At 48.2% G+C, this 44,077-nt stretch carries 39 protein-coding genes, 1 tRNA gene and 1 pseudogene (1 of these 41 running past the window's edge); 17 read left to right on the plus strand and 24 right to left on the minus strand.

Going from position 1 to position 44,077, the window contains the following annotated elements:
• A protein-coding gene (gene rfaD / locus G449_RS0100275; RefSeq protein WP_022657304.1) for an ADP-glyceromanno-heptose 6-epimerase crosses the window boundary here: on the plus strand, positions 1-89 show its end. 895 nt of this gene lie to the left of the window's left edge; only the last 89 of its 984 coding nucleotides appear in the window; the start codon falls outside the window, past its left edge; its stop codon occupies positions 87-89.
• A gap of 72 nt (positions 90-161) precedes the next feature.
• On the opposite strand, the gene rfbC is transcribed toward rfaD, so the two are convergent.
• The 5 genes from rfbC to G449_RS0100300 all read right to left on the minus strand — a co-directional run bounded on the left by rfbC (position 162) and on the right by G449_RS0100300 (position 6,165).
• Positions 162-707, minus strand: coding sequence for a dTDP-4-dehydrorhamnose 3,5-epimerase (gene rfbC / locus G449_RS0100280; protein ID WP_022657305.1), 546 nt, complete (start codon positions 705-707; stop codon positions 162-164).
• A complete protein-coding gene (gene rfbA / locus G449_RS0100285) occupies positions 698-1,591 on the minus strand; it encodes a glucose-1-phosphate thymidylyltransferase RfbA (protein ID WP_022657306.1) in 894 nt (297 codons plus the stop codon). The genes rfbC and rfbA overlap by 10 nt, the downstream gene beginning before the upstream one ends.
• Positions 1,592-1,605: 14 nt before the next feature.
• Complete coding sequence (gene rfbB, locus G449_RS0100290; protein WP_027180566.1) at positions 1,606-2,685, minus strand: dTDP-glucose 4,6-dehydratase; 1,080 nt, start codon at positions 2,683-2,685, stop codon at positions 1,606-1,608.
• 13 nt (positions 2,686-2,698) lie between these two features.
• Positions 2,699-4,009 carry a nucleotide sugar dehydrogenase gene (locus G449_RS0100295; RefSeq protein WP_022657308.1) on the minus strand — a complete coding sequence of 437 codons (1,311 nt, stop codon included), beginning with the start codon at positions 4,007-4,009 and terminating at the stop codon, positions 2,699-2,701.
• 470 nt (positions 4,010-4,479) lie between these two features.
• The gene (locus tag G449_RS0100300) at positions 4,480-6,165 is read right to left on the minus strand and encodes a glycosyltransferase family 2 protein (RefSeq protein WP_022657309.1); all 1,686 of its coding nucleotides are present in this window, start codon (positions 6,163-6,165) and stop codon (positions 4,480-4,482) included.
• On the opposite strand from G449_RS0100300, the gene G449_RS18320 reads away from it, so the two are divergent.
• Complete coding sequence (locus tag G449_RS18320) at positions 6,131-6,967, plus strand: hypothetical protein (protein WP_159060389.1); 837 nt, start codon at positions 6,131-6,133, stop codon at positions 6,965-6,967. The genes G449_RS0100300 and G449_RS18320 overlap by 35 nt on opposite strands.
• Here G449_RS18320 and G449_RS17955 read toward each other — a convergent pair.
• The 19 genes and pseudogenes from G449_RS17955 to G449_RS0100390 form a co-directional block, all read right to left on the minus strand.
• On the minus strand, positions 6,951-8,171 hold the full coding sequence (locus G449_RS17955) for a glycosyltransferase (RefSeq protein WP_159060390.1): 1,221 nt from the start codon (positions 8,169-8,171) through the stop codon (positions 6,951-6,953). The genes G449_RS18320 and G449_RS17955 overlap by 17 nt on opposite strands.
• A complete protein-coding gene (locus G449_RS17515; protein WP_022657312.1) occupies positions 8,171-9,229 on the minus strand; it encodes a glycosyltransferase family 2 protein in 1,059 nt (352 codons plus the stop codon). Before G449_RS17515 ends, G449_RS17955 begins: the two co-directional genes overlap by 1 nt.
• A 108-nt stretch (positions 9,230-9,337) precedes the next feature.
• Positions 9,338-10,282 carry a glycosyltransferase family 2 protein gene (locus G449_RS17960; RefSeq protein ID WP_159060391.1) on the minus strand — a complete coding sequence of 315 codons (945 nt, stop codon included), beginning with the start codon at positions 10,280-10,282 and terminating at the stop codon, positions 9,338-9,340.
• Positions 10,283-10,327: 45 nt separating this feature from the next.
• Entirely contained in the window at positions 10,328-11,068 is a 741-nt protein-coding gene (locus G449_RS0100325; RefSeq protein ID WP_022657314.1) for a hypothetical protein, read from the minus strand.
• Positions 11,069-11,076: 8 nt separating this feature from the next.
• Complete coding sequence (locus G449_RS0100330; protein WP_022657315.1) at positions 11,077-11,979, minus strand: hypothetical protein; 903 nt, start codon at positions 11,977-11,979, stop codon at positions 11,077-11,079.
• A gap of 2 nt (positions 11,980-11,981) precedes the next feature.
• Entirely contained in the window at positions 11,982-12,848 is an 867-nt protein-coding gene (locus tag G449_RS0100335; RefSeq protein ID WP_022657316.1) for an FkbM family methyltransferase, read from the minus strand.
• Positions 12,841-13,176: a cupin domain-containing protein gene (locus G449_RS0100340; RefSeq protein ID WP_022657317.1), complete on the minus strand. Its 336-nt coding sequence runs from the start codon at positions 13,174-13,176 to the stop codon at positions 12,841-12,843. The genes G449_RS0100335 and G449_RS0100340 overlap by 8 nt, the downstream gene beginning before the upstream one ends.
• On the minus strand, positions 13,173-13,907 hold the full coding sequence (locus G449_RS0100345; protein ID WP_159060392.1) for a glycosyltransferase family protein: 735 nt from the start codon (positions 13,905-13,907) through the stop codon (positions 13,173-13,175). The genes G449_RS0100340 and G449_RS0100345 overlap by 4 nt, the downstream gene beginning before the upstream one ends.
• Positions 13,898-14,542, minus strand: a complete 645-nt coding sequence (locus G449_RS0100350; RefSeq protein ID WP_022657319.1) for an HAD family hydrolase — start codon at positions 14,540-14,542, stop codon at positions 13,898-13,900. Before G449_RS0100350 ends, G449_RS0100345 begins: the two co-directional genes overlap by 10 nt.
• Positions 14,535-15,155: a PI-PLC domain-containing protein gene (locus G449_RS0100355; protein WP_022657320.1), complete on the minus strand. Its 621-nt coding sequence runs from the start codon at positions 15,153-15,155 to the stop codon at positions 14,535-14,537. The genes G449_RS0100350 and G449_RS0100355 overlap by 8 nt, the downstream gene beginning before the upstream one ends.
• Positions 15,152-15,901: a glycosyltransferase family 2 protein gene (locus G449_RS0100360; protein ID WP_022657321.1), complete on the minus strand. Its 750-nt coding sequence runs from the start codon at positions 15,899-15,901 to the stop codon at positions 15,152-15,154. Before G449_RS0100360 ends, G449_RS0100355 begins: the two co-directional genes overlap by 4 nt.
• 17 nt (positions 15,902-15,918) lie before the next feature.
• Positions 15,919-17,721, minus strand: a complete 1,803-nt coding sequence (locus G449_RS17520; RefSeq protein ID WP_022657322.1) for an ABC transporter ATP-binding protein — start codon at positions 17,719-17,721, stop codon at positions 15,919-15,921.
• 191 nt (positions 17,722-17,912) lie between these two features.
• A complete protein-coding gene (locus G449_RS0100370; RefSeq protein WP_022657323.1) occupies positions 17,913-18,839 on the minus strand; it encodes a GDP-L-fucose synthase family protein in 927 nt (308 codons plus the stop codon).
• A gap of 3 nt (positions 18,840-18,842) precedes the next feature.
• Entirely contained in the window at positions 18,843-19,991 is a 1,149-nt protein-coding gene (gene gmd / locus G449_RS0100375; RefSeq protein ID WP_022657324.1) for a GDP-mannose 4,6-dehydratase, read from the minus strand.
• Positions 19,992-20,135: 144 nt separating this feature from the next.
• A complete protein-coding gene (locus tag G449_RS0100380) occupies positions 20,136-21,551 on the minus strand; it encodes a mannose-1-phosphate guanylyltransferase/mannose-6-phosphate isomerase (RefSeq protein ID WP_022657325.1) in 1,416 nt (471 codons plus the stop codon).
• A 164-nt stretch (positions 21,552-21,715) separates the two neighbouring features.
• Entirely contained in the window at positions 21,716-23,122 is a 1,407-nt protein-coding gene (locus G449_RS0100385) for a phosphohexomutase domain-containing protein (RefSeq protein WP_022657326.1), read from the minus strand.
• Between the two features lie 239 nt (positions 23,123-23,361).
• Positions 23,362-23,441: transfer RNA gene (locus tag G449_RS18325), tRNA-OTHER, on the minus strand.
• A 418-nt stretch (positions 23,442-23,859) separates the two neighbouring features.
• Positions 23,860-23,937 carry an integrase core domain-containing protein gene (locus tag G449_RS18740; protein WP_081640408.1) on the minus strand — a complete coding sequence of 26 codons (78 nt, stop codon included), beginning with the start codon at positions 23,935-23,937 and terminating at the stop codon, positions 23,860-23,862.
• A gap of 307 nt (positions 23,938-24,244) precedes the next feature.
• Positions 24,245-24,499, minus strand: a pseudogene (locus tag G449_RS0100390) (transposase); the annotation flags it as partial.
• A gap of 281 nt (positions 24,500-24,780) precedes the next feature.
• Between G449_RS0100390 and G449_RS15290 the strand changes: the two are divergent.
• The 15 genes from G449_RS15290 to G449_RS0100475 all read left to right on the plus strand — a co-directional run.
• The gene (locus tag G449_RS15290; RefSeq protein WP_022657328.1) at positions 24,781-25,968 is read left to right on the plus strand and encodes a glycosyltransferase; all 1,188 of its coding nucleotides are present in this window, start codon (positions 24,781-24,783) and stop codon (positions 25,966-25,968) included.
• A gap of 61 nt (positions 25,969-26,029) precedes the next feature.
• Positions 26,030-27,295 (plus strand): phenylacetate--CoA ligase family protein, encoded by a 1,266-nt coding sequence (locus G449_RS15295; protein ID WP_022657329.1) that lies wholly within the window; start codon positions 26,030-26,032, stop codon positions 27,293-27,295.
• Positions 27,292-28,065: an ABC transporter permease gene (locus G449_RS0100405; RefSeq protein WP_022657330.1), complete on the plus strand. Its 774-nt coding sequence runs from the start codon at positions 27,292-27,294 to the stop codon at positions 28,063-28,065. Before G449_RS15295 ends, G449_RS0100405 begins: the two co-directional genes overlap by 4 nt.
• On the plus strand, positions 28,065-28,961 hold the full coding sequence (locus G449_RS15300; RefSeq protein ID WP_022657331.1) for an ABC transporter ATP-binding protein: 897 nt from the start codon (positions 28,065-28,067) through the stop codon (positions 28,959-28,961). Before G449_RS0100405 ends, G449_RS15300 begins: the two co-directional genes overlap by 1 nt.
• A 1-nt stretch (position 28,962) precedes the next feature.
• Positions 28,963-31,098 carry a glycosyltransferase gene (locus G449_RS17525; RefSeq protein WP_022657332.1) on the plus strand — a complete coding sequence of 712 codons (2,136 nt, stop codon included), beginning with the start codon at positions 28,963-28,965 and terminating at the stop codon, positions 31,096-31,098.
• Entirely contained in the window at positions 31,086-32,846 is a 1,761-nt protein-coding gene (locus G449_RS0100420) for a glycosyltransferase (protein ID WP_022657333.1), read from the plus strand. Before G449_RS17525 ends, G449_RS0100420 begins: the two co-directional genes overlap by 13 nt.
• Before the next feature lie 78 nt (positions 32,847-32,924).
• Complete coding sequence (locus G449_RS15310) at positions 32,925-34,208, plus strand: class I SAM-dependent methyltransferase (protein WP_159060394.1); 1,284 nt, start codon at positions 32,925-32,927, stop codon at positions 34,206-34,208.
• Positions 34,209-34,275: 67 nt separating this feature from the next.
• A complete protein-coding gene (locus G449_RS0100430; RefSeq protein ID WP_022657335.1) occupies positions 34,276-35,508 on the plus strand; it encodes a radical SAM protein in 1,233 nt (410 codons plus the stop codon).
• A gap of 73 nt (positions 35,509-35,581) precedes the next feature.
• A complete protein-coding gene (locus tag G449_RS17530) occupies positions 35,582-36,670 on the plus strand; it encodes a TylF/MycF/NovP-related O-methyltransferase (RefSeq protein ID WP_022657336.1) in 1,089 nt (362 codons plus the stop codon).
• Positions 36,671-36,952: 282 nt separating this feature from the next.
• Positions 36,953-38,521: a glycosyltransferase family 4 protein gene (locus G449_RS17970; protein ID WP_081640405.1), complete on the plus strand. Its 1,569-nt coding sequence runs from the start codon at positions 36,953-36,955 to the stop codon at positions 38,519-38,521.
• Positions 38,522-39,511, plus strand: a complete 990-nt coding sequence (locus tag G449_RS0100450; RefSeq protein WP_022657339.1) for a glycosyltransferase — start codon at positions 38,522-38,524, stop codon at positions 39,509-39,511. It abuts the gene before it with no gap.
• 15 nt (positions 39,512-39,526) lie between these two features.
• The gene (wecB, locus tag G449_RS0100455) at positions 39,527-40,678 is read left to right on the plus strand and encodes a non-hydrolyzing UDP-N-acetylglucosamine 2-epimerase (protein WP_022657340.1); all 1,152 of its coding nucleotides are present in this window, start codon (positions 39,527-39,529) and stop codon (positions 40,676-40,678) included.
• Positions 40,666-41,925, plus strand: a complete 1,260-nt coding sequence (locus G449_RS0100465) for a radical SAM/SPASM domain-containing protein (RefSeq protein ID WP_159060395.1) — start codon at positions 40,666-40,668, stop codon at positions 41,923-41,925. Before wecB ends, G449_RS0100465 begins: the two co-directional genes overlap by 13 nt.
• A gap of 66 nt (positions 41,926-41,991) precedes the next feature.
• Complete coding sequence (locus tag G449_RS18330; protein ID WP_159060396.1) at positions 41,992-43,542, plus strand: polysaccharide deacetylase family protein; 1,551 nt, start codon at positions 41,992-41,994, stop codon at positions 43,540-43,542.
• A gap of 313 nt (positions 43,543-43,855) precedes the next feature.
• A partial coding sequence (locus G449_RS0100475; protein ID WP_022657344.1) for a transposase occupies positions 43,856-44,077 on the plus strand: 222 nt, incomplete at its 3' end.

Here is a 44,077-nt window from a genome sequence, read left to right on the forward strand (position 1 = left end):
TGCGCTTTACATCGCTGGAACAGGGCATTGCGGACTATGTGGGCAACTATCTGGCCCAGAGCGATCCCTATCTTGAAATGCCCGCCTGATTAAATGCAGCGGGCACATACCCAAGCGGGTAAAACTCTGATGGGGGAATGCCGCAGTCATCTGCAAATGGTTCAGCGGTCTGCGGCCTGCATGGCCTCAGCCCACAGCGGAGCAGCCTGATCCTTGGCTGAAAGCAGAGGTTCGTCCACGGGCCAGACAACGCCCAGGGTCGGGTCGTTCCAGCGGATGGCCGCTTCGTCCTCAGGGCAGTAGTAATCTGTGCACTTGTAGTGAAAATGGGCAATTTCGCTGGTCACGACAAAGCCATGCGCTAAACCGGGCTGCACCCACATCTGCCACTGGTTTTGCTGCGAAAGCTCTACACCAAACCACTTGCCGAACGTGAGGGAATCCCGCCGAATATCCACAGCCACATCAAATACGCTGCCCAGCGAAACATAGACCAGTTTGCCCTGAGGGCGTGTTTTCTGATAATGCAGGCCGCGCAGAATGCCACGGGCGGACATGGAATGGTTATCCTGCACAAAGGGCATATCAATGCCTGCCGCCTCGTAGCGTTGCTGCTGCCAGGTTTCCACAAAATAACCGCGTTGATCACCCCATACCTTGGGTTTGATCAAGAGCACCCCGGCAATCGGCGTCTGAACTACTTCCACAGCCCAATCCCCGTATCCACAAGTTCAAGAAGATATTTCCCGTAGCCGGTCTTGGCCATGGGTTTTGCCAGTGCGCGCACGGCGTCTGCATCAATATAGCCGTTGCGCCAGGCTATTTCCTCCAGGCAGGCCACTTTGAGCCCCTGGCGTTTTTCTACCGCCTGCACAAAGGCTCCGGCATCCATGAGGGAATCATGCGTGCCGGTATCAAGCCAGGCAATGCCCCGCCCCATAAGCTCCACATGCAGATTGCCCTGCTGCAGATAGGCGTTGTTCACATCCGTGATTTCCAGTTCGCCCCGGGCCGAGGGGCGGACGGCGCGGGCGAGATCCAGCACCTTTTGGTCATAAAAGTACAGGCCTGTCACCGCAAAGTTGGATTTGGGGAGGGCTGGTTTTTCTTCAATGCTGACCACATGCCGCTGATCGTCAAATTCCACTACGCCGTAACGCTCAGGATCGCGCACATGGTAGCCAAAAATGGTCGCTCCGCATTCGCGGGCCATGGCTGCGCGTGTAAGTGTTGGCAATCCATGGCCGAAGAAAACATTATCCCCCAAAATCAGGCAGGTGTTGTGCCCTGCAATGTGGTCTTCCGCCAACAAAAAAGCCTGGGCCAGCCCTTCAGGACGGGGTTGCACGATGTAGCTGAAATTGCAGCCCAGTTGCGAGCCGTCGTGCAGCAAAGCCTTATAGAGGGGCAGGTGCTCTGGGGTGGAAATAAGGCAGATATCCCGAATGCCCGCCATCATCAGAATAGACAGCGGGTAGTAAATCATGGGTTTGTCATAGATGGGCATGAGTTGCTTGCTCACGCTCAGAGTCAATGGATACAGGCGCGAGCCAGAGCCCCCTGCCAGAACAATTCCTTTCCAGCCGCTCATGCCGCCCCCGTCTTTCAGTTGGCCCCACCGCAAGCGCGATGGGCGTAGTTGGCTGCAATCCATTTTCTGTAAGCGCCGCTGCGGACATTTTCAACCCACGCGGTATTTTCAAGATACCAGCGAACGGTTTCACGCAGTCCGGAATCAAACTTGTGGGTCGGCTTCCAGCCAAGCTCCGCTTCTATTCTGCTGCAGTCTATGGCGTACCGAAAATCATGACCGGGCCTGTCGGCCACATATGCAATTTGATCGGCATAAGGCCCGCGAACCGAGGGAACCAACTGGTCAAGGATGGCGCACACGGCCAGCACAACCTCAAGGTTGGTCTTTTCCGCATGCCCGCCGATGTTGTAACAACGCCCCACCCTGCCCGCTTCAAGCACGCGGGCTATGGCAGCGCAATGGTCCTCTACATGCAGCCAGTCGCGAATATTGGCCCCCTTGCCGTAGACAGGCAAAGGCTTGCCGTCAAGGGCATTGCAGATCATCAGGGGAATGAGTTTTTCAGGGAACTGGCGCGGCCCGTAATTATTGGAACAATTGGTGAGCAGCACCGGGAGGCCGTAGGTTTCGTGAAAGGCGCGCGCCATATGGTCGCTGGCGGCCTTGGACGCAGAATATGGGCTGTTGGGGCTGTAGGGGGTCGCTTCTGTAAAAGGCGGATCGCCCGGCTGCAACGCGCCATAGACCTCATCGGTAGACACGTGCAGAAAACGAAAGGCTGAAGCGCGCTCCGCAGGCAGAGTTCGCCACCACTGGGCAGCCACCCTCAGCAGCGTGGCCGTACCCAGCACATTGGTGCGCACAAAAGCCTCGGGATCAACAATGGAACGGTCAACGTGGCTTTCCGCAGCAAAATTCACGATGGCATCGGGCTGGAAGGCTTCCAGCAGCCAGGCAACCAGCTCGGCATTGCCGATGTCGCCGCGCACAAAGACGTAATCCGGGTCGCCATTCAGCGTTGCCAGATTCGCAGGATTGCCAGCGTAGGTCAGCTTGTCGAGGTTAACCACACGCACACCCTGCCGCCGGGCCTGAAGGACGTAACAGGACCCGATAAAACCCGAACCGCCGGTAACCAGCTGACAGGGCATGCGCGCGTTCAAATTACAGCCTCCAGAGATCAAACCCGGCATCAAGCATTTCCTGCTTGTTCCAGAACCCCTTGATATCCATAAGCGTAACCGCATCGCCTGCAAACATGGCGCGTATGGCCGCATGATCAAGCTGGCGGAAACTCTCGTGCGATACAGCCAGGATAAGAACATCCAGATTTTTGAGATCGCTCAGGGGCAATAACGTCTGCCCGTATTCGTGATGGGCTTCCGCAGCATCGGCCTCGGGATCATGCACCAGAGCCGTGATGCCGTATTCCTTCAGTTCCGCTATGATGTCCACCACGCGGGTATTGCGGATGTCTGGCACATTTTCCTTGAACGTAAAACCCAGCAGGCCCACGCGCGCGCCCTTGACGTGTTTGTCCGCATTGATGAGGCGTTTGACGCAGATTTCAGCCACATACTTGCCCATGCCGTCGTTGATGCGGCGGCCTGCAAGAATAACCTCGGGGTGGCAGCCGATTTCTTCGGCCTTGTAGGTCAGGTAATAGGGGTCCACGCCAATGCAGTGCCCACCCACAAGCCCCGGACGGAACGGCAGGAAGTTCCACTTGCTGCCTGCGGCCTCAAGCACTTCCAGCGTATCGATGCCCATGCGGTTGAAAATAAGGGCCAATTCGTTCATCAGGGCGATGTTGATATCACGCTGCGTGTTTTCAATAACCTTGGCGGCCTCGGCCACCTTTATGCACGAAGCCCTGTGGATGCCCGCCGTCACCACCGCGCCATAGACCTTAACCAGCAGGTCTGCGGTGGGGGCGTCAGAGCCGGAAACAACCTTGCGGATGGTTTCAAGCCGGTGAACCTTGTCACCAGGATTGATGCGCTCGGGTGAATACCCCACGGTAAAATCCGCAGGAAAGCGCATGCCGGATTCTTTTTCCAGCAGGGGGATGCATTCGTCCTCGGTAACGCCAGGGTATACCGTAGACTCATAGCACACCACGCAGCCCTTGGGCATATGGCGTCCAACCGTGCGACTGGCGCCCACCACAGGCGTAAGATCGGGCTGTCGGTGACTGTCTACCGGGGTAGGCACGGCCACGATGATCACTCCCGCCTTGGCAAGCTCGGCTGCATCGCTGGTAAAACGGGCCGTGCTGGCGGCAAGGGAAGCATCGTCAACCTCATTGGTGGCATCGTGCCCCTTGTTGAGTGCATCTACCCGCGCCACGTTGATATCAAAGCCAATGACATCAAAGTGATGGGAAAGGGCAACAGCCAAGGGCAAGCCCACATAACCCAGACCAACCACAGCCACGGAAGATTTTTTTGCCAACAGGTCTTCAAATGAAACCATCTGATTGTCCTCAATACTACTGGATTCCTTCTAAAGGAACCACAGACGCAATCTTGTGTGAAGTAAAAAAGTCCGCATCGCAGCGTGGGCCGACATGCCGCATGAACAGTAAAGCTGCAACACCTTTGAACACTCTGTGATCACCTGATTTTCAAGAAAAGAACAAAAATCACATGAAAATCAGCATGCTTTTTTTCAGGCCCATTCCGTTATTTCAGACGGCCCAGCCCCTATGGGCCTCGGCGGCAACGAGTAGTATTGGACTGTCCACTGAATGGACGGCCTGCATACATTCAACGGATCTGCATTATGCAGCCGCGCCAAGGCAATGCAACAAAGAAAATTACACTAATGGCAGCGCATTGAAAAGAGAGAAATGAGCAACATCCCGCTCCACAATCAAACGCTGCACAGGCAGGCTCTGGAGGTATTCCCCTTGCGTATGAAAACTACCGCGATTCCCAGCCCTGTTAACGCCAGTTGCGCAGACGCTCAACGAACATGCGCAACCGATAGGCACCCTGCGCCGTCCCGTATCGCAGGGCGTCCAGAGGGGCCACGCAGAGGGGATACAACACATTGAACAGCATAAACAGCCATGAAAAACCATGCTTTTTCAGCAAATACATGCGCCCGGCTGCATAGCTTGCCACCTTTTGCGGCGAGGGCTGATGTTCTTTCGGCGAAGGATGAAACACCCGAATTCTCGCATATCGGCGCACCTCTGTGCGGGCATGCGCGTACAAAAGGTAGTCGGTGTCTTCGCCGCAACCGTAGGGCAAGCCGGTTCCGGGGCCAAGCAGGGGATCAAAGCGGATGCCAGTCACGGGCTCTCTGCGGTAGAACTGTACGCATGTTCCCGCAAGCTGAAACAAGCCCGCCCGGCTGACGATCCCCTCGGATACTCCTGAGGCATAAACATTGGGCGATGATGTCCACACGCCCAGCAAAGCCCCGCAAGAAGGATAGGCGGCAAACGTTTCGCACACACGTTCAAGGGTATCCGGCGCATACCAGCAATCATCATCGGGAAAAACTATGATGTCTGCCTTGGCTTGTTCCAGCAAGGCATTGCGGGCAACTGAAACTCCCTGCGGGGGCAGCACAATGCGAGTAATGGGCAAGCCGGAATGGCGGGCAAGCATATTATCCAGATAACCCGGAGGATTCTGATCTGCCAGAAGTATCCGGAAGTTTTTGTACGACTGCCCCTCAAGTGACGTAACCAGCCGGTCAAGCTCCTCATTACGGCCAATAGTGGCGATAAGCAGATCAATAGATGGCTGATCAGGTATCGGCGGCAAGCTGACAAGAGTTTTTTGCTCGGGCAGACTCCACAGCCGGGGCTTGCCTTGAACCAGGCGAGGCAGATCCGCAACATACCCAGCAACTCGGGCGCCGCAAAGCCTGCGCACCGCCAAATAGCCGCCGCTACGCGCGAGCCGCAGCAGAGGTTTGAGCTGAACCGCGCCTGGAAAATATTTTCTTGAAAGCCGCAGCAACTCCCGCTCGCTGGCAAACATGGAATCCATGTTGCCGCTTACGCCGCCAGTATGCATGGACGCAAAGGGGATGCAGCCCAGACGTATATTATCCTCACGCAGAGTGCGGCATAAGAAATCGTAGTCTCCTGCGATACGACAAGAGGCATCAAATTTGTGTACTGAAAAAAGCGTACTGCGGTGAAACAGCCCCGGATGCGGCAGACTCATACCCTGTGGCAGATCACGCCTTGGTTTGGCAGATGGGCGCATCAGCTCCAGCGCTGAGCCGCTGGGTGTAACAAGCTGCACTGGTGTGGCGAAGTACTCCACGGAGTCGGGCAACAGCCGCAGCTCAGATACGTACTGCGACAGAACAGACCAATTGAGGCTATCGCCTGCACCCAAAAAAATGGCCCACTTGCCGCGCACACGGGGGAGGGCCTTGTTCCAGGCATCATAAATACCGCAGTCCCTGGCGCTCTCATAAGAGATCGGCAATTGAGCATGTTCCTGAACAACCTGCTCCGTGGCATCACCCGACATGGCATCCTGAATAACAACTTCATAGCAAAAAGGGGCGCGGACAGGAAAGCCCCCCAAGGTTTCATCCAGGGGTTTGGCTGCATTGCATACGGCAATGACTATAGAAAGTTCCGGCGCGAGTTCATTCATCGTAAGGCTCATTGTATCCGACGTGCTATTGGTGGCGTCAGCCGATTCTGCCAAGGAGGCGCAATCGCAGGGCAAGTATTTGCCGTTTGCAGGCAAACCGCAATCGCCGCCAGGGATTTTGCTCATATTCGCGCAAAATCTGCCAATGGTCTTCCCGCTGCCCGTCGCTGCCTATCGCTTCGCCAACAAAGGCGTAGCCCTGCCGGGGAGTCGGGAATGGACGGGCAGAGCTTTCGTAGCGGAAAAAGGGATCATGGACGCAACACCCGGCTTTAAGCAGACGAGGATAAATGACCTGTTCGAGAAAAAGCTGATCCTGGTTATGCGCGCTCGTGGGCGAAAAGCTCTCGATCATTATTTTGACATCTCGAAACAATCCCCCCTTGCAGCCCCACATGCCGCCCATTACGGGCATGCCATGATATGGGTGGTCGCGCATTATGTGCCCCGCAAGGCCGCTGCGTTCCCATTCGTCAACCGCAGCTTTCTCGCGCGGGGTCAGCCGGGAATCAGTATCGCGCATAACAACGCGCTCAACATCCTCATCTGCCAAAGCCCAAAATCGCCAGAACATGCCGCGGTTGTCATTGATGCCGCGCACCCGAATTACCTCTGCGCCAGTTTGCTGCAGACGGTCTGCAATATCGCCCGGAACGGAGTCGCCACAGTAAAAACGCGCGATCCATCCGGGATAAACCTCAGGGGTTTGCAGCGCATTGACAACCGCGCCCTCGGTGTATTTGGGGTTATCGCCCCAAAGCGAATAGGCAATGAGTTTTTTCAAGCTAACCTCGCCGAATGATCCGCTGATACAATTCAATATGCTGACGAGCAATCATGCTGCTTTCGTAATTGGAAAAAATATGCTCTCGGGCATTACTGCCCCAACGCTGAGCCAATTCCGGATTTTGCAGAATAAGCTTTATGCCATACGCCAAGTCTGCCACGTCAAACTTCTTGGCCAAATAACCATTTTTATTATGGATAACCATATCAGGGATCCCCCCAATATCAAAAGCCACACAAGGGGTTCCACAGGCAGAGGACTCTAAAACAGTTGTAGGCAGATTATCTTGCAGCGATGGTATTACAAAAACGTCAGCCGCAGCATAAAGAGTAGCCAGGCGGGCGGGATCATGCACAAACCCCACGCTGGTGCTTGGAAAATTCAAGTCATTACCTGCAGGATTTTCACCAAATACAACCAGATGTGCATCAGTACCCTGTTTTTTCAGGCATTCAAGCGCCTGTAGCAGCAGGTGAAAGCCTTTGTAAGGGATTGTGGAGACTGTCGCGCCAAAAAGGATGACAGGCTTGTCCTCTGGGATGCCCCACAAGCGTCTCATCTCGGCCTTGTTTGCCGGAGCAAACAGATTCATATCTATGGCATTGCCAAGATGATGAACCGGTTTACCACGCCACAAGGGGCTGTCGGCCGTCATATCAGCCAGCCAGCGGCTCGGGCAAATGGCCTCAATATTCGCCTGTCTGTAAGCTTGATGTTTATAATTCCAAAGCAGTCTGGCCAGATCAAACCCTGGGAGACTGGCGCCCAAGAGTGGACATTTGTTACATCCTACCCGCCATTTTGTGCATTCCATATTGCAATGACATCCACCAGAAATGGGCCAAACATCATGGAACGTCCACACCAAGGGAACATAAATTTTTCTAAGACTGACAAAATCTATGGTGGATGCCGCAGCCCAATGCATATGAACGAGGTCTGGCTTTAATTCTTGAACCCAGTGGGTTAAATTATTACCCCAAAGGGGCGTTGTCCATGGCATATTGCGCTGCCTCTGTGGATACAGGCGCAACACGGCCTGCCCGACACGGGAGCGCAACTTTGCCAGCGTTGCCTTTGAAAAATAATGCCCATCAGAAAAGCCCGGTGGAAAAGCGGCAAGCGTCGAAATCTGACATCCCTCATGCCTCAGGGCGGTGCAAAGCCTCCCGGCAGCAGAGTCAGGATTTAGTGATGCCGCGACTTGAAGAACGTGCATTATCTTTTCCCCAAATAGCATCCTAAAAACTTTCTGGCCAAACTTCTACAAAAGTCATTAATTTTTTTAAAAAAAATCCAGGCCAAATAGCAATTGGGGCCTTTTTTCAGCATGGCTACTTTTTCTTCAATCTCTTGAGCTGCCAAGGGATAGGGCGCATAGTCCTGTTCAAAGATAAGGGGAGTCATCACCTTCACACGGCTGAGCAAAATATCCCGCACTGTCTTCCGCTGCGCCTGCGTAAACTTGGAGTAAATGCTGAAGCAGCACATATTCTCAACAGTAAGGGCAAGAAACAAACAAGCCCCGGCAACGTCATCATATTTCAGATAAATGTCATGCGTCAGCTTGATATGTTCTATGTAGTCGTTCAGCGCATCTGCCTGAAGTAATTTATTTACTCCAGGCTTCGCGCCACGATAAAAGTAAACGACGTCTGGCAGAACTACCATGGATTCTGCAATGCAAAACAGCTTCGCCAAAAAGGGCGGGTCCTCTCCCCGCTTCAAAGCAGGATAGCGAATGCCGTGAGTATTCAAAAACTCCCGTTCTATGAGGTAACGCGGATGATACACCGCGAGCCGGACTGGGGGGTACTCCCGAGGGTTAACGACGGCTCGTTCAAAGAATTGCGTACTTGCCACGCAGTCGCCAACACCAAGAATTCGCTTCAGCGCATAATCCATGAAAACGATGTTTCCGCCGCATAGCGGCACATTCTCAGCCTCGGCCGCAGCCACCAGTTTTTCGAGCGCATGTGGCGGATAGACATCATCACTGTCACACGAAATGCAATACTTCCCCTTTGCTCTGTCTATTGCGATATTTCTGGCCGCACCAGGGCCTGCGTTATTCTGGAGGGCAATTATGGCAAGGCGAGAATCATGCGCAGCAAATTGCTTAAGTACATCAAGTGAATTATCTGTAGAAGCATCGTCAATACAAATGACTTCTATATTCGTCAAAGTCTGGCCGAGTACACTCTCAAGGCATGGAGCTAGAAACTCGGAAGAATTGTGTACAGGTATGATTACAGAAACTTTCGGTAGAGTTATCAAAAATTAATCTCCTTGACCCAAGTTTCTACTGCAAGGGCGCGCCTCTGGCAGTTAACTCAAGGTCCCAATTAAACATATGCTCTTGCTCAAGGTAACTTCAGAGATCTGTTATACTTTTCTGACACACGTATTTACACGCTTAATAATACGTTTACAGTTTGATAGAATTTTAGAGAATACCATAGCAACTGGATTCTGCGATTCACTCAAACACTTATAATCAGGAGACTGCATCACAGATTTAACAAAACGTTCATACACAGCAGCATTATTATGGAGCTTCACATAATCAAAAGCATCGTTTAAGACCGCGCGCAAATCACAAAGCCGTTTTATTTTTTTATTTTTTTGTTCAGCTTTTGACATCAAAGATGCATGGCGAATTCTGTAATGCACAGCTTCAGCTTCTATTGCTGAAACCAATGGGGAACAAGAAAGAAACTTAAGCTGGAACCCATTATCTTCATGAACAATATTTTGGGGAATAAAACGCAAATTATTATTTTCAAGAAAACTTCGCGAAAAAAGCTTTCCCCATGCAACGCATGAAATCTTGGATATCGATTCTGTCCAGTTATCAGATGAAACCTGGAAGCAGGAAAAAGCTGTAAAACTTAAGTATGCGGCATGACCTGCTGCTCGAAGCTTTAATTCATCATCGTCACCATCCGCAAATACATTTGTTTTTGCAATAACAACATCAGCTTTATCCGCTTCTGCCGTGCTATAGAGCTGCTCAAGCGCGGCTGGGTGCAAAAAATCGTCTGAATCAAGAAAAAATACATACTTCCCTTTTGCATGCTCAAGGCCAGTATTTCGGGCCGGCCCCAAGCCCAGGTTAGATGCGTGGTGCAGAATCTTGATTCTGGGATCTTGCCGTGCAAACCGCTGGGCAATTTCCATAGATGTATCCGTTCCACAGTCATCGACACAGATGATTTCAAATTTTGTATACTGCTGGTTTATCAGAGAATTTAGGCAGATATCGAGATACTGGGCAGAATTATAAATAGGAACTATGACGGAAATCTCTATTTCATCAAAGCTACACACAAAATTGTCTCCGCAACAAGGAAGTAAAATTTCTTTAAATTACGCCTACAATCCCGCACTTTGCCGCATGCTGGCAATGATTTTTTTTGCTATAGCTTTACAGGCGTGCCATTTTTTTTCAAAAAGCCGCTTCCAGTTTGATTGAAAGCGACAAATAGAAAAGTCTCTGTTCAAACGATAATCAAGACATATGGATTTTGCCTCACCATACTTGGGAAAAGGCATAGCCTCAGACTTCCCAAACCACAGCAAATCACACTCGCAGACGTGCCTTGGGTCAGCGATGTTCATACGCGTAAACAGATTATTTGCTGCAAAAACGAAATCATCAGGCAATCCCCATTGCCCCAGCTCTTCCCCATCATAGTTCTTTAAAAATGAATTAATTCGAAATGGTTTGAAAAAAAGGATATCAGGTCGGGTTACAATCACCCAGTCATATTTACTCTGACTCTCGGTTTCATACTTCAAACGCAGGCTATTAACCATTTCCTGACTATGGCGCGCCCGTTTGCCATCAGTTTGCGTTTCAAATTGCAACCTCACCGGATTATATATTTGCTGGACTTGTTGCATTTCTGTAGCAGATATAATGAGTCCAGCATGCGAAGCATTTTCGTTATGCCAAGTGAGATCTACAGCTTCAATTTGATCCCAGCAATGCATAAAGATATCGACTTGATACCCGTCACTCGCATTCGCATCAACCAGAAATCTTTTAAGACTGCTGCACGTCTTACGATACGTCCGCAAATGCCCAAAAAGCTGTATTGCTATTTTTTTCATAGTCATACCTAGTCAATGCTATGAAAAAATTTTTTGGCCAGAGCATATGGAACAACATACAATAAAAATGTTTTGATGAAATGCTTTATTGATAGAGACCGATTCTGACGCAAGATTGGTGAGTCAGCCGTCTTGATGACATCAAAATCAGGCCCATGCCTGTAGTTAAGAGGATAGGGAGTTAACCCCTGGCGTCGCCAATAATCCCCCCACCAAACCTCCATGCAATAAAAATTATCCACATCTATATTAGCAGCAAACTCAGGATATAGCGAAGTGGCTGCATCGACATTTTCTGGCTTGGCAACATACAGCAGATCCGCACCTGTCAAAAACTGCGGCTCTTCAATCATTTGACCACGCCCAAAAGGATTAAATGCATAAAAAAGGCCTTTGGGAGGTATCTCAAAGCCTTCTCTTGTGTGGGCACCAAAGACTGCATCCAGCCGGAACTCTGTTTTAAAAAAAATATCCGGTCTGGTCACAATCACCCAGTCGTATTCAACCCCATGCTCCGCAGCATACGAACGGCGTAACCCGGAAGATCGATACAAAGAATAGGCCATGTTGACGCAACCCCGTATTGATCGCTTGAAACGTCCGCCCCCTACCCTCTCCGTCATAAGCACATCAGGGTAATCGCGCTGGGGTTCAACCGCTAGTGCTTTGGGTGTATAGAGATTAGTTGCCAGCTGAATGTGCTGCGGAAGCAACGTCCCCCCCCCAAGAGAATTTCCGTCTGGGTTGCGATAATTCACGGTTGTATGATCAAGCTCGTCCCATGTGTGGATAAAAAAATCGATCGAATATCCATCACGGCTATTCGGCAGCAGGACTTTTTCTTTGAGGCTTGCAAAAGTCTGCTCAAATGTGCGCAAATGGCCAAAGAGCTGTATCGCTATTTTTTTCATAGCTATTTCGCGAGTAACTTCTTATGAATAAGCGTAAAATTGAATTCTGTGGTATGCCCGTAAGTTATCATGTCAGGCCGAACCGATTCATGCTCAAATTCCCGATAGTTCGGGCTAATATTGTAAATGACGAATCCACAGTTGTCTAAGAAATTCATCATTTCAATACATGAAAAAGAGTTCTTATACTTTTCAACAGTAAGAATCTCAATCATGATGACATCAAAGTAACCTGACTTAAGAAGTTCTTCTCCATTTCTAAGGATAGAGAGTTCTGTCCCTTGCGTGTCTATTTTTAAAATTTTATATGCTTTATTGTAGGTATCCCATTTTTTTACTTCTTCAGTTAATGTTGACGATTGCACAAGATATGAGGATTTCACAGAGGCATCAAAACTCTTCCCAAAGTAAGTATACTTATCACTGATATCTAGTGATGAGCTGAGTCCTGTTTCACCCGCGATTTCCTTTATGACAACTCCATCACAGTTATCACTTAAAGCACAATTAAAATATTCAAAATTGCTATATAATGTTTTCACAGCCATCAGTGATGGCAAGCATGACATGAGAGGTTCATAAGAGAGAACTTGTACATCCGAAAAAAATTTATATGCGAGCCGAGCGCTTTGACCGGTATTTGCACCAATATCAATAAATAGAACGCTCTCTCCTTTCGTTATCGTTCTTTCAACATTTTCAAAATCATAACATGCATGTCGAGTCGAATACATATCTTTATCAATGATCACTATATCTGAAAACTGCTCCTGCTTTGGGGCTGCCTCCAGCAATGCTTCAATATGACAAACCTTCTTAAATGTGGGATTAATTTTCAGAAATATTGATTTTATGAGATTCTTAATCATGATTTGTTCCAATAAATTTATCGTTATTTGCGCCTGGGATTTTGACCACGACATTCTTTGTTCCGTCTTCAAGACATTCAAAATCAGTGGCATCGTTCGGCTCCATGACAATAATGTCACCTGCCGTGTAAACAATCCCATTCATTCTGACGCTGCCAGAAACTATCACTGTGATTTCCGTTGCAATTTTGTGGTAATGAGTGCCTTCACGGTCACCCTTGTCGTAAGACTTTACAGCAACCTCGCAGTCATTTGTTGAGTACAAAGTTGGTTCAAAGTTTCCCACAAACCACCCTTTTACCATATCCTCAAGGCGGGCTGTTTTCATTTGCTTATCTTTGCCTCTTGCAATTCATACAGATAATTGGCCAGTTGAGCCTCTGTCTTCAACGGGTGAAATGCCGAGTTTGGAATCTGATACACCAGAACTTTTTTCTGCAGCAAAATCATTTCGTTCAATGCCTGGCTGACATAAAAAGCGCCTTTCACCGGATTGTCCTTGCGGATCAGTTCCTTGGAGCATTCAATGAAATCTCCGGCCTTTTTAAAATAATAAAGGCTGGCCAAGGCATTACGACTGATAGGATTCTTTTCCGCAAATTCACACACTGAGCCGCTCGCATCGACCTTGGCAAATGAATAACGAGGATGCACAGAGTGAAAAGCGACAACACCGGCGTCTGCATTGTTTGACCGGAACCAGTCGACTATTTCACCGCAGGGAACATCTACAAGGTCATTTACTGCGAGCAAAAGCAACTCGTCAGACACATCAAGATGGCTGATTGCAAGCAAAGCCGTGCAGACCGCCCCCCGGGTTTTACCCGGTACAGGAACAATGAGGGCTTTCTCATCCAGCTGTTTGATTACGGAGTCGACCTGAAATGCTTTGCTATCAACGGTTTTGAGGCAGAACAAAAACTGGCATGAGCCAAGCTGACGGCAATAGTCAACCTGCCGTTCCAGAATCAGGGTTCCATTCAGTTCAGTCAGGTATAGGGGATAGGATGCTTCATCTTGCGCCAACCCCGCACCGCCCATGAGAAACATTACTTGCACGGCGATTCCCCTTTTTCAATTTCCGCGATGCGTTTTTTTATTCCTTCATAGGTAACGTCATCAACAGTTGCTACCTGCATGAGGTGCCCGCCGGAACCGATTGCAGCTTTAATACCGTTTTCATTATCTTCAACGATGAGGCATTCGTCAGGATCCAGGCCAAGCCTTTTCATTGCCGTGCTATAGATTTCTGGCGATGGCTTTGCCTTGGCAACATCCTCATTTGAAAGCATAAATTCAAAATATCGAGTTAACCGGGCATTGTGCATCATCAGCTCAAGGGTCATACGAACAGAGTTAGAGCCAACAGCCATCTTGTAACCTTCCGCTTTGAGCCGGGAAAGCGCATATTCGTGGGCAAAGCGGGGGCGGCACTTTGTCTGAATCATGGACACCGTGTATTGCTGCTTCATTTCGTTGATAAAGCTGTGCAATGACTTGGGCAAACCCTTTTCAAGAGTCAACTTTTCAAGCTTTACCCTGGTTGGCAAGCCGTCGTAAGCGGTAAGATGCTCGTATCGGCTTATTTCATACCCAAAAAGGCTGAGAGCCTGATTCAACGCTTCATAGTGCCAATCCTTGGCTTCTATAAGCACACCATCCATATCAAAGAGGACAGCTTTAATTTTAGGCATGGAAAAACTCCGTTGCGGCTTCCGGCGTGTCGGTGCATAACATAAAACAATCAGAATGAAACTTACATTTTTTCAACGTATTCCACTGGGCTGATACACTTCGCTTGTGCAAGTCAGCAGAGACAACACAGACTTTTTTACCTTTGTCAATAAGTTCATCAACAAGGGGGGCATCATACCAGTCAGAATTGAAGCAATCCAACCACACACCATGGCTTTTTTCAAGAAGTACAGGCGTGGGCAATATATCGCTGTATCCGGTAAACACTGGCAGCCCCAAGCGAAGTTGCACCACCATATCGGGTATGGACATATCAAATGTAAATGCGTTTGTGTGTTTATACTTGCCCAGCAAAGCCCCGATTGCCTCGCCAAGGCCATCCGCCTTGATATTGATCGCAAGCGGTAGATTGCGCCCATCCATTATTTGCAGAACTTCTTCAAAAAGCATCTCGGTACCACACGGCATATCGTGCGAAATAACGAGTTTACCAGCGCAGTCCCTTACATCTGTTTCTGTTCCATACCCCATATCAAAACTGCGCACAAAGGCCTGACGCGTGTTTTTCTCGCCCGGATGTTTCCAGTACCCACGGTGTGAAAGAATGATCATTTCTTGACCCTTTGCGATACAGGATGCTTAACAAAAAAATTAAGATCTGAAGGGGTCCCCAACCCATACATCCCGTTATATTCTTCGCCAATCGGGAAAATACCAATTTTTTTCTGGTCACGAATCAGATAATTATAGCAAGGGCAGGTATAAAACTCATTATTAACACGGATATTATCAGCAATCATCTGTTCTGCAGAGCGCACAAGATCACGCCCTCGTGCAAAACCAAAAATCCCAACAGTGGCATCATGTGAAATAACTTTTTTTTCTGCCGTTTCAACAACCAGCCCGTTATCATCTGTCTTAGCATATGACCATTTGGGATCCTGGCTTTTCATCGTCATGATCAAACCATCCAGCTTTCTGTCTAGCATTGAAGCAATAAACTCGTTGATATCGCAATCAATAAATTGATCAGCATTAGCATTTAACAGGGGTTCATCATTGTCAAAAAACTTTTTTGCCAGCAAGGCAGTACAAACCTGCCCCTCGGTAATGCCATTTATACCTATAATTTCAACATGCTCAGCATAAGATGGAAGCTTTCTATTGAGGTCGTACGCTTCAATATGTTCCTGCTGACATATGAACACAAACCGATGTGGGCAAGAAGGGCGCAAGTTATCCACGACGACCTTGATCATGGGGACATCGTGAATAGGAATAAAGGGTTTGGGGGTTGTATATCCTGCATTTGCAAAACGACTGCCCCTGCCCGCCATCGGCAATACTATTGTAAGCATAAAGCCCTCCTTACGTGCTAAGCCTGCTGTGGTTGGCTTGGCACATGCACTTCATTCAGCTGTAAAAACTCTTCATACGAGGGCAGCACTTCTGCAACTGCCCCATGTTGCTTTATCTGCCCGTTATCAACCCAGTATAAAACATCACAGCCTTGAACAGTGGTCAATCTGTGAGCGACAACTATTATGGTAATATTTTTGCGAAGATTCAGGACTGTACGCTGTATAGCAGCCTCTGCCGCTCCATCCAGCGCGCTTGTAGCCTCATCAAAAAGTAAGATATCAGGATTAACGTAAAGCGCTCTGGCAATAGCAACACGCTGCACCTGCCCGCCAGAAAGACGCAGCCCATGGTCGCCCAACATCGTGTGAATTCCATCTGGCAGATCATCCAGAAAATCAATGGACGCCATCTGGCAGCACGCCCGCACCCTATCCTCGTCGGGAGGAGAACCCCATTCACTGAAGGCCACATTCTCAGCCAGCGTCGCATCAACTATATACGGGCTTTGGGGTACATAACCAATATTCAAAAAACCTGGCGAGGGAACTGCGCTGGCCCCGTCAACCAGCACTTTTCCAGAATCAACCCTCAAAAGGCCCGTCAACACGCCTACGAGTGTACTTTTACCGGCTCCCGACAGGCCAATCAACCCGACCATAGAACCTTTGCGTATTGTAAGGCTGACATTTTTCAATGACGCGCTACTTGCATTGGGGTATGTAAAAGAGACATCCTGCAATTCAAGTGAATGTGCATATGCTCTGCGTGTATCACCTTCAACTGCGCTGGAAGAAATATCCTTGTAATTTTCCAACAGTTTCTGAACCATGTAACTGTTGGCTTTGAGTTGCAGAATGCCGCCGACTATCTTGTTCATAGCTGGCAATATTCGCCATGAAGTGGCCGCCATGAGCGAGAGAGTGCCAGTAATACTGGCTACGCTTTCGCCCCGAAAAACCATAAAAATAACTCCTGCCAGCAAAAGCAGCATTCCAAGGGATTCCAGAACCCAGTTGGGAATGGGGGCATATGCTATTTGCCTTGTTGCCCCCGTGATCACGGGAGCGGAACGCTTGATCAAACTGTTATAGAAAGCAGATCCTTGACGATATATCTGCACTTCACGGATACCGTATAGCGCGGCGTGAACAACCTTATCTGCAGCGATGCCAGAATTTGCAACAAGCTCGCCGGCATCTCGTATTTTACGTTGCGTGGCTCGGTATACAAACAGAGCAACAACCGTAGCCACCCCATATAGTATAACTGACACTATTGGTGCCGCAACAAGGGCCCCAACCAGCAGAAGTATTATTATGCCAGCCTGACTAAACACCTGCAGAGCGCCCAAGGAAAAATATCCTACATATGATCTCCATTGCACTTGTCCAATCAGCTCGGCAGGATTTTTTTGCGTATGCCAGACATACGGTTCGCGCAGATAGCTGCCAAATATTTTTGTAGCAACATCCCAGGACATGGACTGCGACACTTCGCCCTGCCAGTAGGTCATCAGAGCAGTAATAATATTTTTCAATACCGTTGCAATACAGACCATGCTCATCAAAAGAATCAGCAACCGGATACTGCTTGGGATATCGTCGCCAAAACTGGGCAGCATTTGATATATTCGCCACAGGGGAGCAATTTTTTCCAGACTGTCAGGCGCAGCCAAAGCAACACCCAACAATGATATGGCACCAGCCAAAGCCAATTCCACAATACTTTGCGCGAGCATCCCAACGGTCAGCCAGCGCAACTGGCGCTGACGCAATACAGGCAGCATTGCGTAAATTTTTTTCAGACTGGCAATCATATTCACAAAAAATCTTCCTCTCACGCGTTATGATTCAAAAGACATCATTCTAAAATATAAAAGATGAAAAAACGTCAGAAGCGTCCTCGATATAGCAGCAAAAAACTACATCGAGTAACAAAGGATGCCCTTGAATCATCAATCAGCAGAATTCGTTCGCTGAAATGGTTGGAGAAAATATATGCCGACATTTATTGTCTTTTGGAAAAATCGCTGTACGCATCGCGCAAACCTTCTTCAAGCCCTACGCGCGGTTTCCAGCCCATGCCCAAAAGTCTGCCTGAATCCATCAGCTTGCGGGGGGTACCATCCGGTTTTGAGGGGTCGGTAACGATGTTGCCGTTAAACCCCACAACCTTGGCAACCAGATGGGCTGTTTCCAGAATGGAGTGTTCCACTCCGCTACCCACATTCACATGCTCAAAGTCAGAATAGTTTTCAAGCAAAAATACGCAGGCTTCCGCCATGTCGTCCACGTGCAGAAATTCGCGTAGGGCTTTGCCTGTACCCCAAATGGCAACCTCTGAGGCCCCGCGTTCTTTTGCTTCATGAAAACGGCGGATAAGCCCAGGAATCACATGGCTGTTTTCCGGGTGATAGTTGTCGCCAGGGCCATACAGATTGGTGGGCATGGCGCTGATGGCATCAAAGCCATACTGCCTGCGGTAGGCCTGGCACATCTTGATGCCCGAGATTTTGGCCAGTGCGTAGGCATCGTTGGTCGGTTCCAGCGGCCCGGTGAGCAGATACTCTTCCTTGATGGGTTGCGGGCACATCTTGGGGTAAATGCACGATGAGCCGAGAAACAGCAGTTTTTTGCAGCCGTTGCGGTATGCGCTGTCGATGACGTTGTTCTGGATTTGCAGGTTCTGGTAAATGAACTCTGCGGGATATGCGGCATTGGCGTGGATGCCCCCCACCTTGGCTGCGGCCAGAATCACCACGTCAGGCCTGTGCTGGGCAAAAAAAGCCCGCACCCCGGCCTGATCGCACAAATCCAGTTCCGCATGCGTGCGGGTGATCTGCCGCTCATAGCCAGAACGCGCCAAGGCGCGACACAGAGCGCTACCCACCAGACCCCGATGGCCAGCCACATAGACCAGAACATCCTTATGCATGGTTTACTCGTTGTGGCTGAAGGTTTTAAAGCCAGCCACTTTGCACACGGCGTCGCGCATGCTCAGGGCCAGATCTTCGCGCGCCATTTCGGCAACCATGTCTTCAAAGGAGGTTTTCGGCTCCCAACCCAGCTTTTCCTTGGCTTTGGCCGGCTGGCCCAGCAGGGTTTCCACTTCGGTGGGGCGGAAGTAGCGCGGGTCAACGCGCACAATAACATCGCCGGGTTTGAGATGGCATTCCAGCCCCTGACGGTTGCCAGCGACCTGCTGCAATCGGCTCACGTCAATGCTTGCCACCGTGCCGGTTTCCTCCACGCCAGTGCCCTGCCAGCTGAGGCGGACGCCAAGCTCTGCGGCTGCGGCATTGACAAAATCGCGCACAGAAAACTGCCGCCCGGTAGCGATCACAAAATCATCGGGCTGTTCCTGCTGCAACATAAGCCACTGCATTTCAACGTAATCACGGGCGTGACCCCAGTCGCGCTTGGCGTCCATGTTGCCGAGGTACAGGCACTCCTGCAAGCCAAGCACCATGCGCGACATGGCGCGGGTGATCTTGCGGGTCACAAAGGTTTCACCGCGGATGGGTGATTCGTGATTGAAAAGAATGCCGTTGCAGGCATACATGCCGTAAGCTTCACGGTAGTTGACCGTAATCCAGTAGGCGTAAAGCTTGGCGCAGGCGTAGGGAGAACGCGGATAGAATGGCGTTTTTTCCGTCTGCGGCACTTCCTGCACCAGCCCAAAAAGCTCAGAGGTAGAGGCCTGATAAAAACGCGTGGTCCCCGTGAGTCCGGCAATACGGATGGCCTCAAGCAGACGCAGGGTTCCGAGGGCATCCACATCCGCAGTGTATTCGGGCGACTCAAAAGAAACCTGCACATGGCTCTGCGCCGCCAGATTATACACCTCGTCCGGCTTTACTTCCTGCATCAGACGCACCAGATTGCTGGAGTCGCTCAGGTCTCCATAATGCAGAATAAAGCGCCGCCGATTGGCATGCGGGTCTTCATACAGATGGTCAATGCGGTCGGTGTTGAACAACGAGGCGCGCCTTTTGATGCCATGCACCTCGTAGCCCTTCTGCAACAGAAACTCCGCGAGGTAAGCCCCATCCTGACCAGTGATGCCGGTTATAAGCGCTTTTTTCATAATTTCAGTATATTGTCTTTTTGATAGTGAAGCTACGAGGGCTGAAACTCCCTACTGGCAGCAAGGAGGCGGGTAAAATACCTTGCAAGGCTACCATTGTCCACTGGTTGAAGCGGTCGTGCCGTAGCCATACTGCCAGCAATGCTACCCTTCCCGCCCGTACACATCGGCAAAACGCACGATATCGTCCTCGCCCAGATAAGAGCCGGACTGGATTTCGATAAGCACCAGAGGGATAACCCCAGGATTTTTCAAGCGATGCATGGTGCCGACTGGTATGTAGGTCGACTGGTTTTCTGTAAACAGTTTAACCAGATCGCCGTTGGTCACTTCTGCCGTGCCGCTCACTACGACCCAATGCTCAGCGCGGTGGTGGTGCATCTGCAAAGAAAGCTCGGCACCCGGGTTCACAATGATGCGCTTGACCTGAAAACGCCCGTCCATGACAAGAGTTTCATAGCTGCCCCAAGGGCGGTACACCAGGGGATGTTGCCTGCATTCGGGCCGCTGTGCGCTTTGCAGGCGGCCAACAATCTTTTTTACGTCCTGCACACGGTCGCGCGGCGCTACAAGCACGGCATCCTGCGTTTCCACAACCACAAGCCCGCTCACGCCTATGGCCGCCAGCAGCCTGTGGTTGGCGTTAAAATAGCAATCCTCGGCACCCTCGGTCATAACATCGCCGGAGCATACGTTGCCGGAATCGTCTTGCTGCCCTATCTGATAAAAGGCTTCCCACGAACCAAGGTCGCTCCAGCTGACGCCCAGCGGCACAACAGCCGCAAGATCCGTTTGCTCCATGACCGCATAGTCTATGGAATCAGACGGAGAGGAAAGAAACGCCTCGCTGTCCGGGCGGAAAAAAGCCTGATCATCCTTGCGGCCCATCCAGGCGGCATTGCAGGCGGCGTATATCTGGGGAGCAAAACGTTCCAGCTCTTTCAGATACACAGAAGCCCGCAACATAAACATGCCGCTGTTCCACGAATAACCGCCCTTGGACAGCATGCCTGCAGCTTTGTCCGCATCTGGTTTTTCCACAAAACGGGCAACCCGGTAGCCGTTCACGCCGAGAGCCTCGCCTTGTTCAATGTAGCCAAAGCCGGTTTCCGGACCGGTGGGTGCTATGCCAAAGGTAACAATACGCCCCTGTTCCGCCAGAGCCGCCGCGCGTTTTACGCCTTCAAAAAAGAGGCCTTCATCGCCAATGGCATGGTCAGAGGGCAATATCAGCATGAGCGGATCTGCGCCGTCTTCCTTCAGGGCAAAGGCCGCCAGCGCAATAGCCGGAGCAGTGTTGCGCGGCGCGGGTTCCAGCAGGATTTTGCCATGCACGCCGCATTCGTACAGTTCGGCGGTCACATAAAAACGGTGAGCCTCATTGCACACAATAACAGGCTCCATGCTGTCCGGCGTGTGCTTCGCCCGCAGCACGGTATCCTTGAACAGCGTTTTCCCGCCGCCCATATCCACAAACTGCTTTGGGTATGTTTCGCGCGAAAGCGGCCACAAACGCGTACCACTACCACCGCACAGAATCACAGGGGCAATATTCTGCATGAATTTCCTCACCATTGCATCAATGTTGGAACACCGGTCTGACGCACTGCCAGTAGGGCGAACTAGTCAATGTTACGCCATCAAACGCCAGCAAACAAGCGCCTCGCGACCTTGCATATCTGGCATTGCTCCAACCGTAAGCGGCAGAGCCGCTCACGAGTTCCTCAAGCAGGTACGGCCCCGCCCTGTTCTTCCAGAAAACGCAGTATTTCAGCCGTTTTTTCTTCCACCAGCACACGGTTCCCCCTGCTCTCCACATTCAGGCGCAGCAGGGGTTCGGTATTGGACATGCGCAGATTGAAACGCCAGTCGGTAAATTCAAGATTAACGCCGTCCATGCTGTCTTCGTGCAGAGCCGAAGCCGCATAACGCTCCCTCACCTGCCGCATGAGAGTAGGCGCATCCTGCACACGGCGGTTGATTTCACCGCTGCACGGGTAGGCCGCCATGCGTTCTGACACCAGCGCGGCCAGGGGCTTGCCTGTGCGGTGCAGCAGCGAGGCCACCAGCAGCCAGGGCAGCATGCCCGAATCGCAGTACGCAAAATCGCGAAAATAATGATGCGCGCTCATCTCGCCGCCATACACGGCATCTTCGGCGCGCATGCGTTCCTTCATAAAGGCGTGTCCGGTCTTGCCCATAACGGGCTGGCCGCCTGCGGCCTGCACCACCTCGCGGGTGTTCCAGTACACTCTGGTGTCGTGCACCACCTTGCCGCCAGGCACACGCCGCAGCAGCTCCTGCGCCAGCAGGCCTATGCAGTAGTAACCTTCAATAAAATTGCCGTCCGCGTCATAAAAAAAGCAGCGGTCAAAATCGCCGTCCCAGGCTACGCCCATGTCCGCGCCAGATTCGCGCACGGCAGCGGCTGTAGCCGCCCGGCGCTCTGGCAGCAGGGGGTTGGGTACGCCATCGGGAAAAGTTCCGTCAGGCTGCATCTGTCGGCAGACAAATTCAAAGGGCAACGCGGCCATCAGATTGTTCAGCACCAGTCCGGCGCAGCCATTACCAGCATCAGCCACAATCTTCAGGGGCTTGCGGCCAGCAACCGGTGCAAGCTGCCCAGCCCCGCTGTATTCCAGCAACCAGGCCACATAGTCGGCACGAAACGAAGCATGGTGCAGAGGGGATGCATCAAGGGGATCGGCAGTGTCGCCGCTCTCGGCAAGAATGGCCTCCACACGGTCGCGCAGGGCAAACAGGCCGGAATCGCCGCTGATGGGTATGGCCCCGCCGCGCACCAGCTTGAAGCCGTTTTCGTCCGCCGGATTGTGACTGCCCGTAATCATGACGCCCGCCCCAAAGGGCTGATTGGCGGCGGCATAATAGATTTCTTCCGTGCCGCACATGCCTATGTCCGTCACCTGCGCCCCTGCCTCACGCAAACCCAAGGCCAGCGCATCACGCAGTTCGGGGCCGGAAAGCCGGGCATCACGGCCAATCACAACGCTTTTTGCGCCCAGTATTTCAACAACGGCCCTGCCCAGTGCGCGCGCCAGGGGCGCATTGAGAACACCCGGCACACGGCCCCGGATATCGTAGGCTTTGAAGCATGAAAGTGAATTGCCCATGACGTCCCTCTTCTGAATTATATTGATGCATTGCCTTTTTCATTCCAGACCAAGAGAGCAATGCATACCTTTTATCCAACTTGCAGCCCGATTGCCAATGTATTTTGGTGCGACCAGATTCCGCACGGAATCTGGTCGCCATGTACACAAACCCCACAAGTCCGCCCTACAGCTTTTACGGACATGAAATGCATAAAAAAAGGGGCCACGGTATTATCCGTAACCCCTTGATATTATGCTGGAGAAGAAGGGATTTGAACCCTCGACCCCCGCCTTGCGAAGGCGAGTACGGCACTCCTATGAATTTTTACTAATTCTCATTAGTCACCAGAGTTATTGAATTTTTATGAATTGTTGTTAGATTGGCTACTACCAATTTTTACTGTATTTCATGATTTGTGTTGGGCAAAAAGCATCCCAACACACAACCGAGAGTATCCATGAAAAAAATCAAAAAGTGAAAAATCTCAAAAATATGCAGGGAGCTACTTCAGGTTTGATGTCATCGGCAAGGAAAATACTTACTACATTGTTTACCGTCAAGGCGGACGCGAGGCAAAACTCATTGAGGAATCTGCTGGTAAAGCTTCTTGTGTTACCTCGCCCCACTGCGTATACCACCTGTAAGTTATTGGTTCCCAATGGGTTGCAGGTATATTCTTTTCACGGTAATCTTCCGGTGTCAGCCAGTCCAATGAGCTGTGCGGTCGCCGAGGGTGTAATCCTGTCGCCAATCTTCAAGGAGCATCGTACAGGGACAGAAACACGTTCTGATTCAAACAGCCATCCCGGAATTTTCCGTTAAAACTTTCAATGTGCCCATTATCCGTGAGCTTCCCGGACGAGTAAACTCTACCTGTACGTCATGCTCAAAAGCCCATGCATCCAGAGCGTTACCGCTAAATTCTGGGCCGTTATCAACCTTGATACGCTGCGGCAACCTTCCTTGAAGGCGTAGGTTTTCAAGGACGTGCACGACTCTAACTCCAGGCAATGACCATGGCCGTCTGACTGAACAGCGGTTAAACTGAATCACTCGGCAAGCCAGCCGCTCTGAGTAGCCAGGCCCAGTACGACTGTGATGCACGGCTTCCATGTTGGCTGCGGGCTTCAAAATTTTTTTGAGAGCACATCCCTCCGGACGACAATATCAAGAGCCTGCTCGCCGAGAAGTCTTTCCAGACGGGCGTTCTCTTTCTCCAACTGGCGCAACCGCTTTGCGTCAGAGATGTTCATTCCATTGAACTTGCTGCGCCATTTGTAAAAGGTCGCATCAGAGATGCCATTCTGCGGGCACAGGTCAACAACACGCACTCCTGCCTCAGCTTGCCGCAATATCCCAATAATCTGCTCTTCAGTGAATCTGCGACGTTTCATTTTGTGCTCCTATGCCAAGAACACTAACTTTTTAATGGCATACTTTTTTGGGGGAGGGTCAAAGTCGCCATCCTGGCTGCCAAGAAAAATCCTTTTTTACTACAAAAATCTCCGTAGTTTTTCCCCAACACTTCTATTTAATAATGCTTTCTCTGGGGGAGGTGGATTTCCATGCCTTGCTGAATTCTTAAAAAGTGCTAGTGTGCTCACTTGCACGAAAGAGATTTTGCGGTGCTATTGTAGACAGAATTGATCAGGTACACCTTCAGGGAAGGGTTAACTTGCAGGATATTCTTCTCATTTCAACTGCAGATTGGGACAATCCTTTCTGGACGAATAAACAGCATATGGCGGCCCTGTTTAATAAGCGAGGGTATCGCGTGTTGTATTTGGATTCTTTAGGGCTACGCCGACCAACCTTGCATAAGCGTGATTTAAAAAGAATAGTAAAACGCTTGGTCAAAGCCTTGCCGACTGTTCACGAAGTGCGGCCCAATCTGTGGCGTATTTCACCACTTGTCCTTCCTTTCCATTCAATTTCCATGGTGCGTTCATTTGACGCAGCTCTTCTGCGCGCACAAGTGAAATACTATCTAGCACGCATCGGCATGCCTCGCCCATTGATCTGGACATATAATCCTGTCATCGTTGAACTTTGCTCAAAAATTCCCAATTCCGGCATTGTCTACCACTGCGTTGACGATTTGGGAGCCTGCCCCCGTATTGACCCGGCCACAATTCAGAAAGCAGAAGCAAAATTAGGAAATATTGCTCAACTGTGTTTCGCAACATCCCCGATTCTCTACGAACGAATGGCCCCTCTTTTCCCCCGCGTCATCTATGAACCGAATGTCTGTGACCAGGCTTTTTTTGAAACTGCAAGGCTTAAACCTGCTGAACCAGCAGAACTCACGAAGATTCCCCACCCCCGGCTTCTCTTCGTGGGAGCCTTAAGTGAATACAAGATCAATTATGACCTGATGGAAACCATCGCCCGCGACATGCCGGAACAGCACTGGATACTTATCGGTCCGGAGGGCGAAGGGCAGCCAGACAGCCGCCGTCCTCCAGTTGGGGCCAATATACACATGTTGGGCCCACGCACCTACGGGCACCTGCCTTATTTTATGGCACATTGCGAAATGGCGGTCTTGCCTATTGCACGCAACAACTACACGGACGCTATGTTCCCCATGAAATTCTTTGAATTCCTGGCAGCGGGGCTACCCGTGATCTGCACAAGGATTCCAGCCCTTAAGGAATTTGAATCATTGTATTTCCCTTGTGACACACCAGAAGACTTTCAAGCCGCCATCACAGATGTACTCAATGGCGCTCGCCGAGACCAGGAAGAGATTGATGCCGCCTGCCACCATCATTCATGGGAAGCCCGGTTCACGCGCATGGAAAAAATACTTGAAGAAGTTTTTCCCCAGACCATACGCAACGAGACTACTTCCCATGTATAGATACCTCCAAAACATTCAGGGGCTACTCAAAGTTCTGCTACTCTACCCGGTGGCAGAACGAATGCAAAAACGCCTTATCACTCCCAAATTGCGCATTCTTCGGGCAGAGGCTGCGGCCCCCTTTGTACAGCGCAAGGCAATTGCGAAGGAACGCCTTATTGGCGTACTTTCCCATGCAAAAGCAACCGTACCTTACTATCAAGATCTTTTCACTTCGCTAAATTTTGATCCCGAATGTCTTCGCAAAGACATGCGCTATTTTGAAGACATCCCTTTCCTGACAAAAGATATAGTGCGCGAGCAAGGGCGCCGCCTCATCAGCAGCACGCATGCGGATGCCATTGTGCGCGAACAAAAAACAGGCAGCTCCACAGGCCTTGCTGCCACAATTTATTATGATCAGGAAGGGCTGGACTGGACTGCTGCGCAGAACATCATGGTGCTTGGATGGGGAGGTAAACGCCGCTACCATAGAGAAGCCCACCTCTCTACCCTATTTGCAGCAATGCCACCTGAAGCGGCGAGTGTTGAAGCAAAAAAGTGTTTTGTCCTACACCGCAAAAATATTTACACTGAGGGTTTTGGAAACCAAGCTCAACTTCGCCTGCTGGAGGATTTGCAAAACGCCAAGGCAGTGTTCGTTCAAGGGCACCCTTCCTCCATGTTTGCTTTAGCCCGTTACCTTGAAAAACAGAGCAAAACAGCCCCAGGACTTTTTGAAGTATTTGTCTCAACCGGTGAACTCCTCACCGCAGAGCAAAGAGTGCTTATAGAAAAAATCTTTTCGGCGCGAGTATCCAATCGTTATGGAGCCTGCGAATTTGGGGTTATGGCCCAAGAACTGGCAACAGGGCCTGTCGATGAACTGCTCGTTTCCGATTCCTTGGTATGGCCAGAAACCATTGACAGTAAAGCTAGTGAACCAACTGAGCTCGTGTTCACCAATCTTCGCAACCCTGTAATGCCGCTGATTCGCTACCGCATGGGGGACGTTGGCAGGCTTGCAGAACGTAACAACGGTTGGTGGATTACACATCTTGCAGGCAGAACCCACGATGCTGTCAACATCAATGGCTCAAGCTATCCGACACACTATGTACAGGACATCCTTGACCGATGCGGCCCCATTGATGACTTTCAAATTCTTGTTGCCAATCAGATAGCCAAGGAACTGCGCCTGGTGGTCAACCCGGAACAATGGGAACAAACGCAACAGGCTGTAAAGAAACAATTTCCGACATTGCCTTTGCGACGTATTGACCCTGAGGATCTTGTATTTGTCGGTATCCGTGGCAAATTTTCCTATATCATTCGGGAGAATGCATGATCCCGAATGAAAAGTGGCAGTGGTACCGAGACATGCTGTCAGTTCTTTTGCATAAGGAGCTTACAGTACGGTATAAGGGAAGTTTGCTGGGCTTTGTTTGGTCTTTACTGAACCCGTTGGCGCAGGCACTGGTTTTTTATGTTGTATTCAACGTTTACATGCGGTTCCAGATAGAACACTACCTGGTAACCCTGCTTGCAGCGATGTTTCCTTGGCAATGGTTTGTCAACTGCGTCAATGAAGGGCCGCACTGCTTTAGCGGGAACCCCACGCTGATAAAAAAAGTGGCCTTCCCTCGGCAGGCTATCCCTCTTGTCATGAATCTGCAGAATATGGTGCATTTTTGCATAGCATTGCCAATCTATGTTGTTTTTATGCTCGCAGACGGACTTCGCCCCGGTCTGATCTGGCTAGCAGGAGTTCCGCTTTTGCTGCTTCTGACGCTAGTCACAATCTATGGCATCTCACTTTTTCTTGGCTCTCTAAACCTTTTCTTCCGTGATCTCGGCAATTTGACCGTCATACTTACGCAAATTGCCTTTTTTGGCACGCCGATAATGTACACTCTGGCCCAGGTTCCTGAGCAATATTACTGGTGCTTTAAGGCAAACCCATCAGCTCCTATTATAATCTGCTGGCGGTCTCTTTTACTCGAAAATTCAATCAATCTAGAATTTTTGCCTTTTGCAGTATTATTTGCAGTATTTTTTCTCATTCTAGGACTTTTATGTTTTAAAAAACTCCAGCATCGTTTTGCGGAGGCCCTCTAATGTCTGACACTGTAATCCGCTTTGACGATGTCTATAAAAGCTACCCATCATACAATCAAATTACTGGTGGAATAAAAAGTTTTTTATTCCACCTTCCGCAGGCAATAAAAGAACTCAACAGTCGTAGAGCAGCACTGGAAGGCATCAGTTTTTCCATACACAAAGGGGAAAAATTCGGCTTTATTGGTAAGAATGGCGCGGGCAAATCGACCACGCTAGGTCTCATTGCTGGGGTTCTCACACCAGACAAGGGGAGTGTGCAGATCAACGGCCGGGTGTCCCCCCTGTTGGAACTGGGCGCGGGTTTCCACCCGGAACTTTCTGGTCGCGCCAACATCCTCCTGAACGGTGTATTGATGGGGTTAACAAAACAAGAAGTTCTTGCCCACGAGCAAAAAATAATTGAATTCGCAGAAATTGGAGAATTCATAGACCAGCCAGTCCGGACTTACTCATCCGGCATGTATGCAAAACTGGGATTTGCCATAGTAGCCAATTTGAAGCCAGAAATTCTTCTACTTGATGAAATTCTGGCAGTCGGTGATATCCGCTTTCAACAAAAATGCGGCAAGGTCTTTGAGAATTTTAAAAATAACCCTGAAGTTACCATGATTTTGGTTTCCCATGCCCTGGAGAGTGTAAAACAATATTGCACACGAGCTGCCTGGATTGAAGACAAAAAAATCAAGATGGTCGGGCCAGCGGATGAAGTTGTTGAAGCATATGAACAGGCAAACGCGTTGCCGTACAGCGCGGAACGAGTCCGCACAGAAAGATTGCGCACACCACATCCTCGCCACAAAATACAAAAAAGATGGGGGGGAGCTTTTTGTGCCAGAAAGGTAGCGTCTAAAATGCATCTAACGCAAAAAGATAACATAGACAGGAAGATTTAACATGTTGGACATCGGTGTTGTCATCCCACAATTATCCAAATACGGCGGCGCAGAGCGTCTTGTCGTAGAATGCATCACGCGCTGGCAACATAAGCACAAAATAACAATTTATGCAGAACGTTTTAACTCTGAGATGCTTGAGGAGCACGGCATTGGCCGCGATGTAGCACTTCGCACACTTTCTCCTCAAATTGAAGGAAACACATATTCTTTTTTGCTAAACGCTACATTCACGCCAAAACTATGGAGCGGAGAAATTGGGCAGCACGATGTGTACAATACACACCTGTGGCCGCTACATTTATTAGATCTAGAACCTGCGGTGTGGTACCCACACGAACCACTCAGAATGCTTTATGACTTAAAAAATGATAAAGACCTCATTTCTATAACTAGTGAAGAGGAAAGAAGAGTTCATATTTATCCTAAATATAATTATGATAATGTAAATAAATCTTTTTTCCAGCCAATGTTGCGGTCAGCTTCATCTTTTGACAAGACAGGAAACCCTTTTCGCATTGTTGCTAATAGTAAATATTGTGCTTCATACATCGAATCAGTATATGGAAGGCAAGCAAGCCGTGTAGTTTACCCTGGCGTAACTGTTGAAGATTTTTTGCCACCAATAGCCAATGAGTATATTCTTACAATAGCACAACTTTGGCCCCATAAACGTATCCACCTAATTCTGCAAAGCATGCGTTTGATGGATAATATGCAACTATATATCGTGGGGAGTGGTCCTGAAAAGCAACAACTTATACGCCAAGCGAAAGAACTTGGAGTGTATGACAGAACATTTTTTCTCTCTGACCTCACAAACCACGAAATCCAGATAGTCTTTTCACGTGCATTGGCAGTAGTCTTCATGCCGGTGAGAGAACCTTTTGGTATCGTTGCACTAGAGGCCATGGCTGCAGCAAAACCATTGGTTGCAGTCAACGAGGGCGGTTATATTGAAGTAGTAGATGACCGCTGCTCGTTCCTCATTCCTCCCCACGCAGATGTACTGGCCGAAAAGCTATTGTGGCTCAAACAGCACCCGCTGGAGTCCGCTGCAATGGGAGTCCACGGTCGTGAATTGGCACAGCAATACAGCTGGGATCGCACAGCAAAAGAACTGCTAGAAGAATTAGAAGACGCCCATGACGCGTGGAAAAACAAAAATTCTTTGCAGCTAACCAGCTCAAATGATGGTCCTATTTTCGGCGCCCATTACTATGGCTGGTACGGGAATGGACTGGGAAGCGAGCACTGGAATGACTCTGCCGAAACTGGCACAGTAACGGAAATGCCGCAACTTGGTTATTATAGTTCTACAAGTGGCGATATACTTGAGCAGCACTTACATATGGCAGAGAATGTGGGGTTAGATTTTTTCTTCTTTAACCTGCACATCAATAGCAATGGCCCAATTCAGCGAGAAATGGAGGCTTTTAGCCTTATGCTGGAGAGAGCGGCCTACTTGAAATCATCTGTCAAAATTTGTCTACAGCTATGTCTCTACGATTGCACGGAAGCGATACTTGAAAAAATTTGGATAACACTATTCAGCAAGGTGTTTCGTCATCCAAACTACCAACAATTCAAAGGTAAACCACTTCTTTCAATTTTTTGGACAGGTCAGTACGATGGAGACGTCGCATTTTTGAAAAATCTGCGAAAACACTCTGCACCCGTTACATTGTTAGCCTCCAGCCTTCGCCTGTACCCACCGCATGAGGAGCCCGCACTGACCTTTGGCGCGTTTGATGGGTGGTCGCTATTTTCTCCTCTGGAATTGGCTTCTCCAGAGCATAGAGAAAAACTCTGGAGAGAGGCATACAGCCATGCCAGCGCAGGACAGCAAGGCATCCGATGCTTTACAGTTTCCCCTGGCTACGATGACACAGCGCTTGTTGCCTCCGCGCGTCAGTGGAATTCCCACCGCAATGTTCCGCGTGAGGATGGCAAGGTCTATCGCCAAATGTGGGACACCGCCTACACGCTCCCTCAACCACCTGATATAATGATAATTTCTACTTTCAATGAATTCCACGAGAACACTCAAATAGAATCCACGGTCAGCTCTGGTTCACAATACCTTGAACTAACACGTAGCGCCATCAAAAGAGGGAAAGACACATGGAAAAAATGAGTCATCCCACCCCTGCATATCTTGTGATTGACGAAAATGAGTTTGCGTTTTCTGACAAAGACGAAATTGCTTTTCGAGTTTTTCCAAAGGGAGAAGCCCTAACATCTGGCAATGTCTTCATTGTGGATATTTATGCTGCGGATGACCATTCACACCCTAACGGACACGCAGGCTGGTGGGAATATCCCCTGACTGGCAGTACTTCAGTGGACGTTCGCGTAACGTGCACGGAAAAAGGGTTAACAACTTTTTTTAATGGAGAGTCCGCACAGACCTTTTGGCAAAACGACAAATTTCACATTGCAGGACGCACCCTCATTATGCACCTTGTTGTCAGAGAATGGCGCTCGACAACTATTCTTTTTAATGATCCCATCAGTCTTTACCCCGATCAAAAAAAACTTGAAGCAAGCAAACCATGCGTTAACCTGGGCGATCTGCCAGATGACATGCCGTTACGATGGTTCATCTGGCCTGCGCAACAAAGGGTGAAGATTGTTTTTGGGTCTTTAAACTCGAAAGGTTCGCAAACACTGTGTCGTCAGCTAGCTGTACTGCTAAGCAAAAACAATATTTCATTTAAAATTTATGCGCACGAGTACAGCAACACACAGCGCAAGTCAGTTCAGCCCGTTGAATATCTTTGCCATGATGCAAAAAAAGAAGACCTCATTTTTTTTGTACTAGCAGAAGGTGGCCCAGCGTTATCTATCGTTGCAAACTTGTCGTGTAAAAAAATTCTCTACCACATGCACCTTCCGGACTATAGAAGGTATCAGGCATTTGACGCCGAGTTTGCAAGGAAGCTCGAAGAATTAGCTGACCAACAACATCTGATAATGAAATTTGACGGCATATGCTATGAATCAGAATACACTAAAAAGATTGTAACCCAGTCTTTATACAAGCAAGCATCTCTGAGCCTGTTAGAGGAGTGGGGAGCATGCCAAACACCCGATGGAATAGTGACCATAAGCCCCATTGGCATTTGTGACAAAAATTCAAACTCGCCGAAATGCTCAACAGAAACACTTTTCTGCACTCTGCCCAAAGGAAGTCCAGAATTTCTGCCTCAACGCTTGGCGCTCACTATGACAAAACCAGGCATTCCACAATCGCTAGGGAGTTTTCCACCTTCACTCTGGCGCAAAAATTGGGATAAAATAAATGAAGAGGAATGTCACCATCCTGAAATGTTTATCCTTTCCGTTGGTTCTTTCCGCCCGGACAGACATCATGAAACAACCCTTCAAATCTTTGCCGAAGTTGCAAAACAGCATCCGTCTCTAGGTCTTGTTATTGCGGGATGGCCTTTTATCAATGGCTACTGGGATTATTTACGCTTCTTGCGCGAAAACATATATTCCCAGTACGCTTCGAGGATTGTTTTTTTGCAAAGCTGTAACGAAGGACAACTAAAGTACCTTTATAAAAGAGCAAAGCTCTTTTTTAGTGCGTGTAGTCACGAAGGATACAGTGGATCAATCATTGACGCGCTCTCATTCAAATTACCAATAGTAGCCCGGCAAACAACGTCTACAGCGAGCCTGCTAGGACAGTCAGGGTTACAGTTTAACACAAGCATACAACATTCTGACATTGCTCATGACATATTAAATATCTGCTTAGACAGTAATTTTCACAAATCTATCGTTACCAATCAGGAAAAAAATATGCGCCAAAGAAAATTCCTTTCCGCAAACATTTTTTTTGAATCACTTCAAAAAACAACTTTGCAAAAAAATTAACGTGAAAAAGACACGAAGTAAAATTCAAAATATTCACAAGGAATGATCTTTTTCATTCAAGCGACTAAAGGATTAACGATGTTCAAGCTATTACCGCATTTAAATATCACTTATGAATTCGATGGAAGAGTAAATTTTGTTTGGCTTCCCCAAAAAACACAATTACAAATACCGGCAACAACAAAAAATTGTTTTTTTGAATTGCGATTGGGTTACCCCTTTGATGATCCATTGAAGAAAGCACTCATATCTAACCAATCAGGAAACTTTGACGACTTTGAGTTAGCAATACACAAAGGATGGCAAAGTTATTTTATTCCACTGTCGGAAAATAGCAAAGAACAAATGCTTACCATATCTTTTTCGCATAGTTTGGAATGTAAAGGAGATTCAAGATTTTTAGGAGCAATGCTCTCATATTGGGCAATAACAGACAACATCGAGAGAGTTGAAGAAATAGCCTCAATCAATGAAATTATTTCACATGCAGTAAACCTTCGCGATGAAGAGGATACAACTGAAACGTGGGTTTCCACCCTGCATGGATTAGTAACACATGAACAAGATCAATTTTACCAAAAAAAGGCACTCCCTCCAATCAACATTGACCAAAATGATGTTTTACAGTCTTTAAGTGTCGATTGTAAGCGTGAAATATTATTATCAAACAACATTAAAAGAGGTTCGTCTGTTCTGGAAATCGGCTGCGGTAAAGGGACGCTGGGATTTCTATCTCAAAACGATATAAAACTTACAGCCATCGACCTGTCTATAGAAAACTGCAGAGTAGCCCTCAAGCGCGGATACACCTCTTGCCTGACCGCATCTGCAGAGCAAATTCCCTTTCCGGATGACAGCTTCGACTATGTAGTTTCTGCTGATGTATTTGGACACATCCCTGTTGAAAAAAAACGAAATTGCCTTGAAGAGATTTCAAGAGTATTGAAAAGCAATGGAACAACGATTCATTTTATTGAAACAGACAAGTTTGACCCCACAGTACTCTCTCCTTCTGACTACGCGAGAATGGTACTTGTTGATGGGCATATAGGTATTGAACCGTTAGATCACACAATTAAACTCTTTTCGTCATATTTTTCTGTAATTAGCTCTCAGCTCATAGGAAATAGTTTTATGTCAGCTAAGCATTGGCTGCGAGCCCATGATTTATATGGAGACAACCTGCCAGGAGAACTCGTTTCTTTCCTGCAAAATGCTAGCGCCGAAGAATTTGCAGCATTTAACCTCGGAAGCGGGATATCATTCTGGCGCTCGCTACAAGCAGGCATGAAAACAATGTGCTCGGGGGGAATGCTGTTTATTATATGCAAGAAAACTGATGGGAAAGTAAAAATGTCATAACACTTAAAGAATGAAGATAGCACTTGGTAGGGACAACAATATTCATATACCACTAGGCAGGAATACAATGAAATACGCTGAATACCAATACATTGATATTATATATTCGACCGACAATCCCGGAGTATTAGAGGTTGCCTCTCCAGACGGAAATATTGTTTTTTCAGCCGACATATTGCCAGGCCTCAGTAATTTTTTGGCCCTCAGAATCCCTCAAAATATTTCTTTCGAGACTTGCACAATAAATAGCACTGGCAACTTAAAAATTTTTGATATGAAGGTTCGGAAAAATTTTTTTGATTTTTTTAATTTCAAACAGAAATATAACACCGAAACAATATGTAGCGACCTGCAATATCAAGAATGCACAAATAAAATACGAAGTGGTATTACTTTCTTCGTAACCTATAAGTGCACATACAAATGCCCTTTTTGTTGGCAACGCGCAGAAACTACCAGCTATGCAGCCCAGAAAAATATAGACTTTGATCCGGCTAAGCTTGCACAAACATTTAACAGACTGCTGCCCGCATTTATCTATTTTACCGGGGGCGAGCCAACTTTGTACAAGCATCTTTTCCCTATGATCAGTATGCTTGACCCTCAAATCAAATGCAGAATAACAAGCAATCTTGGCCCCTCATTTGATGTGGACAAATTCATATCACGTATTGATCCAGACCGATTTGAAATGCTGATGTTTAGTTATCACCCGTCAGAAACAACAAAGGCTCAGTTTCTTGAAAAAATAGATAAACTAATTTTGAATGGATTTACCAAAATACTCGTTGAATCGGTGCTTTATTCGAGCGACATCCCAAGCCTGCTTGAGATCAAAGATGACCTGGAAACCCGCAACATAATCAGACGCTACGACACATGCTGTTTGCCAAATGGCAAACAGCATGTCCTGTCGGACAAAGCGAAAGAGATGACTCAAGAACTGCAAGACATCGGCATGCAGGAACAAGCGGATAACAGCATGGCTTTGCAGCAATCTGGAAATATGTTTGCAAACAAACAGTCATTAATACTGTGCCCCGCTGGTCATAAAAATTTCCATATAGATCCGGCTGGGGATGTCTACCCTTGCATGAGTGCCCTTGACCGCTCTAAACTTTTTGGGAAATGGGCATTACCTCATTACCAACCAATCGGCAACATTCAAGATCCCAATTTTGACTACCTTTCAGAACCAATTATTTGTTGGGAGGCATTCCGCTGCTCGGCATGTGACTATGAAGCTCTTCAATCAGGATGGCGGTACCTTGATGAAGCCCATCCCCCTTTGCCAGAATAGTTAGCCCGCACTTTTAGCAAATTTCTAAAAAATTATTCAGCACCTTCAACTACAGCACCCCAAGAGGAATCCTATGAACTCTACCACAGAGAACGCTTATTCTTTATTTTCAGGTACTTACAACAAAGAATTTGATAAAGAAGATGTATTTTTTTGGACAAAAAGACAATTTTCTTTATGTATTCCTCGAAATTATAGTGGAATGATCTTTGAGGTTCATTCACTTGAGAATATGGAAATAACAATAATCAGACCGTCTGGGAAGCAAGATAAATTTTTTGTTTCAAATCGATGGTCAAGATGTGGCATTCTATTTGACGATAATGAAGATTTTTTACTCTTTTCCTGTTCTAATACTGTTTTCGCGGCTGGCGATGAAAGAGAATTAGGCATTTGTATTAAAAACATCGTGCTCAGTTCGGAGCGTGAGAAAGTCAAAAGTGCAAAATTTGAAAATTTGAAAAATTTTGGCAATGAAAGCTATGCAATTGCATGGCCAATGACGATAGACCATATTGCTGAAACTTCGATTCAAGATTGGCCCGAGACAATGGACTATACACGATATAGGTCTTTTGAACTACATCTTCAACACGTCTCACAAAATAAAATTCCTGGAGTCGCTGCTGAAGTTGGAGTATATTTAGCTGGTACTGCTGCAATAATTAATAGATACCTTCCAGATAAAAATATTTATCTATATGATACCTTTCAGGGTTTTGACATGCGCGACGTGGAGATAGAGTTAAGCAACAGTGATGTATCAATTGAACACCTCGATACATTGGATTACTGTAATGCATCCAAGAAAGTAGACGATCCTGTTGCCGCATGCCTAGAAAGAATGCCAAACAAAGATAAAGTAATTATTAGAAAGGGGTATTTTCCAGAAACAGCTGCAACTGATCTTGATTTAACATTTTCATTTGTCTCAATTGACTGTGATCTGTACAAACCAATACTTGATTGTCTTGATTTTTTTTATCCTAGACTGAATTCTGGGGGATATATATTTATACATGATTACAATTCTGAAACGTTATTTGGTGCAAGGAGAGCTTTACAAGAGTTTGAGGCAAAACTATCAATGTCTAATCCTCCAAAAAAGATTGTTAAATTTTATTTAACTGACAGGTATGGAAGTGTAATTATATCAAAATAGATGTCTGAAATAAATATAAAATGATACTATTAGATATTTTTAATTTTTTCGCGTGCCCTAAAAAAATGTTTCAGTGAAAATAGTAATAGTGTCCATATTCCTCAGACGCTGAGAAATAAGTACACTATTACTATTTATTTGAAATATCAGTCAGCTATACTCACTCTCCGGTGAGGCATACCAATGTAGCGACTGGAAAACATTAGTGTTACAAGTTGTTCAGTTGAAGTTACATATGTCTTCAAGAAATTTAGAGAAAATTAAAATTGTGGAGTAGCATATATGTCAAAAAGAGCTTGCTACCGTTTTTATCCCAGCGGAGAATATAAACTCAAACAGATATTCTTTGATAAAGATCACTTTCCACCACCAATTCATGTTCATGCAGGTCAATCTATCTTTCGAAATAATGACGTTGCGATTTCCATAGCGCCAGAACTAATTTACATTAAAAAATTACATATTTTTTTAACAATTCATAGCCAAGGCAGACAAAAAACCTGGAAATTTTTGAGTGGACAGCAAGTAGAGCTGCACAACAGTGCCTCTGACCCCATTCTTCGCCGAAAAGACGGTTCAATAATTCCGGAAGTTCTTCTTCCAAGAGAAGCGCGGCATCTTGCTCAACCTTCATACAGACCTTGGTGCATTCTTCAACTATACGTTGAGGATCCTGACCCCGCAGTATACGCATGGCACGTATCATACTCAGTTCTGCTGCAAAACATCGCTGCTGAAAAAGCGTGGTATCAATCAGTTGGTGTTAGCAATAATGGCTGCCATTTCGGTAGGATGGCACATTCAAAAAGCATGCACATTATATCGCGCAATGTTATGCCGCATGATGCCGTGGGCAATTTCTGCCTTGAATTATCAAATTTTTTTAACAAATGTGGATATCTAACCTATATATACGCACACGACTTTTCTCCGGAGCTCGCAGGAAGGGTCTGCTCCCTTTTCCAGATCCCCCAAGCAGCCTATGGCGAAACAATTTTTTATAATTACTCAATAACAGATCCTTTTTTCCCTTACATAGCAGAGATCCATGCTGGGAAAAAAATATTATATTATCATAATGTTACGCCAGGTCATTGGTTTTCATCGTGCTTTCCACAATATGGTCAGCACCTTGACTCTGCCCAATCGCAGTACCCTCTATTTTCTTCTTTTGACACAGTGATAGCGAATTCTGATTTCAGCTTGGAGCAAATTAGCCCGTTCCTACGTAAAGACGCTGCGCTCTCCATATTCCCCCCCTATTTTTCGTTGAAACCACAAACGGTAAAGGCAGCATGCCCTGCACCTACACTTAAAAGCAGATATTCATTACTCTGGGTTGGTCGCATTACTCCACACAAACGGCCCGACTTAGCTCTGAAAGTCTTTGACGAACTTGTAAAATCTGGCGTAGACGCATCCCTTACCTTTGTTGGTGGTGGGCGCTATGATTTCCCAAGCTTCGCAGAACACATTGATGCCTGCTTGGCTGCTCTTCCAGCCGAAGCCCAGTCACGTGTGCAGTTTATGCAAAACATATCTGATGAACAGCTCGCTTGGCTTTACAAGCACTCAGACCTTCTCCTCTGCACAAGTGCTCATGAGGGTTATTGCATGCCACTTGCAGAAGCTGCAGCCTGCAATCTGCCGGTAGCCGCCACACCACAGCCCGCAGTACTGGAAACTCTTAATGGCGGAGGCATAATTCTTAACGAGAATCCGCCATCAGCTGCGCAAGTAATCAAGAATTTCTTGACCCGCGCAAGCGAAGAAGAACGCCGCGCAGCAATACCAGTTCTTAAACAGTTGCCGACTGATGAGCTTATACGCATTGTTAAGGGTGATGCATAAATGTCACTTACTGTCCTTTTCAACACATACCCCGTTGCATTTGATTGCCCTGGTGGCGGTGAGATTCAGTTGCTCAAGTATATGGAGCAACTGGAAAAGGCCGGAGTCCACGTGATTTGCTTTGACCCGTGGAATGCAAAAAAACAGTTCGATCAGGCTGACATAGTTCATTATTTTTCTGTGCAAGGTGGTTCTTGGCGTTTTTGTGTGCATGCACAAACGGTGCGCATGCTTCCGCTGATTATTTCACCTATTATCTGGATTGACGACCCAGCCAAGTATGGCATGGAAGAGATTGGTGCTACGCTGCGTATGGCTAACCACATCCTCCCCAATTCACAGGCGGAGTGCGATCAGCTTGCCAACATCTTTGACATGTCGCCCTCACTCTTTTCCCCAATCGTGAATGGGGTGGATGATATCTTTTTTGTTCATGCTGATCCTGCCGTTTTTCGCAATCAATTTGGCATCCAGAACAAATTTGTTCTCTGCATGGGCAACATAGAGGCGCGCAAAAATCAATTACGTCTGATTGAGGCGCTGAAAGGATCAGGTCTCCACCTTGTGCTGGCAGGTCAGGAGAGGGAAGCAGACTATGCTTTGCAATGCCACGCCGCGGCTGATGCAACTGTGCACTTTGTCGGGGTGTTAGAGCATGGTAGCAATCTGCAACGTTCGGCCTACGCTGCAACAGAAGCCCTGATTTTGCCTTCAACACTGGAAACTCCCGGTCTCGCAGCGTTGGAAGCCGCCGCTGCCGGATGCCGCATTGCCGTTACGCAGGAAGGTTGCACGCGTGAATATTTCCGAGATTTTGCCGAATACATGAACCCATACGACACCACAAGCATTTGCCATGCCGTACAAACTGCGGTGAATTCACCCCGAAGGCCGGAATTTTCCACATTTGTAAAAGAGCATTACACGTGGAAGCATGCCGCCCAACAACTGATTGCCGTATACAACAACGTATTGGCCACACGAGGATAGAAAAGGCACAAAAACATGAGCGCAAAACCAGTACTTGCCCTTGTGGGCACACGCCCCGAAGCCATAAAGATGGCTCCTATCATTTTGCGCCTCCAACAGTCAGCCGTGTTCCAACCTGTTATCTGCTCTACAGGGCAGCATAGAGAAATGCTGAACCAGGCTCTGGCCGATTTCAACATCCATCCCGATATAAATCTGACTGTCATGCAAGAAGAGCAAACGCTCACAGGCCTCGCCGGCAGGTTGTTTCTTAGGCTCGAGAAAATGCTTAGCGATGTATCCCCCGCCTGTATTCTTGTGCAAGGCGATACAACAACCGCCTATGCAGGTGCAGTAAGTGGTTTTTACACAAAAATTCCGGTGGGGCACGTAGAAGCAGGTCTTCGTTCGGGCGACATGTATGCTCCCTATCCCGAAGAATTCAATCGCAGGGCCATAAGCTTGGCTGCTACATGGCATTTTGCTCCAACCCAAGGCGCAGCAAACAATCTGCTTCAAGAAGGGGTCGCGGCTGATAGAGTTCTCATTTCCGGCAATACCGTGGTTGATGCGTTGATGTACATGCGGGCTGTGATCAGGCAGACACCGCCGCCGCTGCCCCCAGTTATCGAAGACATTTTGCGAGCTAATGCCCCGTATGTGCTTATTACTGCGCATCGCAGAGAAAATTTTGGGCAAGGAATGGAAGACATTTGTTCGGCCATTGAATCGTTGGCTCACTTGCACCCGAACTGTTTTTTCATCTACCCAGTTCACCTCAATCCACAAGTACGAAAAATTGTGGAGCAACGCCTGTCAAATCTTCCAAATGTAATACTAACTGAACCATGCGGGTACCGCCCTTTTTTACGCCTTCTGGATAATTGCCTATTCGTTTTGAGTGATTCCGGCGGCATTCAAGAAGAGTCGCCATCTTTTGGCAAAAGGGTGCTGGTAATGCGCGACCGTACAGAGCGCCCCGAGGGGGTGGAGGCTGGTTTTTGTCGCCTTGTGGGTGCATCAAAGAATAACATCATTACAGCGGCTGAAGAGCTTTTTGTCTTGTCCGCCTCCACAGGCTTGCCTGGTGCCAACCCTTATGGAGACGGAAACGCCGCGGAACGCATTGTTACCCAACTTGAAAAAAATCTTATTGGCAATATAGAGGCTGCTACGTGTCCACTCTAAAAAGAGCTGTTTCAATTTTACAAAGGAAGGGCTTAGCCCACTTTTGCGAAAAGGCCTTTCACTTTGCAGGAAGCGCCTTCCGCTACCGCTTTTTTCCGCATCAGGATAAAAGAAACACCAACTGGCATCGCTATATTCAGGATCTCGATGCCCGCGTCGAAGTAATGAAGGCCAGCCCATGGAAACTGGAAATAGAGTCCACCTCTGTCTGTAACCTTCAGTGCATCATGTGTTCTCATGTTTTCTCCCATCCCCGAATCGGAAAGCATTTCAACCTGGAATTGTTGGGCCGCCTTGCAAATATGCTCCCAGCCGCAGGAGAATTTCAGCTCATGGGTTCAGGAGAGCCGCTCATCAGCCCTGCTTTCTGGAAAATTATGGAGATTATTGGCAATAATCCTTCCTATATGAAACCCACCATCGGCATCAGCAGCAATGCTGCAGCCATGACACCATATATTGCCGCAAAACTGCTGAGTTCACCATTGAGGGAAGTAAGTTTTTCGCTTGACGCCGCAACCCCAGAAACCTACCGGAAGATCCGCAACGGCGACTTTATGCGCACGGTTGAGCACATCCGCCACCTTCTGCAATGCCGCGGCAAAGATAATACAAAATCTCCACGTGTCATGCTCAATATGACCCTAATGCGCGAAAACATCGATGAACTACCCCAATTTATAAAGCTGTCCCATTCGCTAGGAGTTGACGCCATACAGTTCTGGCCCCTTCACGATTATGGCGACATTGACGCTGAGGGGTGGAATGTGAACCGCAATGGTTGGAAGTTCAACTACAGAGACCAGATGCTTGGTCAAGACGAGGCAGACGCGCAACACGCCAACAGCGTCCTTGACGAGGCCGTTGCACTTTCAGAAACACTTGGTGTGCCAATCATCTGGCCCATGGGTGGAAAAACCCATATCAAACCCATGGAAAAACGCCATACAGTGTCAGCGGCGTCCTCCACCAAGCCAGCAGCATCGCAGAGAACGGCATGCCCCATTGATTGTGTTGCCCCCTGGGAATGGATGCTGGTTAATGTTAATGGCGATGTGCGCCCGTGCTGCCACGTACAACAAACTTTTGGGAACATAAGGCTACAACAGCCAGAAGAAATCTGGAATGGCGCTAACTACCGTGAAATGCGCCGATATCTTGCTCAAGGCAAACTGCCGCCCCAATGTCGCAATGCAGCCTGCAAATATGCTCGGGGCAACTGGATGTATTCTAATTCCACTGATTAGAGGCCTGACAAAACCCCATAGAATTTTTATTCGCATCAAGAGACTGACAGACTAGGACAACACCCCATGCAATTTTCAAATATGGCCAGCACAATGGCCTACACCGAGAGTATTGTAGCCGCAGCTCTCAGGCGCAGTCTTGGGCATACCCCTAAAATTATTCCTTTTGACGGGGGCCTTGTAATTCCATGCGGTAAAGCATCCTCCTGGGCTAGCGGAGCCCCTTATTGCGGTAAAGTACTGGTACTGGGCAGGCCTACTGATGGAATGTTGCGTCTCCTCGGGCTGAAAAATACCCCTGCGCTGCCTTCTATTGTCGGGCAAGATGCATGCGCCCCCGCCCGGGGAGAACTCCCGTTTACGGAAAGTCCTGCCGTTTTGAATTACATTTCACACCCTCTTTTGGCGGGTCTAGCAAATCACCTCCACAGGCGGCCTTTTACACGTTTTGATTACGAAGATGAATGGAACAACCTGGGATTTGGGCGCATCAGAACTGATAATTCACCATGGGCTGTTGAGGGGGGCATTGAATCTGATGGCGCAATCGAACTGGCTTCCATTCAACTACGAGATGCCCAGCAACAGTGCCACTACGCGGGCTGTTATCTATCCCTGCATGATACACCAACATCTTCCATCTTATGGTGCGCGCGCCCTGTAGGGCCTTTAGACAGCACAGAATGGAGCATTGTTGAGCGTTTTATCAGTGACTGGCGTTCTGATGACATGCCCTGCTTACCTTGTTTAAAACAGGCTCCCGCTGGATACCGCTGTCTGGTGACTATGCGCCTGGATTGCGATGAGGATGTGGCCTCAGCCAAGGATGTTTTTGATTGGTATTCAGGAGAAGGCATCCCTTTTTCACTTGCCCTTAAAACAAGCCTTGACCTGAAACCTGACGACCTTGCCCTCTTGCAGGCAGTATCTGACGCAGGAGGAACGCTACTTTCGCATTCTCACATGCATCAACTCAGCTGGGGGCCCACACCAGAAGCTGCGGTGAGTGATGCTGCAACCTCGCGCAAGCGCTTTGAAGAACTTTTCCCTTCGCTGACTCCTGTAAAACTGGCGGTATCCCCCTTTCACACCAACCAGCCCTACGCGGTGCAAGCTTTGGCTAAGACAGGTTTTACAGGCTTCGTTTCCGGCATTATTCATAATGACCCCGAATACATGGTGGGAAGAGCTGGCGTGGTCCCTTTTGTAGACGCCCCCATTGTAACTATCAGCCAGCAGTCTATGCTGCATGGGGACTGTTACCGCCGTCAGCACCATAGCGTTATCGCTCACGTTATGGCATTTGAAGCGCAGTATCAGGCCGAAGGGATTTTTGGTTATCTTGATCACCCGTTCTCACCACGTTATCAGTATGATTGGGAGAGTAAGGAACAACGCCTTGAGGCCCATAATAAACTAATAACTACCATACAATCTTACGCTAATATTGCCTTCTGGGCACAGCAAGATTGTTTCGAATTTGTTAATGCTCTTGCTGAGGTACAACTCAACGTAACTCCACAGGGCCTCGTTCAAACTGCACACCCGAGCAGGAACGATATTGCCTACCGATTCAAGGGCAAAGAATATCTACTTGCCGATGCAGTGTTTTTTTAGGCGTTCCGCGCACGAGTTGCCCGCACAATCTTTATTGCGGATGCCCTGGCGGGCATACCGGCTTTGTTTGGTATGCCCATTTTTTATCGAGGTGACCCTCCTACCGAAAAGTGACCCTCCCAACCTCGATTGACCTTCATTTACCTGTCAGCCATCCAAGATTTGTACAATAACGAGATTGTTGCCTACAGCTTTTCAGCCAGTAACACTCTCGACCTAGCGTTTGCCAGCTTGGGCAAACTCCCTACCCTTGACCCTCCCCCCGAAAAGTATGCCATTGAAAAGTTAGTGTTCCTGACATAGGAGCACAAGAATGAAACGTAGCAGATTCACCGAAGAACAGATTATTGGAATTTTGCGGCAAGCCGAGGCTGGAGTTCGCGTTGTCGATCTATGCCGTCAGCATGGCATCTCGGATGCGACCTTTTACAAGTGGCGCAGCAAGTTCGGTGGAATGAACATCTCTGACGCAAAGCGATTACGCCAGTTAGAGGAAGAAAACGCACGGCTGAAAAGACTTGTAGGCGAGCAGGCA

The sequence above is a fragment of the Desulfovibrio desulfuricans DSM 642 genome (assembly GCF_000420465.1).
Taxonomy (GTDB): Bacteria; Desulfobacterota; Desulfovibrionia; order Desulfovibrionales; family Desulfovibrionaceae; genus Desulfovibrio; species Desulfovibrio desulfuricans.

Bases quoted from the DNA above. Each gene is read 5' to 3' on its own strand.
- wecB (WP_022657340.1), top strand. From the start codon at position 39,527: ATGAGCGCAAAACCAGTACTTGCCCTTGTGGGCACACGCCCCGAAGCC.
- G449_RS18320 (WP_159060389.1), top strand. From the start codon at position 6,131: ATGACTATAGAAAGTTCCGGCGCGAGTTCATTCATCGTAAGGCTCATT.
- G449_RS0100370 (WP_022657323.1), bottom strand. From the start codon at position 18,839: ATGCATAAGGATGTTCTGGTCTATGTGGCTGGCCATCGGGGTCTGGTG.
- G449_RS0100405 (WP_022657330.1), top strand. From the start codon at position 27,292: ATGATCCCGAATGAAAAGTGGCAGTGGTACCGAGACATGCTGTCAGTT.
- G449_RS15295 (WP_022657329.1), top strand. From the start codon at position 26,030: ATGCAAAAACGCCTTATCACTCCCAAATTGCGCATTCTTCGGGCAGAG.
- G449_RS17970 (WP_081640405.1), top strand. From the start codon at position 36,953: ATGTCAAAAAGAGCTTGCTACCGTTTTTATCCCAGCGGAGAATATAAA.
- G449_RS17530 (WP_022657336.1), top strand. From the start codon at position 35,582: ATGAACTCTACCACAGAGAACGCTTATTCTTTATTTTCAGGTACTTAC.
- G449_RS15300 (WP_022657331.1), top strand. From the start codon at position 28,065: ATGTCTGACACTGTAATCCGCTTTGACGATGTCTATAAAAGCTACCCA.
- G449_RS0100300 (WP_022657309.1), bottom strand. From the start codon at position 6,165: ATGAATGAACTCGCGCCGGAACTTTCTATAGTCATTGCCGTATGCAAT.
- G449_RS17525 (WP_022657332.1), top strand. From the start codon at position 28,963: ATGTTGGACATCGGTGTTGTCATCCCACAATTATCCAAATACGGCGGC.
- G449_RS0100355 (WP_022657320.1), bottom strand. From the start codon at position 15,155: ATGATCATTCTTTCACACCGTGGGTACTGGAAACATCCGGGCGAGAAA.
- G449_RS0100450 (WP_022657339.1), top strand. From the start codon at position 38,522: ATGTCACTTACTGTCCTTTTCAACACATACCCCGTTGCATTTGATTGC.
- G449_RS15310 (WP_159060394.1), top strand. From the start codon at position 32,925: ATGTTCAAGCTATTACCGCATTTAAATATCACTTATGAATTCGATGGA.
- gmd (WP_022657324.1), bottom strand. From the start codon at position 19,991: ATGAAAAAAGCGCTTATAACCGGCATCACTGGTCAGGATGGGGCTTAC.
- G449_RS0100330 (WP_022657315.1), bottom strand. From the start codon at position 11,979: ATGAAAAAAATAGCGATACAGCTCTTTGGCCATTTGCGCACATTTGAG.
- G449_RS17955 (WP_159060390.1), bottom strand. From the start codon at position 8,171: ATGCACGTTCTTCAAGTCGCGGCATCACTAAATCCTGACTCTGCTGCC.
- G449_RS0100360 (WP_022657321.1), bottom strand. From the start codon at position 15,901: ATGCTTACAATAGTATTGCCGATGGCGGGCAGGGGCAGTCGTTTTGCA.
- G449_RS0100340 (WP_022657317.1), bottom strand. From the start codon at position 13,176: ATGAAAACAGCCCGCCTTGAGGATATGGTAAAAGGGTGGTTTGTGGGA.
- G449_RS0100325 (WP_022657314.1), bottom strand. From the start codon at position 11,068: ATGAAAAAAATAGCAATACAGCTTTTTGGGCATTTGCGGACGTATCGT.
- G449_RS0100380 (WP_022657325.1), bottom strand. From the start codon at position 21,551: ATGCAGAATATTGCCCCTGTGATTCTGTGCGGTGGTAGTGGTACGCGT.
- G449_RS18330 (WP_159060396.1), top strand. From the start codon at position 41,992: ATGCAATTTTCAAATATGGCCAGCACAATGGCCTACACCGAGAGTATT.
- G449_RS0100350 (WP_022657319.1), bottom strand. From the start codon at position 14,542: ATGCCTAAAATTAAAGCTGTCCTCTTTGATATGGATGGTGTGCTTATA.
- G449_RS0100430 (WP_022657335.1), top strand. From the start codon at position 34,276: ATGAAATACGCTGAATACCAATACATTGATATTATATATTCGACCGAC.
- G449_RS0100295 (WP_022657308.1), bottom strand. From the start codon at position 4,009: ATGGTTTCATTTGAAGACCTGTTGGCAAAAAAATCTTCCGTGGCTGTG.
- G449_RS0100385 (WP_022657326.1), bottom strand. From the start codon at position 23,122: ATGGGCAATTCACTTTCATGCTTCAAAGCCTACGATATCCGGGGCCGT.
- G449_RS17520 (WP_022657322.1), bottom strand. From the start codon at position 17,721: ATGATTGCCAGTCTGAAAAAAATTTACGCAATGCTGCCTGTATTGCGT.
- rfbB (WP_027180566.1), bottom strand. From the start codon at position 2,685: ATGCCCTGTCAGCTGGTTACCGGCGGTTCGGGTTTTATCGGGTCCTGT.
- rfbA (WP_022657306.1), bottom strand. From the start codon at position 1,591: ATGAGCGGCTGGAAAGGAATTGTTCTGGCAGGGGGCTCTGGCTCGCGC.
- G449_RS0100335 (WP_022657316.1), bottom strand. From the start codon at position 12,848: ATGATTAAGAATCTCATAAAATCAATATTTCTGAAAATTAATCCCACA.
- G449_RS0100420 (WP_022657333.1), top strand. From the start codon at position 31,086: ATGGAAAAAATGAGTCATCCCACCCCTGCATATCTTGTGATTGACGAA.